Source organism: Rhizobium sp. 01L419 (assembly GCF_056400025.1).
The window spans coordinates 1-41,766 of record NZ_JBFTSM010000032.1 but is presented as its reverse complement, the minus strand read 5'-3'; the positions used below and the strand labels follow the sequence as shown (position 1 = coordinate 41,766).

Below are 41,766 nucleotides of genomic sequence, written 5' to 3'. Positions count from 1 at the left end.
GAACAAGATTTGGACCGGATCCGCAGATCACCATACCGGCCAGCGGCCTCTGAAAGTGCCGCAAAGAAAGGCCTGACAGAAGACCGCACTCGATCACACCTCAAGAAGGTCAGAAACTACTTGCGCAACGGACGGCAACCACAGAAGAGCAGTGCGAAATCGTACGCTAAGGGCGAACGGAATGAGAACTTATGCGACCCGCTGCAGCCCAGCTGGAAGGCGGAGCGACCGGAACCGGTTCGGCATCTGATGTTCCGAATCCCAGGTGTAGATGCCGGTAAGGTTGACGTGTTCCCAACTGAGCGGCGAGATGTGCTTCAACAGAGTGTCAGGAATGTCTCGTCCTACTCGTTTCAGCTGTGTTTCTGCGCGCAACATCGTCAAGGCTGTCGACATTCAACTGCCAAAAGGCTTCTGCCTCGAGGGTGTCGCGACCGCATATCCGTGTCGACGAGATATTCTGTTAAGGACTACCTGGCGGCGACCGCCGAGGCGGACGTATTCGTCGACAAGTGCTTTTGCTTTATTGTCCATATGATCCCTTCGCTAGGCCGATCGAACTATCTTCACGGTCTAATGTTCCGGCAACCGGCGCCGGGTTGACCCCGACCGGCCGCCTTCAGTCATCGCAGGGGGGAGTTGTGGATTCCAACCCCTTCAAGAGCATTGGACAGAGCGTCGCTTGGACGCGTTTCCTTGCTAAGATAAATATGCGTCTAAAGCTGGGATTCGAGTGGAAGCCACCCAATCAACCAAGCTGTCGCGCGTCGGGTAAACCCGGCGTCGGGCTCTCCTCGCAGTATAGTCTGGTTCCCGTCGATGACCATCAGCCAGCGTACGGATCCCTTGTCGAGAGTCACTGGATAGCTCAGGTCTGTCTCGGTCTCTTCCGCAAAGATCGCGACCATTTGCGCGACGAGATGTGGGGACTCGAACAGCACGCCCATCTCAGTGTTTAAGGAAATGGACCTCGGATCGAGATTGAGAGAACCGATAAAGCCATACTTGCCATCCCTGGCAAAGGCCTTCGTGTGGAGGCTGGCCTTCTTTGAACCTCGCAAGGAGAAAGAGCCCATGTCGGCGATCGATTTCAGCTCGTAGAGTGCAACGCCGCCTTTTAGCAATGCCGGTCGATAGCGCGAATATCCCGCGTGAACTGCAGCGACGTCAGTGGCTGCAAGCGAGTTGGTCAGGACGGAAACCTTCACCCCTCTGCCGCTGAGCTTCGTCAGCGCCTCGACGCCGCGTTTGCCGGGTATGAAGTACGGCGAGGTGATGTGGATGAACTCGGCTGTGCCGGTGATCACCGGTAGCAGCGTTCCCATCAACATGTTCTGCCCACTGCGCATCTTCCCACCGGCCTTTTCGGGGGGATCGGCCAAGACGTCGATTTTGTCGACCCAAATGTATCCGTCTTCGGCGACAGCGTCCTTGAAAGATGTCTGATTGCGAACTCGATCCAGATATGGTTGGGCTCGCTGCTCGAAATCGAGGCGGTCCATATTGCGTCGAAGCTTCTTCAGCTTGTTGGGCCGGCGCGAAAGCAGCGAGCGAACAGGCACGGCAACCGAACTGTTCCAGTAGTCGTCGAACAGACGCTCCGTCTTCGCAACGGCTTGACCGACCATCACCAGATCGAAGTCCCTGAAGTTCGCGTCCTCGCCGGCATCGAAATACGGATCGCCGATATTGCGTCCCCCGACCATCGCGATCCGGCCATCGGCAATCCAGGCCTTGTTGTGCATGCGACGGTTGACGCTTCGAAACCGGAAAGCCATCTCAAGGCCGCGGCGCAGAATATTCTCCCGTGCCTTCGTGGGATTGAAGAGCCGCAGTTCGATATTGGGATGGCAGTCGATCGCATAGAAGATTTTGTCGGACATGGAGACGCCGAGATCGTCGAGAAGGATCCTCACGCGTACGCCACGGTCAGCGGCAGCGACGACTTCCCGCATGATCAGCATTCCGGTCAGGTCCGCATTCCACATATAGTACATGAGGTCGAGGCTGCGCCCGGCGGAACGGGCCGCTAGAAGCCGGGCTGCGAACGCTTCCAGGTTGGATGTGATCAGGACGAGGCCGCTTGCCGCTTCCCGCTGGTGGCAAAGCCTGGCGCCGTATCGGTCAAGCTCGGTGTCGGCAGCGGCAACCTTGAGGACGTGCGAATCGATTTTCTGGATCCGCTTCAGAAACCCCGCATAGCTTGAAGTTGCGAGAGCCCATAGGGCTGCCAGCGCCACAATCGCGATGATGGAGATGCCGAACCAAATCACACGATACTCCTGAGCCGCCGCGACCTGGAAGCAATATACTGACCCGATCCGCCCGGCCAAATTAGCGTCTCGCGACTAGCGAGCAAGATGCCGCCATAAGAGATGCGAGGGAGGGGACAAAGACTAAGGTCGCGACCGCGACAGGCAGATGAAATGGCGCCGCGACCGCCGGGTCAAGTTTGAACAGCCGTTCTGCCGAAACCGCCTGCAATCATGGTCCGACGCAACCTTCAGGCCACCCGGTACTACTTCGCCAGTTTCCTTTCGAGCCAGGTGATGGCCTTCAAGGTCGGCCGCTGCAGCCACTTGCTGTCCTGAGCAAGGATGATCAATCCCAACGGCACCATCCAGAAACCAAGGATAGGGAGAAACCCGACGAACCCGAAGAGAACAAACAAGATGCCGGCTCCCAGGCGGAGCCAGCCCAGTTCGGGCTTTCTCAGCCACCTGATAAAACGACCCAGAGGCCGTGGTATCTTGTCAGCGTATTTCTCGACAATCGCGTCGAGCTTTTGGGCATCAGTCTTGTCGGTTGCGTCGTGTACCGCCTCAGGGTCGCGATTACCGAGCGACGTCTCCCCATCCGCCATGTGTCCCACTTTCCTATTTGGCGCTGCATATGGCGCTCGAGCTTTAGAGTGGAAGGTGCTGGACGCAAAACCAAGCAGAAAGGCGATCAACGCCTCTAAGATTTGCTGATGCGCCCCCGTCGATTATCTCACTCGGAACTGCTCAAGAGCTTTCGCGAGGCCAGTTTCCTCATAGGGTTTCCCGAGAAGCACGGCGTCGGCGATCAACTCGTGGCCCTCGACCTCGGGAATGCCGCTTGCTCCTGAGGAGAACACCACTCCTAAACCCGGTTGCTTGCGCCGACACGCGACAGCAAGATCGGCGCCGGACATACCAGGTAGTCCATGGTCGGTCAGGAGCACATCCACGCTTTCGCGTTCGAACAGCGAAAGTGCCTCCTCCGCAGTGTTTGCCTCGAAGACGATATGTCCCATGGTCTCCAACATATCGGTCGTACTCATCAGGATGAGTGGCTCATCCTCGACCAACAGGATGCGCAAAGACCCGTATCGTTCCGTCGTAACAGTATGCGCTGAAACGGTCGGCTGCGGCGCAGCAGGTGTTGGCTGCGCCGGCTGACGGTTGCCGAGCACATACCGCACCTTTCGCGCCAGAGCCTCGCGGGTATAAGGCTTGCTCAGCAGTTCGATCCCCTCGTCCAGACGCCCACCGTGGACGATAGCGTTGTCGGTATATCCGGAGGTAAACAGGACTGCGATTTGCGGCAAGCGCTCCCTGGCTTTTCGGGCGAGTTCCGGACTGCGTAAAGGCCCCGGCATAACGACGTCGGTAAACAACAGATCAATCGGGACGCCGCTGTCGATGACCGCAAGCCCCGTCTGGGCGTCGGTGGCGCGCAACACCTTGTAGCCGAGGTCGGTGAGAAGTTCGATGACAGTCGCACGAACCTCTTCGTCGTCCTCGACCACGAGAACGGTTTCGCTCCCACCAACGATCGGCCCGGTGTCTATATCGACGGCAAGATCTTCCTGCTGGCGCGACCGGGGCAGGTAGATGCGGATGGTCGTGCCTTCGCCCGGTTCGCTGTAGATTTTGATGTGACCCTCAGACTGCTTCACCAGTCCCCAGACCATGCTGAGGCCAAGGCCCGTGCCTTTTCCCGGCGGTTTGGTCGTGAAGAACGGTTCGAACGCCTGCTCGATGACCTCCGGCGTCATGCCAGAACCTGTGTCCGTCACAGCCAGCATCACATATTGACCGGCGGCCACATCCGCGTGTCTGGCGGCATAGGCGTCATCGAGCGAGGCGTTGCCTGCCTCTATCGTCAGCTTGCCATGTCCCTCCATCGCATCGCGGGCGTTGATCGCAAGGTTGAGGAGCGCGTTTTCGACCTGGCTTGGATCGACAAGCGTATTCCACAATCCGCCGGAAACGACAGTCTCGATCTCGATGCCCTCTCCGATTGCGCGCCGGAGCATGTCATCGAAACCACGGACTAATCGACCGAGATTGACGACTTTCGGCTCCAGTGCCTGACGTCTTCCGAAGGCCAGAAGCTGTGACGCAAGCTTCGACCCGCGCGTCACGCCTGCCAGAGCATTTTGCAGCCGCTGCTGAGCCTTGTCATGACCGGCCATATCCTTGGACAACAGCTGGAGATTCCCGCCGATGACCTGGAGGAGGTTGTTGAAGTCATGGGCGACGCCACCGGTCAGTTTTCCGACAGCCTCGAGCTTTTGCGACTGGCGTAGTTGCTCTTCGGCCAGCCGCAATGTCTCGGCCTGTTCCTTGGCGGCGGTCACGTCCCTGGCAACCGCATAGATGAGGTCACCTTCGGAAACGGCCGTCCAGGACAGCCACCTGTACGAGCCGTCGACCGCGCGAAAGCGATTCTCGAACTGCGGCGTGACGCTGCCACTCGCGAGATAACGGACCTCGTCCCTGGTGTTTTCCCGGTCATCGGGATGTTCGAGCCACTCGGAGGTTTTGCCAAGGATGTCGCTGGCGGACCACCCAAGTGTCGCCGTCCATGCCGGGTTGACGCTAAGCCAGATGCCCGAACGATCGGCGACGCCGAGAAGGTCGCGGCTGAGGTTCCAGGTCCGGTCGCGCTCCTGCGTGCGCTCCGCCACGGCGGCTTCGAGGTTTTCGTTCAAATCGGAAAGACGCGCCTCGCTCTTCCTCAGAGCTTCTTCGGTCTTGACCCGCTCGGCGATTTCTTTTTGAGCCGCGCGATAAAGGCGGGCGTTGTCGATGGCGATCGCCGCCTGGGCCGCGATCCCGGACAATAGACTTTCGGCACGCTCGGTGAAGATGCCAGGCTCGGAGTGACCGAAGAACAGGCCGCCGAGGACTTTACCCGATCGCGACTTCACCGGTGCTGCCAGATAACTGCAAACTGGCAGGTGTCCTTGCGGCATGCCATGACGCGGCGCGTTCTTGCCGTATCGCGGATCCTTGGTGATGTCGTCCGATCGAACGATGCCCTCTCCGGCAAAGGTCGGGCCAAAAACCGCCGTGTTTCGTGGCATGGGGAACGACGAAAATGCCTCTCTCGGTACGCCCGAGATTGTATAAAGCATGTAGCTTTCGCCCTTGTCGTCGAACACATTGTAGAAAAATGCGCCGAATTGGGCGCCGGTCAATTCCGTCGCCGCATCGGTAACGGCCTGAACCGCCCGGTCGAGATCAAGCTCGGCGGCAATCACACTGCCGACGCGATTGAGCGTTTCCAGTGAGCGTGCCTCTTCCCGCAGGCGCTCACCCATCTCGCGTCTGACCCGCATCATCCCAAGCGTTGCCGCAACGCGGGCGCTGAGTTCGCGTGCCGAAAACGGTTTGACCAGATAGTCGTCGGCGCCAGCGCTCAGACCTTCGACGCTTGCTTCCTCGCCGGCACGGGCCGACAGAACGATAATCGGAATGTCTGCGAGCTCCGGCTCGCCGCGGATCGCTCCGATCAAACCAAAGCCGTCGAGCCGTGGCATCATCACGTCGGTCAAGAGGAGGTCGGGCCGCCGTTCACGAATGGCCTCCAGAGCAGCATGACCATCATTGACAGTTTCGACCTCGTACTCCGCGCTGAGCAGTCGGCGGACGTAATCACGCATATCGGCATTGTCATCGGCGAGCAGGATGCGCTGGCGAACGCCTGAATGAGAGCCGGTTGTCAACGGAATTACCGCTGCCTCGACATCGATGTCGGACTGATCAGGCAGCCATCGCAGCGCCTCATCAACGAAAGCGCCAGCCTGAACCGCCGTGGACGCAAAGGCGCGGCTGGCCTGTATCTGATCTTGCGGCAGGTGATGCGATCCAGGTGGGATCGTCACGGTGAATGCCGTGCCGCGGCCTTCCTCGCTGGCGACCGCAATGGTCCCTCCGTGAAGCTTGACCAGTTCCTGCACCAGCGCCAGACCAATGCCACTGCCTTCGAAGCTTCGGCCCTTGGCGCCCTCGACCCTATGAAATCTCTCAAAGAGCTGCGGAAGCTCGCTCGCCGGGATACCCGTGCCGCTATCCTCGACGACCAGAACCGCTCCGCCGTCCTTGCAGTTCAGGCTGACACGGATTTCGCCCTCGAATGTAAACTTGAAGGCGTTGGAGAGAAGGTTGAGGACGATCTTCTCCCACATGTCTCGATCGACGAACACACGCTCTGGCGACGGCGCGCAATCGAGGACGAGATTCAAGCCGGCCCTCTCGGTCAGCGACCGGAAATTGCTGGCGAGCTCGGCAGTCAACGTGCCGAGGTCGGTGGGCTCGAAGCTTGCCTGCGTACGACCGGCCTCGATCCGAGAGAAATCCAGGAGCGAATTGACCAGCTTCAATAGCCGCATACCGTTACGATGCACCACCTCGAGGCGGTTCTGCGTATCTGGATCTCGCTCATGTGCATCCGCAAGGGTTTCTTCAAGCGGGCCAAGCATCAAGGTAAGCGGCGTGCGGAACTCATGACTGACATTGGAGAAGAAGGTGGTTTTGGCCCGGTCCAGTTCCGCCAGGGCCTCGGAGCGGCGCCGCTCTTCCTCGTAGGCCTGCGCGTTGGCGACCGATCCGGCGATTTGTCCCGCCACCAGTTGCAGGAAACTGCGATACGCGTCGTCGAATAGTCGGTACGGGTTCAGGCCAATGATCAGCGCACCCGCTCGTCCGGTCTCGCCTGTGGGCATGACCGGAACGATCGCAGCATCCTGCGGTGGCACGCGCCATTCTCCGGTTGGCAGATTGGCGCCGGCTTTGCTCGCGAGGTCCGAAACGACCACGGTCTGTTGAGTACGCAGCGCCTCTTCGATCGGCCAGTAAGAGCTTTCGGCGAGATCGACAATCGCCGGAAATTTCGAACGCTCGGCGTCGATGCCACATGTAGCGGTCAATTCAGCGACACGATTGTCGGGACCAGTCATGTAGAGGAGCGCAAACGGCAAGTCGTGTGAATCGAGGGCGAGTGCGGCCGTACCTCGCAGGCAGGCGTCTCGCCAGGTGCGGGCTTCCGATGAAGTGGTCGCCAGTTCCCGCAGGAGAGCAAGCTGCCGCTCGCCGATGACGCGTTGGGTGTCGTCGGTATTGGCGCAGATGATCCCGCCAGGTGTGCCGTCGTCGTCAGGGATCGGCGTGTAGGAAAACGTGTAATAGGTTTCCTCCGGATAGCCGTTGCGCTCCATGATCAGCAACTGCTCTTCGACGTAGGTGCCTTCGTGGCCGCGCATGGCCGTCTCCAGCATGGGCCCGATATCGTCCCAGATTTCCCGCCAGACCTCTGCGGTCGGCTTTGCGAGCGCCCATGGATGCTTGCCGCCGATGATCGACTGGTAGGAGTCGTTATAAAAGTAGAGCAACTCCTCGCCCCACCCGATCCAGATCGGCTGACGGGAGAGGAGCATGATGCGAATGGCGGTCTTGAGGCTTTGCGGCCAATCCCGCGCCGGGCCAAGCGGCGTTGTCGACCAGTCGTGAGCGCGCATCAGCGCGCCCATTTCACCGCCGCCCGACAGAAAGTCCAGTTCTGGCTGAACCGTAGGCGAGGTTATAGCGATAGAATTGTCGCTCAACTCTGACTCCTTGTAATCCATCGACTTTGTCATACCAGGCCGCACGCGTTATCTATCCGCCGCAGTCGCTTGTGGAAGACGTCTCGCTGGAATTATTACTTTTTTCTAGTTATTTATCCGGCGGGCTTGGGTCGTCGCCATTGGTGGGTTTTGAGGAGCCACCCGGATGGAAGCTGGCGAACGTGACGTGCCTGATCTTCAACAACGCCTAGGGTGTCCAAAGTCGGGTGCGCGAGCGGCGTCGGCCCACAATTGAGGTGTCTTGCCGCGATGTGTAGTGTCCCCCGATTTCGACTGAAGGCGATGGCGCGAAAGGGTGAACGGTGAAGGCCAGATGAAAGAGCGGACGCTGCCCTTGCGCGGAATTTCCTCGCCCGCTTTGTCGTCAGAAATCCTTACTGCGCCGGAAACTCTAGCTGGCGCACATCGTAACCTAGCTCGCTTGCCTTCCTCACCATGCGTTCAAGCTTGCTCTTCGACGGTACTGTCCGCGCGTAAATCCAAAGGTCGGTCATCGACGGATTGGCGCTGATGAACCACGATCTATCCGGTGATTTGTAAAAAACCCAGTAATTGAATGTGATAAACCAGGGATAGCGGACGCGCATCTTCGCGTTCGTCGTTCCAAAATCGGTGATGGTGCCGGCGCCCTTGACGGTTTTCAGGCGGCCCTTTGGCGTATCCACCCTGCAACCATCCTCGACGAGAATCTCATTCCGCGATGGGCCGGGCCTATATGTCGAGTAGCCCGCGACGCACCCGTCGGTCAGATACATCGGTCTCCTACCGATCTCGAGCCAGGTGCCGCGGTAGTGATCAGGTCCGACCTTTACGACATTGGGTTCGGCATGTGCCAGGCTCGTTGCCGACACAATGACGGCGAGAGCCAGCATTAACGGCCTTATCTTACGAAGATGATTTTTCATTGAGACCTCCCTGGATTGTTAAAGCTGCCTGTGTTTCCGATTTTGCTTATTGCCGACTAATTCCCGCGTATCGAAGCGCGACAAAGGTCGTCAGGCTGGCGACCGCGAACGCGTTGAGATTGAAGAGTGTAGCCAAGTCGCTTTCGCTCCAAACATGCAGCGGCGCACCTGAATATGATCGCGAAGCGACAAAAACGACGAACACGAAGGCAGCCATTCCCCGCTGCCACCATGCTTCCTTGGAACGGAACGACATAGCAGCCAACATGATGCAGGCCGCAAAAAACAATTCTGTCCCGGAGTTTTGTCCGAACAGCTTCGTCTCGAACAATGTATCGAGTGTTCCAATCAGAGGTAACGCAATTCTTGCAGCGAGCGGCGAACGCTTCGCGAGAAAAGGCACGGTCAGGAGAAATGGGGCTGCTACTAAGGTCCAGAGTGACGCCGACACGCCATTGCCAACCAGATACCAGACATAGAGGGGATAGAAGGGCTTGTTTGCGATGATCACCCAGGCAACAGTAACGGTCGCCTGAGTTAGGGGGTCCAGCCGTTGGTCAGCAGCGTTCATCGGATCGGCGCCATCAAATAGTGGCCGACACCCCATACGTCGCCGGCGTCATGACCGAACAGCCCCGCCGTCGAGAGAAAAAACAGCCTCCAACGACGCTGCCAGAGAGAGGCGTCCGCACCGTATACCCCGGTGAAAATCGGGCGGATTCGGTCGACGCGTCGATCGAAATTGGCAAGCCAGTCCAGCGCTGTGCGGCGATAATGCATGCCGGACCAACGCCATACCGTTTCGACCTGGAAAAGATTGCCAAACCTGTGAGGCAGATCGTGAGCCGGCATGATCCCGCCCGTGAAGAAATGTTGTGCGATCCAGTCGGCAGGATCGGCGCGGTCGAATCGATAGGATCTGTTCTTGTGGGTAAAGACGTGGAGGAAGAGCTTGCCATCCGGCTTTGTCCAGCCGTGGATACGATGGAGCAGGGCGCGCCAGTTCGACATGTGCTCGAACATCTCCACCGAAACCACGCGGTCGAAGCTCTGAGTAGTCTCAAACTGGTTCATGTCCGCGGTGATGACGTCGAGATTGCTTAAGCCATGCGCGTTTGCGACACCGAGAATATATGAGCGCTGCGACGCGGAATTCGATACCGAGAGTATACGTGCGCTTGGGAATTTCCGTGCAAGAAAGTGTGAAAGCGAACCCCAGCCGGAACCAAGCTCAAGAATTCTCATGCCATCTTCGATTTCGGCATGTTTGACCGTCTCGGCAAGCGCCAACATCTCCGCCTCAGCAAGAGAGGTCGTGGCATCGGGATATAGACAACAGGAATATTTCCGCTGCGGACCAAGAACTTGCGCGAAGAATTCTGCCGGCACCTCGTAATGCTGACGGTTAGCTTCGACAGTATGAATGGCGACAGGAAACTGATCCATAGCGGCCACGAAAGCCTGTTCCGCGTCGTCGGTCGTCGACATCAATCGTCGTTTCATTCGGCTGCACAAAAGATCGATGGCGGCAAGCGATATCCCGTCTGGCATGGGCGCACGTTCGGCCGTGTTGATGGCGAAGGCCAGCATGTTCATAGAGCGTCTCCATTGGGATTGGACGAGGATTTACGGCGTGGGCCAGGGAAGAAAGCGTTGACGCGCTGTTGCAGTGCAACGAACTTGGCGCCGCGAGAGCGCAGCATGTAGTCTTCCAGTGGCGGAATACCGGAGACGTGGACGAGTAGCCAATACATCATGATGGGGGCCAGCAGCGAAAGCCAGCTCCATATCGGCCCGGCAAGCGCAAACAGCGGAAAGCAGCACCAGAACAGCCATTCGAAGAAATAGTTCGGATGGCGGGAGTAACGCCACATACCCACCTCGCAAACTCCTGTTCTTGCGCCGGATGACCTCCGAAATCGTGCCAATTGGGCATCCGACGCTGCCTCGCCGCCCAAGGCAACAAAGCCGACCGCAACTGCAAGGAAATCCAGAGGGCGGAGGAGGTATTCGTCGTTGGCCGCCGCCAGATATACGGCCAATACCAGGACGAAGGCGGCGAGCGCCTGCACCTGCAAGAATACAAACAGCCGCCATGGCGCGCTATCGCCCCACTCTTCGCTGAATTTCGCGTAACGGGGATCTTCTTTCGCGCCCTTTGTGCGCAGACCGATGTGGCTGGCGAGCCTCAGCGACCAGAGTGCCACGAGCATCAGCACTATGGAGCGACGACCGAAGCTACCATCTGCCAAAATTGCCGCGGCGATGCCGCCGGCTCCAACAGTCAAGGACCAGATCGTGTCTATCCAGCCGCTGAGGCCAGTCGCGCGCTGTATGGCCCAGGCGCCAGCCATCGCCACAGAGAGCCCGATCGCGATAATGACCAGAAGATAGATGTCCATCATACTCCCGAGAAAGATTTGTTTTGCAAACGTCTCTACGCCGGTTCCGGCAACTCGGTTTGGGGAATGCGACCAGAAAAGCGAAAAAAATTGCGCGATAGAGAACCGCAGCGAATTCCCTCCGTAGAAATCGTTAATTCATGCCTGAAAATAACGAGAGGGTGTTTATGGAATTTGGAGCTCGCGGCGCCGGCTCGCGCCGCCTTAAGGTTGGAATTATTGGCACCGGTATCTCAGGTCTTTCCGCCGCTTGGCTTCTGGCAAAACATCATGACGTGACTGTGTTCGAGGCTGCGGATCGGATTGGCGGTCACAGCAACACAGTGACGTTTACGGCAGCGAGCGGCGAGGTTGCGGTCGATACCGGCTTCATCGTCTACAATGAAGTGACCTATCCCAATCTCACTGCATTGTTTGGTAAACTCGGCGTCCCGACGGCTGCATCCAACATGTCTTTCGCCGTATCCCTCAACGAAGGAGAATTCGAATACTCCGGTGGGACAGGACTTGGCCTATTCGCCCAGTGGTCGAACGTCGCAAGCCCCCGCTTCTGGTCGATGACACGCGATCTCCTGCGTTTCTATCGCAATGCGCCGCGCGATCTCGCGGTGATGGGCGGCATTTCTCTCGGCGACTATCTTTCTCGAAACGATTACGGTCGTGCGTTTTGCGAGGACCACCTTTATCCGATGGCCGCGGCGATCTGGTCGACGCCTGCCATGGAGGTGGGCGCCTATCCTGCAGCCAGTTTCGTCAAATTCTGCTGCAATCATGGACTTCTCGCTCTCTGGAATCGACCAACGTGGCGCACGGTCGAGGGCGGCAGCCGGGAGTACGTGGCGCGAATGATCGCCGGTTTCGCTGACCGGATACGGCTTTCGACGCCTGTGCGAGAGCTCCGCCGTCTGAGCGATCACGTCGAGGTCCGCGACGCCTTCGACAAACGATATCTGTTCGATGACGTAGTGGTTGCGACGCATGCGGACCAGGCGCTTCGGATGTTGGCCGAGCCCAGCGAAGAGGAGCGCAGGATACTTGGAAGCTTCCGCTACTCGCGGAACGAAGCGGTTCTGCATGGTGATACCGGCTTTATGCCGAGACGCCGTGCCGCTTGGTCAAGCTGGAACTACGTAGCTGACAACAGGGGTTCCTATCAGCAGGGTCAGACGCAGCCTTCGATCACCTACTGGATGAACAAGCTGCAGCCGCTCGATTCTGCACCCCCCACCTTCGTCACGCTCAATCCGAGCCGTCCGCCACGTGCCGAGACAATCATCGCCACAGAGACTTACGAGCATCCGGTTTTCGATCTCGCGACAGGCAGAGCTCAGCGCGAAATCTGGTCGCTTCAGGGCTCACGCAAGACATGGTTTTGCGGAGCGCACTTCGGCTCCGGCTTCCATGAGGACGGCATTCAGGCGGGGCTCGCGGTCGCCGAAGATCTCGGCGGCGTGCGACGCCCATGGGAAGTCAGCCATGAAAGCGGGCGCATCGTCCGCGTCCCATTGGCGCGATCTTTTGACCTGATGGCTGCTGATCGGGAGGTGCTTGCATGAGGATCACAAGCAGGAGGTCATGGCCCTGTCATCCAGGCTGGTCTGTCGCTTGCCGTTCGAACTCCAAAGGTCGCGAGGCAGGATCCCATGGCGCAATTTGACGAAGCTGCCAGCCCACCGATCGCAGGTCCGGCTGAGCGGCCGAGAGTTGGCATTGGTGGATTTGTGTTTAGACGGCTGATCAAGGACCTTCAGCACGGCCAGTTGACGGTCGTCCTGCCGAATGAGGAAGCCGTCAAAAAGACAGGAACTGAGGACGGACCCGATGCGACGATTGTCATCCGCCGATGGGGTGCGCTTCGCAGGCTTGTGGTGTCGGGCGATCTCGGAGCCGCAGAAGGATATATTCACGGAGATTGGACCACACCGAATCTGACGGCGCTCATACGCCTGGCCGCCGCAAATGCCAACTTATTGGCGCGAGCTCTCTCTGGGACCCGGATAACAAGACTGGTTGGCCGCCTTCGCCACATCCTCAACGCCAACACCAGGCGCGGCAGCCGCCGCAATATTGAGGCGCATTACGATCTGGGCAACGAGTTCTACAAGCAATGGCTTGATGGCTCGATGCTTTATTCCTCGGCCCTTTTCGAGGACGTCACGCAGACAATTGAAGCGGCGCAGCAAAATCGGCTCAGGCACATCCGCGAAAAGCTGGACGTTTTGGATGGCCACCGTGTTCTAGAGGTCGGTTGTGGATGGGGCGTTCTGGCGCTCGACTTAGCAACCCATTCCGATGCTCACGTGGTCGGCCTGACCCTCTCGCCTTCGCAACTGGAGTGGGCGCAAGGCATCGTAGCGGCGGCAGGGAAAACAAGTCAGGTTGAATTGCGGCTTCAAGACTACCGTGATGTTGACGGCCAGTTTGACCGCATTGTTTCCATAGAAATGTTCGAAGCGGTCGGTGAAGCCTATTGGCCGCATTACTTTGCGATGATCAAGCGGTGCATGACATCAGGCGGGCGAACATTGCTGCAGGTCATTTCGATCGAAGAGAGCCGATTCGATGCCTATCGCGGCAGCACCGATTTCATCCAGAGATACATCTTTCCGGGCGGATTTCTGCCGTCGGACGAGGCGCTGCGAAGCGCAGTCACAGGCGCCGGGCTTAAACTGACCGAAGTCGAGCACTTCGGCAAATCCTACGCCCGCACCCTCCGGGAATGGCGCACACGGTTCGACGCGAATTGGCCGGCTATCGCCAGTCTCGGCTTCGACGAAACGTTCAAAAGGATGTGGCACTACTATCTTTGTTACTGCGAGGCAGGGTTTGAGGAGGAGAGCATCAATGTCGGACTTTACACGATCGAGCATGCATACGACGGCGATCTTCGGCAGTCATAGATTGAAATCCTTTGCCTGGGCAATTCCCCTGATTGTCATCGGCGCAGCGTTCCCAGCCGAAGCCTCCGATATAAACGGCAATTGGGCTCGCGGAGACGGGAACGCGCGCGTGCGGATTGCGCCTTGCGGCACTGATATCTGCGCGGTCAATACGTGGATAAAGCCGGGGACGCCGAAGGAAAAGGAAGGCGACAAACTGGTGATGTCTATCAAAGAAGACGCTGACGGGAGCTACTCCGGCACGGCTTTCGATCCGCAACGCGACTTAAGCTACAAGCTGACGGTCAAGGTCGAAGGCGACAGGATGACCACGAAAGGCTGCGTCATCGCCGGTCTGATTTGCAAGGGCGTGGACTGGACGCGCATCAACTAAAGCCCGAAAATCCATCTAGGAAGCTCCTTATGAAAACTTACCTAACCGCCTATACCGCAACACTGATCGCTTTTGTCGCAATCGATTTTGTCTGGCTGAGCACCATGGCCGACCGTCTCTATCGACCGACCCTGGGCGACATGCTGGTTCCGCAGTTCCGACTGGCGCCGGCAGTGGCATTCTATGTAATCTATGCCGCCGGGCTGACGTTCCTCGCTGTCAGGACTGGGTTGATGTCAGGGTCCATGGCGACCGCCGCAATTTACGGTGCTGCCGTCGGATTTATGGCTTATGCCACCTACGACCTGACCAACCAGTCCACCCTGAAAAACTGGTCTACTGTCTTGACGGCTGCCGACCTGATTTGGGGAACCGTCTTGTCGGCGGTCGCATCGAGCGCCGGATTTTGGATCACGCAGCGAATCTTTGGTGCTGCCGCACGCCTTTGACGCTCGCATCCGACATTGATGAAAGTTGCTATCGAGTCGTTAGAAGAGACCTGGAGGCAAATTTTGGAGTTGATTTTTGATCCAGCAGAATGCTGATGCGTAGATTACCCCATGAATATGCAACTGCCGCGCCGAACCGCATTACGTCGAGCCGCCTGCGCCGAGGCAACAGGGTGGCCGACGCCGGGCGAGGCTCGAAAGGTCGGTAAATTGGAGGAAGAAGGCGATAGTTTAGATGCCGAACGGATCAAAGTGTTGATGTCCGCAGTCGCAGATTCGGGCGATGTCGGCGCGTTCGAGGTTCTCTATCGACACTTTTATCCCCGCGTGCGCTCTTACATGGTCAAGATGACAGGAGGGAACCGAATCCTGGCAGAAGAGCTGGCGCAAGAGACTATGATGCGCGTCTGGCACAAGGCTGCACTTTTTGATCCATCCAAGGCGCAGGCTTCAACTTGGATATTTACAATCGCCAGAAATCAGATGATCGACTCGGTTCGCAGAGGTTTAAAACCTGACTTCGATCCCAACGATCCAGCTTTTGTGCCAGATGAGTTCGAGTCCGCCGACTTGATAATCGAGCGGCAGCAGAGTGCCGCCGTGTTGGGCCGGGCAATGACGACTTTGAAGGGGAGATATGCGGAAGTGTTGCGCATGTCGTTCTTCGACGGTCTTACCCATTCGACGATCGCGGAAAAACTAAACCTCCCAATTGGTACGGTGAAATCAAGGATTCGACTTGCATGCGAGAAACTTCGCACTGCGCTTCAGGAAGACGCCAAATGATCGTACATCATCTGGATGACGACATGCTCCAGCAATACGCGGCCGGGACCCTGGCTGAGGGCTGGAGTGTTGCTGTGGCTACTCATCTTGCACTATGCCCGGCATGCCGATCCGAGCTTTCGGTACTGGAAAGCGTCGGCGGATACTTCATCGAGAGCGAAGCCGCGGATGAAACCGATGTGTCGCAAAGCTGGGAGAGCATAAAAGCAAAGATCAATGCAGGTCAAATTGACAAGGTCGTGCCGATCAAAAAGCCGTCGTCTTCGGATTTGACTTACCCGGAGCCGCTGAAGACTTACATCGAAGCTGCGGGAGGTCTCAAATGGCGGCAACTCGGGCGGGGCGCAGCACAGATGATGATCCCGACTGGCGACGAAACGACGACGGTGAGACTGCTCAAGATTCCTGCTGGCCAACCGGTCCCGGAGCATTCTCACCGCGGCATGGAATTGACCCTGGTACTTGACGGCAGCTTCAGTGACGAGATTTCGACATTCGCGCGGGGCGATGTCGAGATGGCAGACGACAGCTTGATGCATCAGCCGAAAGCTGACAAAGGCAAAGACTGCATATGCCTTGCGGTAACTGAAGCGCCGCTTCGCTTCAAGAGCAGGTTTCTGCGGTTGATACAGCCACTGCTTGGGATATGACGCTACTCCGCAGGATACCTCAAGATGGCTTCGGCTTTGCTGTTTCTCTCGAAAGCGGCTGCCCCTTCGACTTGGGTAACGGTTGGCTAGTTGAACCCCAGGCGCAAGTGGTGTGGTAGTCAATCAACTTCGATGACTTCAACGATGGCGCGGCCAAATTCGCTACGACAATTTGAACTCAGTTGCCGGACGTGTAGGAGCCCGCGTGGCCCGCACGTGGGAAGCCCAAGAGGCGACGGCCAGCGAGCCCGCGCGGCCGGCCACGGTCTGGGTTCGTCCCCTTTTCCCACGACCTCGACGAGACAGGTAACCCGCAGCACGTCGGCATATGGCAACGTCAACTTCAGCACCACGTTCGACGGCGACAACTACGCGTGGAACGGCAAGGTGGGCCTGAGGGTGAATTGGTAGGTTGTCAATCAGCACAAGCCAGAGGCGACCACCGGAAACCCGGAAACGAGCAAGAGCCGTCTCAAACGCTTGCATCATCGGTCTCGCACCGGAAAGCGGCATCGAATTGCATCTGTGGCGAAAACAGTCCGTCGCGGGACTTTAGTCAGGTTCCCGGAGGTAAGTGTTCCCGAGGTTCGCTGTCTCGGATCACTAGCTTTTCCTTCGCTCCCGAACCCGAGCGACCGATATCATCAACCATGCGAACGGCAACGCGCTCGGGTTTCGCCCCAACCGTCTCCAGAGCCGAGCGCACTGCGATCCCGACCTCGGACGCAACGGATTCGCGGTCGAATTCCGCGAACACCGAGATCGTAATCTCGAGACCGTCGGAAAGCTGCCGGAACTGGTACTGGCGCACGCCCTTCGCACCAGTCAGCGGCGACCGGAGCCGGTGCGCATGGACTTCGATCGTTTCGCCTCGACGCCCCACGAATTGGAGGACCTCTTCCCGACGCCCGTCGATGGAGGCAATGCGCCAAAAGGGCAGGCCGCAGCTACACGGTTCCGTGGCCAGCGTCACGATATCCGAGATTTCATATCGGACCAGTGGAAGTGCACGATTGGTGAGGGTCGTGACAAGTAGCTTCGCCCCAGCGACACCGTTCGGGAGCCGGCGATTGCCTCCATCCACCACTTCGAACACGAAAGCATCTTCCGCCAGATGGAGCCCGGATGCGAGGAGACATTCGTGGCCCATCGCCCCCGCTTCGGTACAGGTGTAGCTATTCGCGACGGTAGCTCCCCACGCTGCTGTGGCAATCTCCCTGATATCTGTTGTCAGCGTCTCCGCGCTGGTTCGCACAAGCCTTGGCCTGATCCGGAGGCGACCGGCAGCCGCTTCTTTCGCCAACTCACGAACAAAGGAAGGGTAGGTGGAAATGACCTCAGGTTGGTGTTTGTTGAGGGTCTCCACGATATCTTCGATCGGCATCAGGACGTTCAGCTTGGGCGCAGCTGGCCGGAACGCGCGCAGCTCGGCCCCGATGCGGTGGGAAATATGGACGGGCGACGATGCGAAGATCGCTATGCTTCCGGTCGTCTCGTCGATCCCGACTATCTTCTGGAATCGCAGCGTGTTGCCGATGGCGTCGAGCCAGGCGGGACCGTCGAAGACCGCCAGGCCTTTCTCTCCGGTCGTGCCTCCCGTGGCTGCCACCCGATATTCCCCGAGCAAGGGAGAACCGGGATCGTCTCCACCCAAATGATCCTCAACCAGTTTCCGGCTCAGACGCGCGTCCGTGACGATCAGATCGAAGTTCTGCATCAGCAGACGCTTGGTGAGAACGGGAAACTCTTCGAGCGGAGCATTGCGGGAAACGAGGTCGCCGATAGAATCTCTATAATATTGCGACGACGTCGCGGCATGCCGCAATGTTGCTTTCAGACGCTGACTCTGGAACGCAAGCAATCTGTCTCTCGGCCAAGTACTGCGCTCCACGATCGTTGCCGAATGCCCTCGGAGAACGTCTGCGTCCAATGTTGAAGGCTGTATCGGCGGCATCGTAAAACCACAGCTCTCGTTTCAGGGGCTTAGACCGTTTTCGGTTCGAAAGTCATCTTAGCATGGGAACCGATGTCACTTGAGGGCGTAGACCGAGGCCAGAAGCCCCGCCTGCTCAGGCGGCATTTCCGGCAACCACCGAGAAGGTGGCAATGCGCGCTTCCAAGGCGGCCTTCAGGAATGCCTGCCGGAAAGCTTCGATCGTGATTGCGCCCGTTATCGCATCTGCGCAAGCCTTGACGGCAATCACATATTCCTCGCCGTCATCATCGGGCCAATCCTCCAAAAGCACGGCGGCCGCATCACGCAGCGTGCTCACCACGCGGCGCGCACCGCTCTCGCGCAATATCAAACTTACCGGTGCAAAAGCCGAGCTTGAACTCCAGTACATTGAACCCCCCCGAGACAACCCCGATACCTCTACGCATATTCACTTTAATCGGTTTAAATTTTGATCGGAAATTTACACGCGCTGATTACGAAAGAGGGCGCTCGACGAGATTGCCTCGGAGCGCCCAGGAAAGCATCGGATGTTCTGTTGCATGCGGCCGATGCCTGCTGGATAAAGTGCCGAGATTCGTCGCGAGATTCAACTGGCAACTGCCTCCACCAACGCATTGTCAGCCAGCCTTCTTTCGACCCTTGAGATCGGCTTCGACGCTCTTCTTCAATGCATCCATGATGTTGATGACATTGGAAGGCGCATCGGATTCGGCCTTCTTGCCCTTCGCCTTTTTGACAGGCTTCAACGCTTTCTTCTTCGAGGCAATAAGCTTGAGCAGGCTTTCCTGTATGGGGTCTGTCACCAGTTCGGATGACCATTTCTCCAGCCGTGGCTTGATCATCTTCTTGATGGCCTCGACGGTTTTCGGGTTGGCCTTCTTTTCGATGTCCTGGAAGTACTCACCCTCGGGACGGACCTCATCGCCGAACCGAAGGGTCCAGACGACGATGCCCTTGCCGCGGGGTTCAAGCACGACTGCTCTTTCGCGCCTCCCGATAACCACTCGAGAGATGCCGAGGACGTCGTCGGCTTTCATGGCCTCTCGGATGACAGCGAACGCCTCGTTTCCGATCTTGTCGTTCGGCATGAGATAGTGTGGGGTCTCAAGGTATACCCACTCTATGCTTTCACGGGGCACGAACTTCTCGATATCGATGGTCCGCACAGTCTCCAGTTCGACAGACTCAAGGTCGTCATCTGTGAGCAGCACGTAGTCGTTCTCGCCACGTTCGTAGCCTTTGGCCTCGTTCTCGTCCTTCACGGGCTTGCCCGTGACCGAGTCCACGTACTGCGAGACAACACGGTTTCCGGTTGCCTTGTTTAGGGTGTGGAAGCGAACCTTTTCGCTTTCCGAGGTCGCGGGACTCATGGCGACGGGGCAGGTGACAAGCGACAGTTTGAGATAGCCTCTCCAGTAGGGGCGCCGCAGGGCCATGGGTGATCCTCCTAACCGGCTTTCTTCTGTGCGGTCTTCGCCGTTGATTTCTCGGCAGTCGCCTTCTTACGCTTCCTGGCGTTCGTATTGGCGGCAGCCTTCTTGGGCTTGGCATCGCCCATGCCCGCACTCTCGCGCAGTGCCTTGAGGAGATCGTTTGGTTTGGAAACCTTCACGGGCTTAGGCTTCGGCAACGTCTTGCCTTCGGCTTTGGCTTTCACCAGCTCGGCAAGGGCGTTTTCGTAGCGGTCATCGAATTTTGCCGGATCGAAATCACCCTTCTTGGTGCCGATGATGTGCTTTGCGAGGTCGACCATTTCGCCTTCGACCTTTATCTCTGGCATTTCCTTGAATCCCTCGTCGGACGAGCGGACCTCGTAGTCGAAATTGAGGGTGGTTGCGATGAGCCCCCGTCCGTGCGCGCGGATCAATACGGTTCGCATCCGGCGGAACAGAACGGTCCTGGCTATTGCCGTGACGCCTGCTTCCTTGAGCGCGTCGCGCAGCCCGGCGAATGCATCCTGGGAGACGTCATCCGTGGGGACGAGATAATAGGGCTTGTCGAAATAGACGTCGTCAATGTCGGAGCAGGGGAGAAACGCTTCGATCTCAAGCATCTTGTCGGAATCCGGGATGACAGCCGTCACTTCTTCCGGGTCGATCATAATGTACTGACCGTCGCCGACATCGAAGCCCTTCACTTGCTGGTCGCGGTCGACAGTTTCTTCGGTTTCACTGTCGACGAACTCCCGGCGAACCCGGTTGCCCGTGGCTTCATTGATGGTGTGGAAGGTGATGCGGTCTGACGTGGAGGCCGCCGTATAGAGGCCAACGCCACAGCTGATCTCGCCGATCTTGATGTGGCCTTTCCACTGAGCGCGATGAGCGGCCATGTCGTAACTCCCTCCGGAACCTTTCCATCAACTCTCTGTTCTCACTTTCGTTCCGAGCAATACAAGGGAAGCGATATGTTGCAGCACTATCATGACACAGACGATAGGGAGGACAGCAAGGGCAGTCCGATTCTATTCAATGCTGTCGTGACTTGGTTTCGCGTCTACCAAGTCCCTTTCGATCATAGGGTCGCCGACGTGCTGTGCACGGTGGCCATGGCACTTTACTTTGATGGGCTTGGCGAACGGCAGATCACGGATCATCTTATCCGGAAGTTCAACGGTCCGATGTCCACGATGGCGACCGCGGCGTCTTCCTTGGCATACCACTGAGGCTTCGCCACAATGTTCACCGGCCCAGTGAGATGGAGGCGCGAGCGAGAAAGTTCCATGGCAATCAGCAATGTGGCCGTCCTCATCCGGTTCACTAACGTTTCGGAGGTTGTATTTTCTCAATGAGACGAGATTATTGTAGAATATTGACGTCTGCGTTGCCTCGGAGACCGGCGGCGTTGAGCTGAACGATGCTGAGATCTGGGAAGGGAGGAGAGGACGGCTGTAACGTCACCAGCGCCTCGATATAGACTATGCGGCCATTTGTCCCGATCGGAAGCGTCGGTCCGATCTGCCGCCAGGCAAGTGGATCGTCTCGTCTATGATCTCTATTGTGATAAACGAGCGTCTGGAGGGTTGGCGACGACGATTTCGCGCAACATGCGGATCCGTCGGTATTCGATCATCGCGAATAGCCGCCGATGATCGTCGAGCCCACGCAGATTACTAACGCCATGGCAAGCGTTACGGGATCGGCGCCCAGGATGTCGTGCACTGGAACTACCTTAATTTCAAAACGGGCGGGACCCATCTTCGCCGTGGCTAAATAGAAGCCTATTGCTCGTGGGTACGCTGAGCCGCGTCGAGGGCAATATTTTACAATACCTCGTCCCCGCGAAAAACTAGGAGCATTCCGAACCTTCAAGGATCGGGATTATGACGACCGCATTGCTGCTTTCCATGGCAACCTTCTCACTTGCCGCTTCCATCTCACCTGGACCCGTCAATATCCTCGCTATGTCGATCGGCATGAGACATGGACTGGGCCGGTCGATGCGGTTCGCCACCGGCGCGACCATCGGGTTCACCGTCCTGCTCATGCTTATGGGCCTTGGCTTGAGTGCGGCCGTCAACTGCTTGCCAAATCTACTGGCCGGAATTCGCTGGTCGGGTGTTCTGTTTCTGATCTATATGGCGATTGCGCTCGCGGCCGATGGCGGTCGATTGTCCGCAACCACGATGGCCGCGGCGCCGTCCGCGATTGATGGCGCTTTGCTTCAATGGCTCAATCCGAAAGCCTGGCTTGCATCGACTGCCGGAATGGGAGTCTTTGCGGCAGGAGCGGACCTTGACCGCCTAATGACATTCGCGGCCGTTTATTTCGTCGTTTGCTACGTCTCGGTCTTATGCTGGGCGATGGCAGGAACCGCTCTTCGCCGATGGATCGCGGAGCCTTCGAAAATTCGAACAATAAATAGATTTCTAGCTGTGCTGGTGGCTGCAGGCGCGGCCTATCTGGCTCTCGCTGGCGCCTAACTCGAAACTGCCGCAGCATACTGGCCGGGATTGACCGCGGTAAAGCGTTTGAAGGCGCGTTGAAAATGAGCTTGATCGAAAAACATCGTTTCGTGAGCCGCATCCAGGATGGTCGCGCCGTTTCGCAACATCCGTCGTGCTTTCTGGATGCGGTAGTCGATGAGATATGTGTACGGCGTCAGGCCGAACCGCCTTTTGAACGAGCGTATGAGATAGGAGGCAGAGAGGCTGGAGGCGTCGCATATGTCGCCGAGGCCAAGCTTTACGTTCCAGTTATCCCGAATGAAATCAGCGGCGATGGAAATCCGGTCACTGTCGGGGGGTACTCTTCTCAGGCTGCCACCCAACGTCTCGTAAACGTGCGCGAAAACTACAGTCGCTGCAACCTCCCGACTGAGCGTGGTGGCGTCAGGCGATTCCAAAGCCGCATAGAGCGCGTTCAAGCCGTTGTAGAGAGCCGGCCCATCGTGAACCATTCGCTCGATGTAGAGGAAGGTCCCGTCACCGCTGCCACTGAGGCCCGCTTGAATCTTTCCGAACCATCCCGTCTCGACGTAGAACATTCGGTAAGACCACCCGCGCCCTCCAATGGGATTGCAGGCATGGACGTCGCCGGGGTTCATGATGGTGACGGAGCCCCGCGAAATCTGCCCCGTGCGGCCGCTGTTCAGATAGTTCGTCTGACCACCGGTAATCACGCCGATGGAAAAGGTTTCATGGCTGTGCCTGTCGAAACAGATCTGCCGTCCGTCAGCCACGACCCTCGCTTCGATGAATGGCAACTGGCTGTCGTACCAGAAGGTATTGTTCGGCGCATTCATAACAATCCACCGCAGCGAAAATCTGATTGTAGCGGCAGGGGGTGCGGTGGTCCGCCGCAACCCCACCGGAACCACGCGCGATAGAAAATCTCACTCAAATCCAAAGCCGTCCGAAGACGTCTGACCGTAAATCGAAAGAACCCCGTGTCAACCAAGCTCGTCATCCTATCCACCTTTCTCGTTGCTTCTCTCGCAGGTTGTCAGAGCGCCCCGCCTGTGACCCCGGTTGGCTATATCGGCACCACCAAAGACGGTGTGATGACGGCTAGGCCGTTGACCGATGCCGAAATGGCAAAGGCTATGAAGTCCGCAAAACGGGCAAGCGAGATGGCCCCGGCAATTGCTGCGGCAAACACCTTTGGAGGCCTGGACCCAACCGGCGTGAGCCAGATGGCGGTCACCGCGGAAACCAGGAGGCGCATGGAGGATTTCCAGCAATACGTCCCTGGCATGATGGCGGCAAATGTCCAGCGGCTCGAGACGTATTGCAAGTCCAACCCGAAATTTGACGCCTGCATCGAGTTTCGAAAAACCAAGGCGGAAATGAAAGCGCGTGGCCAGCGAATGCCGGATGGCTCGGTTCCCCAGCCCTAGGCGGGTTCGAATGCGATCGGTTCAGACGTTTGCCACCTGGCTTTGAAATCAGCTCTTCCTTTTGTCATGCCCAGTTTGTCTAAGCTTATGCGCGCGTGATCGAGATACCACGGGATTTGTAAGGCTCCACGAGATCGGTCGGGCAGCTCTTCTCCACGATGAGGCCGTCGATGTGATCGAGGCTGATAATGTCGTAGGCGGAGACCGCGCCGAGCTTCTCTTTGGATGCAAGCACAATCGTTTCCGCCGACTGGCGACTGATGGCGCGCTTCATCGCCGCCTCTTCTCTGTCACCTGTCGTCAGTCCGTGGTCAGGATGGATACCGGTTACGCCCATGAAGAAAATGTCGGCGCGGATGTGGGAGATGCCCTCGATCGCCACGGCCCCCACTGCCACGTTGGAGTGCTTGTAGATGCGGCCGCCGATGAGCTCGACGTCGATGCCCGGGTGGTCGGAGAGTGCGACCGCGATGTCAGGGCTGTGGGTGGCGATTGTCGCACTCAATTGCTTGGAAAAGGCGCGGGCGACCGCAACGGCATTTGTCCCGCCATCGAGAAAGATAATCTGGCCGTTCTTCACCATTGCGGCAGCCGCCTTGGCGATTGCCGTTTTGTCCTCGACGGAAATTTTCCTTCTGCTCGGGAGATCAGCGAGTGCTTTGGATGCTGGTAAAGCCCCGCCGTGGACTCGTTGAAGCAGACCTTCGGCTGCAAGCTCGCGCAGGTCGCGCCGAATCGTATCCTCTGACAGGCCCAGCGTCAGGCTGAGTTCTTTCGCGACCACGCGGCCGGTGTTTCCAAGGGTTTCGAGGATGAGGGCTTTTCTTTCGGTCGTCAGCATGACGTTCCTCTCTTTCAGTTGCGTCTTGTTGCACGTTTGATATTTTCGTGCAATAGCATGCAATTATGTGCATGGGAGGCGAGCATGACGATATCTGATCGAATCAAGGTGGAGGATGTGACCACGCTCTCCAGCGACTGGTACATTCTGAAGAAGACAACGTTCAGCTTCCTGCGGGGCGACGGCACCTGGCAGAAGCAGAGCCGGGAAACCTATGACCGCGGTAACGGTGCGACGATTCTTCTATACGATCTTGAGCGGCGCACGGTGCTGCTCACCCGGCAATTCCGGTATCCGGCTTACGTCAATGGCCATGATGATCTCCTGACGGAAGCGCCGGCTGGTCTTTTGGACAATGCCAGTCCGGAGGAGCGGATAAAGGCGGAAGTCGAAGAGGAAACCGGATACCGCGTGAGCGATGTACGCCAGATTTTCGATGCCTTCATGAGCCCGGGATCGGTGACCGAGAGGCTCCACTTCTTTGTCGGCGCCTATTCAGCTGCGGACGAAGTGTCCGGCGGCGGCGGAAATGCGGATGAAGGCGAGGAGATCGAGCGCCTGGAGCCGACGATCGACGAAGCGCTGGAGATGATCGGGGATGGACGCATCCGCGACGGAAAGACGATCATGCTGCTCCAGCATGCCGCCCTTCATGTGTTCAAATGAACGGATCAACGCCCCCGTGTGCGGTCGGATAGAGCGGGTGATTCCGCCCCGCTAATGATGAGGTTAAAATGACATCTCCTGTCTTCCATCTGGTGTGCGTCCGCATCGGCGCAGGAAAGACGACCTACTCGGGTAAATCCGCAGACGTGGGAATGCGCACCGTTCCCCGACGCTTCGCTGATGTGCGCAGGCGGGGTATGCAGCTTGGAGGGGATCGCCGCCGTTTCTTGGAGTAGCTGCTTACGAGCCACCGGTGCGCCTGTCATGACGAGAAGTCGCGGGAAGAAGGTTGAGTGCCAGTAAGCGGCTAAACAGGCCGGGCAGATCTTCTCTTACAACCAGCACACAAAGCCACGCCACAGCCACTATGGCGCTTGCTGAAACGAACACAGCCCGGGCATCACCGCCCGGGCTGACTGTCTTGGCTCTGATCAGAATTCCGACCATTCCTGCTGCAGTTTGTTGAGCGCTGCATTGCCGCGTGCGGCGGGCACCGGGCGAGAGACAGGCGCTGACGCTCTAACCGGGCCGGGCACCAATGTCCTGGAAGGACCCAACGCACGGTGTCCGGCGGTCGCTGTTCCTCCATCGCCGGTCTGGAAAGTGCCGAGCAATTCGCCCAGACGACTGCTTTCCTGCGCGAGACCTGTGCCGGCCGCGTTCATCTGCTCGACCATTGCGGCGTTCTGCTGCGTCGCCTGATCCATATGATTGACTGCGCTGTTGATCTCCGACAATCCCATAGACTGCTCTTGGGCGGCGGTAGCGATAGCGTCCATGTGCTGGTTGATCTGCTGCACAAGTTCTGAAATTGCGGTAAGGCCTTCGCCGGTGTCGTTGACCAAGCGTACGCCCTCGCTCACAGCGACCTCTGAATTGCCGATCAGGCTTTTGATCTCCTTCGCGGCACCGGCGGAGCGCTGCGCCAACTCGCGCACTTCCTGAGCGACGACGGCAAAGCCCTTGCCGGCTTCACCGGCACGGGCAGCCTCCACACCGGCATTCAAGGCCAGCAGATTGGTCTGGAAAGCGATCTCGTCGATGACCCCAATAATCTGGCTGATCTGCCTGGAAGAGTGCTCGATCTTGCCCATGGCGCTGACTGCGTTGTTAACGACCTGACTTGAGTTTTCCGCGCGAGACCGGGCACCGCGCACGAGATCGCGGGCGTCTCCGGCACGCTGGGAGGTCGATCGCACATTGGCGGTAACCTCCTCCAGTGCTGCTGCGGTTTCCTCGAGCGAAGCGGCTTGCTGTTCAGTTCGCTTGGAGAGGTTGTCGGACGCTTGCGAGATCTCGACGCTGCCGCTGCTGACCAATGACGCAGTCTGACCGACACCCCGCATGGCGTCGCGAAGCTGCTTGACCGATGTGTTGAAGTCGTGACGGAGTGCCTCGAACTGCGGCGCTAGAGCCGTATCGATTTCACAGACGAGGTCGCCGGTTGCGAGACGGCGCAGGCCTGCAGCGAGCGAGCCTGTTGCCTGCATCAGGCGTTCTTCGGCTTCGGCCTCGGTGCGCCGCTGCATCTCGATACGCTCGCGCTCTGCGAAAACCCGTGCCTCTGCCGTTTGCTCTTCAAGTGCCTTGTTGCGGATAGCAGCCTGCTGGAAGACCTCAACGGAGCGAGCCATTTCGCCAATTTCGTCACGGCGAGCGACACCGGCCACCTCGATCTTCAGATCGCCCTGCGCCAAGGCCGCCATCGACTGCGTGATAACGCCGATCGGCTTGGTGACGCGGAAGATGATGACGCAGATGCCGGCAACACTGACGGTAGCAGCGATGAGGAAGATCAACGTATAGAGAATGAACTGGGCGAATGCCTGAGACTGACTGGCTGCGGCTGCAGCCACCATGCCGTCCGCCGCAGCGGACGCCGTATTGGTGATGAAGAGAAGGGCGTCATTGCCCATCGGCCGCCATACATCGAGCGACATCGGCGCCTTCTCGCCTGCAGAAAATGTCTCGAGAAGTGCCGTGCGCTTGGGAGCAAAATCGCCCCCGAAATAGCCGGTCTGTGTGGCCTGGTAGGCGTCCTTTATGATCTGCAGTGTGTCCTTGTGGTTCACGAGGACGCCGACCTGCTTCCAGGCGAAGGTTACGGCATAATCGTTGAGTTGGATCTTGCCTAGCTCCGCAGCTGTCATCGTCGCGCCTGCGCCAAGCGTGATATTGAGCTGGAGGTTCGATGCCCCCGCAAGCGCACGCGTTGACCATGCCAATGAGCGGATCTGGATCATTGCCGTCATCGACGGATCGCTTTCGCGGATTCGGGCTTCGATTGCTGTCGAACCGGTTTCCAGCGCCGTCAGCAGCTCCTGTCCGAGGTTGAGGGCATTGTCCTGCAGTCCGGCGTCGCGGTCTGCCAGCTTTTTCGTCAACTGATCATCAAGCTTTGTCCGAAACGCCAGCACCCGGTCAAACGTGTTCATGACGTCGGCAATCTGCGCTTTGATCGCGTTGTCGTCGATATCGGCGTAGATCGCCTTGGCGCTGGCCATGGCGCTGTCCACCAGCCCGCGATCCTTTTTCAGCGAAGCCAGCGTGCCGGCGAGTGCGTCGATTTCCATGTTTGCTGCGGATGAACCATCACCGCGCTCGTTGCGAAAGGTCGCAAGTGTCTGGAAAAGTGCGCGGTCAAGAGCGGTAAGCTTCGATACATCCCCGAAAACCTGGTGTTTGTTGTATGCGTCCATCGCGGATGACGCGGTGAGCACACAGATGACCGCGCTCAGAAGAAGAAATATTCCAACCAGGATATTACGGATGGATAAAGTCATAATCGCCCCACTTGCGTTGCGGCTGACGTCTCGCTGGTGCGCGCACGACAGCTGAATGTGCTGGAACCGCTCGCGTCGATGCTTCAAAAAAGACAATCCGCTGGCCGCCGAGTTCTTACTCGTTCGCAGGCTCATCATGGCCAGGTCCAATAGTGTCGCAGGATAGATCTGGTTTTATTGAAACAGCATTAAGAAAATTAGAAATGTGAGCGCAGTTGCCTTTATTTCCAGTGAGGCGCACCTGGCATCGCCCCAAAGACCAGGGGCGGCCTTTTATGGTGGCGCGGTCCGGATCCTGAGCGAGGTGGATCTGTCGGCCGAGATCCTCCGTTCGGGCGCCGGCAAGGCGGCACGCAAGATTACGATCGGCACGGTCTATCCCGCGACGATCGGGGTGCTGCCGGCCTTTGTGCCGGCCCGGCCTCTTCTGGCTGGCGTGGTTTGGCGGTCGCGCTGGGAGGAAGGAATTCGAGACCGGCAGAGGAATTTGACGAAATGCGGGTTCTTCAGGCAACTCAGCAATAGGATGTAATCAATTGGCGTCACTAACGCATCGTGGCGATCCGACGGGTTGACGGAGGCACATTGGTTTGGTCACATTCCACGAGCTGGCCTCCCTCACGAAGCTGTGAGATCCCAATTTGGACGACTTTGATCATATCAGTCATCCGCTGGCCGTGGCTATCCTGGTACTGTTCCAACGTAGGAGTATCGATCACGACGTCGGCTAGCGCGGTGATGCGATTGTCTTTGACCGCTTTGGCGCCGAGAGCCCAAACGCGGCTAAACAGTATTCGATCCGATTCAGTGGTGGTCATTACGTTCCGCTAGCTGATTGATCGAGCGCTGTATCCAGCGGAGGTAGTAATCTTAGCGGGCAGGTCGCGCTCATCAAGCGGACTAAAGTCCTAAGCCGAGCATGAAGGGCGTTTGGTACGCTACCGCACCGTACTGCGTATTTGAGGGGCAAAAAGAAGCCCGCCGAAGCGGGCAGTAAGGGAAGTGGAAAGGCGACCGCGCAGCGAGTTGGTTGAAAGGTCAAAGGGTACATAGATCCGCCACGTGGCCCATGGTGGTTAAACTTCAGCGACGCCAAAAGATTCCGGTCACATCTTGCCTCTCGCCGCAAATCAACCCTTTCAACCGGTCAAAATCATGAACACCCTGGCAGTACAATTCGATGATAATGGCCGCTGTTCGCAATGTTTCCTCATCGTCGTCAGCGAACTGAAATTCCCCGCCTGCTGCCTCCAGGAGTTGCCGACAGACAACGAGGTGTTCAGACGCCAGCGCTTGATGTGGTTTGGCAGTAAACGTGAGATTGGGGCAGTTTTTTCCGTGTTTAGCATTTAATGTGAGATTCTCTCGGCCGCGAATCTCAGATCAAATGCAACTGCGACGACCACAGCGACTGACGCGAACAGTCCAATATCTCTTCTGCAGCCTAACAAGCGGGCTTTGTTCTCACCCATCAGATGGCCACTCAGCAAGTGAAGCACTTCGGGGCCGGCATGCTGGACGATGGCTACACCTGCCAAGAGAGCGGGCCGCAAATGCAGAGGCAAGACCGGACTTGCCGGAGACGGAGCTCGACCGAGGCCGAAGCCCGTAAGCAGGGCGGGAGAGCCGTCGTGTGCGGATTGCCCGAGCGATCGTCGGAACTTCTCAGGTTGATGCTTCGGACTTGTAGCTGGAAGGTGATCCTCGACGGGCGATCTTACGCACCACGGTCTTGAGGCTTACTGGTGTCGACACACTCAAGCCGCAAAGCGCGGCTTGAGGGATCGAGGTCGCGACGAAGTCCGCGTCAATCTCCGCGGGATTGATCTCCGCATAATCCTGGCCGTTCGCGGTTGGCAGAAAAATGCCCACGCGCAGGGCGGGCTTAAGGCGCTTCAGGCGGCGAACGATCTGGCGGGCACGGGATTTGGAGTTGCCGTTGAGGAACGTGACGATAGCCGTATCCACGCCGTCGATGGGCAATGCCAGCGCTCCCCGAGCAGCGTGGTCAGAATGTAACGACATCGTGGCGGTGGCACCCTGAACTTCCAGCACCTGCGAAAGCATGGCAGCGGCGGCGTCATCCAATCCGCCGCGTCCGCCGAGGCAAAGGATGGAGATGCCCTGACCATCGGGAAGTTCGAGTTCTGCTTCGGTCTTCGGAGCTTCCTGCGGAGCGGTCTCTTCCTCATTCTCCTCTTCATCTGCAACCGCCGACAGGTTCTCCACCAGGGACAGGGAGCTAGATGCGACCACCTCGATCTGCCTCTCCGACATCACGCCGCGCTGACGGTCGAGTTCCGCCAGCAGAAGCGCGGGCATGCCCACCTTGTCGTAATAATCCACGAGATACTCCTCCTCCAGGAACTCTTCCGCGTTGTCCGAAGCTTCGTTCGGATCTCCCGCCAGAAGACGCTGATAAAGCTTCTCGTGCGGTTCCAGCACGGGCTCGTTGCCAAGCAAAACGTCGAGGAATCCGAATTGTGGAACATATCTTCCCACAACGACAAGGCAGACCGTCAAAGGGGTCGAGAGCATGAGACCGAGCGGCCCCCAAAGCCACGACCAGAAGATCGCCGAGATGATGATCGCCAATGGCGACAGCCCGGTATGCGTCCCATAGAGCCACGGCTCCAGGACGTTATTGCTGACGAGTTCGGTCGTCAGATAGAGCGCGCCGACCCAGACAACGAGCGACCAACCAGGCGCGATGGCAAGGGCCAGAAACAGCGGAAGGATCATCCCTACAATCGCGCCTATGTAGGGCACGAAGCGTAGAACAAGCGTCAGCAACCCCCACAGAATGGCATTAGGGATTCCAAGCGTCCATAGACCTATAGTGATCGGAACGGCGTATAGAGTATTCACCACCAATTGCATGAGCAGGTATTTTCCCACCCGCCTGCCAGCGTCCTGGAGCGCGGCGGTGGTTCGGTGTAGGTCTCCCAGGCCGACCAGTCTGATGAAGCGGTCGCGGAGGTCTTCCCGCTCCAGAAGCATGAAGATCACCAACACAACGACAAGACCAGCCGTGGCAAACGGGCTGATGAGAGGCAGAAGCAGATTGCCCATTGTCTGGATTGGATCGGAGCGAGTCACGATTTCGACTGGCATTGGCTTCTGGATCGTTGGCGCCTGGCCCGTCGGTGGTGCCTGACTTTCGACGGCGCGGGTCTGAATTTCGGCTCCGACGCGTTCTACCGCCTTGCTGAGATGGTCCAGTATCCCGTTGCCGGCGCCCGCCTGAGCCAGCGAATGGACCTTGTCGACGAGGTTTCTCTGATAGGTCGGAATATTCTCCGCCAGGTTCGTCACCTGCGTCGCTACGACGATGCTGAAGACGGCGATTGCACAGAAGGCCGATACGACGGCGAGAAGCACGGCCGCGATCTTTGGCACTGAGCGCTTGCGAAGGAACGAGACGATCGGTGCAAGCGTAAAGGCCAGGAGCAGTGACAGTGCAAGCGGCACGAATATCTCCTGACCGAGCCGGAGAATGACGGCGACTCCTATGAGGATCAATATCGTGCGGCCCGACAACTTGCTGCGAAGCTCTCCTTCGGGGAGCCGGTAGATTGCTGCGATCGCCGCTTTGTCTGTCTTCGAAAGTTCAGTTCCGCTCACAACCCACTCCCTAGCACTTACCATGAAGAACTATGCGGCCCGAAAGTGACCTGGGCGCGCACCGTATCCGGGAACGATCAATCGTACCGCAGGCTCCCCTTAAGGTTTTTCAGTTCGGCATCCTGGGAAGCCGCAACCTGCTCGGCGATATGACGGCCGGGCTCGTTGGTCGCGGATATCACCTCGTTCAACTGGTTGATCTGCCCCTGGAGCTCGTATGTCATGCAGGTCGAGGTGAGTGTGTTGTCCTCGATGACGGCTTTCCTGCCCATCGCAAGGGACCTCGGCTTCCAGGCCTCGCCGAATGTTCTGCGCCAATTGGCCGGCGCGTCGGCCGACAGTTTTAGAACCATGTTCATCAAGAGACGTCGCGCAGACGGTTGCGCTTGTTGTCCGTGTGGATTTCATAAACGTAGTATCTCATCGAGGCCTCCTCTCATCACCGGTGAAACGGCCAAGCTTTTCGAGGCCTAACGAAGCCGGGTAGAACGATGATCATCGCGATGACGAAGATAGTCAGCACGAATTTGATCATGCCTTTGCCGGATTTTCTCGGCGTCGCTCATGGCGATGCAACAAGCGGAGCCAGAGAAGGTTCCAGAGGCGGAAGCCTTTCGCCGCTCCTCGTAATTTCGCAGCCTCTCAGGCAAGGGTGACCAATGGTAGAAATACTTGGACACCGGCCCCTTTGATCCCTCTGTCCGAAAAGTCAAAAAAAGAAGCCCGCCAAAGCGGGCCAGGTGGGAAGTTGGGACGAGCCGTCCAGATGTGGACTGGAGTTCCACCGGGACGTCTCGAAGCAATATACTTCTGAAGGATCGAAAGGTTCCCGCATAAAATGGCATTTCCTATTTACCAAATGCGATTGTGAGGACGCTCATCAAAAACTTGGGGCGTCGCACGAAGGTCAATCGTATTTGGCTTTTCCCCGGGCTGCCACGAAAACAAAATCGCGATCGGACACTTGTAGTGTCGGGTGAGGGCGTCGGCTGCTTCCTTCTCGAAGCTCTCGCGTTGTTCAGGGTTGTCGAGAACATTCCGCTTTTCGAAGATCACAGCCACCTCCCAAGTTTGCGATCCCGGCCATCTACAAGCATAAAAACATCACGTCGGATTGGACTAAAGTCCCGAAAACCAGCGGCCCGCGCGGTGAAAGCGAAGAGGTCTTCGGAGACGAACCTTCACCGCGCGAACCGACGGGCGGCAATATTGTTCCGGCAATTCTGAGAAAAGTGCTGAATATTTCTTCAGCAAGCACCGTGAGCAAGAAGTATTCTACCCTGGCTGTTAATGCCCCGCCACATCATCATGTGATGGCCAATGATCCCCATCGTTTATGGGGGCCGGCTCGCCGCGACGATATGCCTAAGATCTGTGACTCACCAATCTTCAAAATCGGCAAACAGAAGAATTCCACTTGAGGAGAAAAGCACGGTCAGCGCGAGGTTAGTCGTATCTGAGGGGGCCGCGGTCTATTCACGTCTACGATTCATCCAAGACGCGTAGTCCCTCTTCGGCGGCCTTTTTAAGTGCGGCCATCGGGATCCAATCTTCCGATCCAGGGAAGCGGACATGCCAGTAAGCCCATCCGTTTAAATTCGGAGATCTGCCCCTTCGATTCAAAGCCAGCGCGCTTGCTGCCTGCGACAGAGTGTCGAATTGCCGGCCGTCTACCACAAGCTTTCCATTGGAAAAGCAGCCAAGGAAATGTTGCTGCCCCCTCATGTAGGACATTTTCGCATCTGACCCGTGGGGGATGGTCACACCTTCGGACGCCCAGGCCACTCCGGTCGCTTGAATTGCCTCGGCGATCTGAATTTTTGTCATCGCAGCTGTCATCAATGTGTCCCTGTTTCTCGCAAGGAGATGCGGAATTGAATTCGCGCATTGTTGGTGGATTGTGCTGCGGGTGAGGAAAGTGCTGCACGCTCGGAAGTTCGTAATTAGATCGGATTGGGGAATTTCCAAGGCTGTGGCAGACGCCTTGTGCTGACCGGGCCTCCCCTTTGCCACCGCGTCAGGGCTGAGCTGGCGGCAGGATCGATTACGTTTATCGTTGCCAATCGTCAACGCTATGTGTGCAATTGAAGAAAGAGAAGCCCGGGAAGCGGGCAACGCTGGTTTTAAAAATATCCTGGAGCGTGGACCGTACGGCGCCTGCTGGGCACAGCAGAGACGGGGGCGCGTCCTTACCGCACGATCCAAAATCTCAAACTCCCGATCCCCGACAATGTTCCTGAAGCCCTCGGTGCTGTCTGAGATCGGACGAGAACGACTTTGGTTTGGACGCGCGGTGACCTTTCTGTCGTCACCAGGAGAAACCTGAATTCCCGCATTGTGTGCGCGGCCTCAATGAAAGCTCCGCGTCAATGTAGCGTCTTACCGCCCATATATAAATAGGCGAAGCTTTCTCCGGCCAACGGTCGCTCAAAAGCATACCCATCAGGTCTTCGACGGTTGCAGCAAAGTGCTGGGGACTAAGGTCGGTCACCTGAACACTCACGGGCGTAATTGGAACTGCAGACGCGGTGTAATCGCGTTACCTCACTCATAGCTGATTGGCGACTCCATTCTCATCAAGGCGATGAGCTCGCATCCTATCTTGCGACCTATCCTCTCGACCGTTATACTGTTTTTGAGAAACAGTATAACACCTGAGTCGAGCTTATGAAGTCCATCGACCTCATATACCAGACGATGCTCGCCGAGCTGGGTCAGCGCTCGCTCGACGCAGCTTGGACGGCCGATTTCCCCCCGGGGGGTCGATTCACCCCGGCGAACATCAAGGGACGAAAGTACTGGTACTTCGACATCCCAGATGGACATGGTGGCACCAAACGTCGTTACGTCGGTTCTGCTGATGATCCGGATATCGCGCAACGCGTAGCTGATCATAAGCGGGACAAGGACGATCTACGCGCTCGCAGGCGCTTGGTAAATACTCTGGCCCGTGAAGGCGGGATGATCGCCCCTGACGCCATGTCGGGCGACATCGTCGAGGCTCTTGCCGATGGCGGTCTCTTTCGGCTACGAGGTGTTCTCATCGGCACGGTTGCCTTTCAATGCTACTCAGGACTGCTGGGCGTCCGCCTTCCCATGGCTGCGATCCTGACCGGCGATGCGGACATCGCCCAGGACTATGCCATTAGTCGGGAGGTTGAAGACAGTCTGCCGCCGATCGTTGAGCTGCTGCAGACCGTCGACGCCAGCTTCCGGCCAGTTCCACATCGATCGGGATCCGTAGCCTCGTCGGCGTTTCAGAATGCCGACGGATACAGGGTTGAATTCTTGACGTCGAACCGTGGTTCGGATGATTACATTGACCAGCCGGCGAAGATGCCTGCCCTTGGTGGCGCCAGCGCGGATCCACTACGCTTTCTCGACTTCCTCATAAGGGAACCCGTCAGGACAATGCTGCTCCACCGAAGCGGTGTCCCAGTCGTCGTCCCCGATCCGTCCCGGTATGCGGTCCACAAGCTCATAGTCGCCAGCCGCCGGCACACTGACGGGCAGGGGCCGGCGAAGCGAGAGAAGGACGTACGTCAAGCTGCGCTGCTCTTTGAAGCTCTGCAGCAGACAAGGCGATCTGCCGACTTGGCGCTCGTCTACAACGAAGCATGGGAGCGCGGGTCTGCGTGGCAAGAAGGTATTCGAACCGGGGCGGGAATGCTGCCGGCACAAGATGCCGAACGGCTCCGCACGGTCCTGATCGAAGGCGCAAAAAAAAACCGCGAAGAAATTGAACTTCCGTTTGGAGAGTAGGCTGTCTTTCGCTTCGAAAGCCAAGCAGTTGATTTAATTCGAAACTGGAAGTCAAATATGGTGTCGAGAGTTCCTGTCCGCTCAAGAGCACTTGCTGCGGCGATGGTTTTTATTGCTTCTGGCACGTGGCGAATTCGAGCCTTCGTTTGGTATCGCGCCATGACGCTCAGGTCCTGCTCCCCGGGGCCCGGAGCAGGGATCGGCGGGATGGTGCTAGCCATTCGCACGGCCGCGGCAGGAAAGCTGGTAGAGCGGCACGTATAAGGTACAAAACAGATCGGATGGCGCGTACATCCGGCCTCAGTCGCTTGGCGCTTGGCGTGGTCGTCGATCCTCAGAAGTAATAGCCGTCGAGTACGCCAAGTAGAGAGCCTCCTATCAGGGAAAATATCAGCGGCAGGATGATGAACAAGAACATCATGAGGAGCATAAAGCGCATCAGGCACCCCCCCGCTGCTGCCCTTGCAGGTGGCGCTTCCGGAACGGGATAGGTCGACCTTCGAGACATACGACCGGCGCGGGAGAGAGCTCGAAGCATCTCCAGCATTTTTGCCGTGCGGATGTCGCCCGCTGAGGCTCCGTAGGCCTCCGCCTCGGGACGGGCAGGCCTCCTTCGCTCTTTCCGACCCCATGGCCTGGGGCTCGCATCCAGCGGTGTTGGTGGGTCCGCGCGGGGCGCTGCTTTGGGAAAAGGGACCGGCGGACGTGGGCGAACGGGAGGGGGGACCGACGGTGCCGCCGGACGTAGCGGATCGCCAAACTTTGCGCCGCATTGCGGACATTCGGGTGCATCTAACCAATGCCCCGGCTTATGGTTCGTACAGTAGAAGCGGACTTCTGCCTCGTGACAGGCCTCGCACTCGCCGGAAGTCGCTGTGGAGGTGCCGCAGTTTGGACAGCGCAAGATGACGCCCGTCATGGTTGAGGCTCCCGGCTCGGGTGATTGTCGATGCTGTCGGCGGCCGGCTGAGGATAATAGGCACGGATCATTTCCGCGGGTATGTGCAACCGATACACGCTCGGCAGGCCTCCTTCGACATATCGCGCCATGGTAGGAACCCGCTCGTAGGGCCCGAATGCCTCGCGGCTCAACCGACGCGAAAGTGCGACGGTCGTGAGCAGCGGATTAGCCCGATAGGCGGGGAAGCTCGCATACCTCTCTTCCACGTGATCGTGGCCGCGTACCATATGTGTGACGGGCCGTCCGAGACCAGCACTCAAAGAGCAAAAAGCAGCGAAGTCCTCGTAGCCGAACTGGCTCCCGCGGGAGAAGCGGTTGGGCATCTTCCTGCGGGCTTTCGGATGGGCCCTTGTCCATACAAAATCAGACAGGCACATCGGGTTGTTCCATTCTCCCGATTCAGCGAGATCGGAATGCAAGTCAACCAGCGGAAAGCCTCCGTGGGCGGCAAGCAATCCGTCGGGAAAGACGAGTGCGCGCGGAGCGTTCGTAAACAGGCGCACGGCAAGCTTACCGGCCCGCTCGATCCATTCGTGGGTGAGGTTAGCGTTGAGGAAGTCGGCAAAGTCCGATGGCGTCACGCTCGAGGAATATCGACCGCCATCGTAAGACAGTGCTTCGTCGTGATTGCCGGCGATAACGCACACTCGGTCGGGCGCGTCTACGATCAGTTCAAATACGCGGAGAAGGATTTCGAGGCCAAAACCCTCGTCATCGAAGAGATCGCCAAGAAACAGGATCCGAGGTGGACCTTCTCCGGGCTGCAGGTCCGGCTGCCGCATTGCCGCAAGTGCAGCCTCGAGCGCCAGAAGATCACCATGCAAGTCGCCGATGATCCACAGCGGGATTTCGGCATCGAAGTCAGAAATCTTGATGACCTTGTCGGTGGGATCGGCGCGGAATTTGTCGAACAACATGCCAGGCCCGTCGGCCCGGTCAAGCAGACCCTCCATTCGTTCCACCGTAGACCGAATTTCGGAGCGGATGGAAGACGGGCTGGCCCGGTTAAGGACAGCTTTCCAATCAAGGTCATTCACCTCGACGATTTCTAATCGAGCAAAGGCCGCCACCTTCGAAAGATCCTGGTCAGACGGCAGGCTTTCCGACCTGGACGCAGGCTCTCCATCCAGTGGCGCAGCCGCCGCCGGTGGAGGTTCGGGGCCAAGAGCTGGAACATCTGCGGCAAGCGCGCCGAGGGGATTGGAAGGACCCGGCGCCCCTGGTTCATTTTTGGGCACATCTGTCATCACCGGATGAGCCTCTGCGATCGCCGGCTGCTCGCGGGGAGGATCGGACTCGGGCACTTCACGTCCGCCGGCCGAGGTCATTTGTTGAGCGCCCGCACCGTGAGGGGCATCTTGGCGATGCCTTTGGCCTGGCGTCCGACCGCAATTCGATCACCTTGCCTGAGCGGACGAGGAGCTGTCAGGGTCAGGCCGTTCACCAGTGTTTCGTTGGTCGCACCGGCCACGGGAGATACCACCCATTGCCGTGTGGGATTTCGTTCCAGGACACATTGGTGATCATCCCAGAACTCGCTTTCCGGCCCGAACTGCCGCAACAGGGGTTTTCCAAGTTCCGTCATCACCCCGATCTGGAGCGAACGTCCATTCGAACCAAGCAGCTCGATCCTCTCGGAAATGATCAGCTCTGCGGAAGCGGGATGAGCGATGCCTTCTGTTGTCGATGCAGCAGCTTTCTGTCCGGAGACGGCAGAGCCTGCGCCGCGTCCACTCAAAATAGCCCGAACTTCTGCAGCCGTCGGTCTCGCAACGGGATCTGGAGACAGGCATCGGTGGAGGACGGAACTGACCTCGGCATTGCTCGCAGGTGCCGGCATTAACCCGGCAAGTGCCGGAGGTTTGGCGGCATAGCTCTGTACAAGTTTTGCATAATCAGCCTGGTCCTCGGTCCAGTACGGATGATGGCCGGCGAGCAGTTCGTAAAGCATTAGGCCGCAGGTGAAAATATCCGAAGCCAGTCCCGGAATAGCGCCGCGCGTCATATGTTCGGGGGATCGATAATTGTCAGTGCCAACATAACCCTGATGCCCGTGCCAGGGCGCGCGGCGGTCAGCCAACAAGGAGAAGTCCATATCGATCAGCTTAAGCTGATAGCCGGAGCTGATCGACGGGTCAGTGATCAAATATGCGTTCGCCGGTTTGAGATCTGCGTGGACGACCTTCGATTCGTGTAATGCCGCAATACCCGTCATGAACACCTTGGACCATGTGAGGTGACGTGCCCAAACCGTGGCATCACTAGTTGCGGCCTGCTTAGTGCGACGATGCTGCTCCCGCTCCTCATCGAGCATTTGCTGCAAGTCTGCACCATTCTCGACGAACTCGAATGCCTGAAAGTAGCAAGGCCCGCCCCAGATCTCTTCGAATGCATCGACCTGGCGCACCGCAAATTGAGCAGCGCGGCCATTCCGGACGCGTGCTCCGAGCTCGTCCTGATAAGCAATGAAATCCCTATACCAGACAACCGTCGGAGCAGGGGACTTGTACTGCTTGAGAAAAACTTTCTCACCGCTCGAAGTCTGAGCTCCATAGGAAATAGCCATCATTCCCGGTCCGAAGACTTTGGTGATGCGATACTGCCGGATCCGGTCGCTTATTTTCAGTTTCTTGGCCATGGCTTTCGGGACAGTCGCTAAAGCGCTACGGTTGCTGCCGACCGGGATACGCTTGCGGCCAACTGCTTCAGGGTGTTACGGAAGTTAACCGGGTCGGAGGTAAATTTCTGGAGCGCCTCCTGCGGGTTAAGCCCTTCGTATTCCACCACCTCCCATTCCGACTTGTCGATCTGGCTCAGTCTATCGTAGCCCTCGAAATTCGGGGCAAAGAGGCTGAGAATAATGCGGTTGGCCATGACAAGGTTAGCCACGTCCTGCAACGAGCCGCCCTTTGCCTCGGCAATGCTCATGGTCTCCTTGAATGAAGCATCGGTGAAGACGATGACAACACGCGCCGCATCGCTTCTATAGCGCCATCTCGCCGGATCCTCCGTCTGCGAACCCTTCGGCACAGCCTCCATAGAGGCAACTTTATAAAGAGCATCGAGAAGCGACTCCGGCTCGTCCCCGCCGCCGTTTGCCTGTAGCGTGCCAAGCTGCGCCTTGAGCGCGCTGGCATCGCGCACGAAGTCATTGTCGACGATCCACGGCAGGCCTTCGGCTTCGGCGGCTTCAATGTCACGGTAGCCGACAACCTTGCCGCGCCAATCTTTGACAAGGGCGGCGTTGTTCGGGTCGCCTTGGCTTAAGGAGTCGATAAAGGCTTCGATATTTCGCCGCAGTGCGTCGATGCAGGGGGCCATGCTGCCGGTAACATCGACGAGGAAGACAATGTCGGCCACGCCTTTGGTTTTTGGACGCTCCTGCAGCGTCTGGCTGTCGGCTGATAATGCCGGCGCGCTGTCTACCGCCGGCTCATCCGGTGTGGACGAAATCGGCCCGGTTGAGTTTGGTGTCGCGGCGGGAGCCTGGCTCCCCGGGGTAGGAGGCGTCTGCTGGTCCGGTTGCTCCGTATCACTCATCGGTCAGCTCCAATAGTTTGGTATCGTTACGCGGCAGATCTGCCAGCGCCTTAACGACAACACGGCGGCGACATGAAAGTTCCTACAGTCGTCGCATCGGAGAACGGCCGGTCTCGGCGGCGATATCTATGGCCGAATTTCCTCGGAGGAATCGAAAGGGATCTCGCTGCACTTACCTGGGATAAACCGATCGCGTGCTTCGCGATGCGCCCTGTATGGTCGCAGCGGATATTTCGCCTCTGCTTCATTCGGTGTTGCTGCAACCGTTCGGCACCGATGAAACTTCAACGCGTCGATGACGCTCCTTTCAAAACAGCGCGGGCGGGTCCTAACCTCAAGAAGGCCTTATAGGAGCGTGGCGGCAACCGCCGCCATAGTTTCCAGCCCCGGAACTCGATCTTGGCGATCAGCGTCGGTTCCGTGAAGATTAGGTCCTAGCAGTTTTCGATGATACACTTTTGCAGTCAGGGCGCCGCTTTGCGCGCGTGGATCGTCAAGGCTTGAGCTTTACAAGCTGCTCCCCGCTTCTTGCGTCCCAGATCGTCAGGTCGACGACAAAATCTCCCCTCTTCGATATCAGGTCGAGCAAGGCTGCGGCCAGACGTCCCGCGCAGATCGGGTTGGTCGCAAGGTCCAGTGTTTCATTGCTTGTCAGCGCCAACCGAAATGAAAGGTCACCGTCTTCCAGGGGAGAAAATGGAGTGGCACTGTCGAATTCAAGATAGGCGTCCGCTTCGCCGTCGGCAGAAGGCCGACGAGCTTCGAAGGCTCGGTGAAATTCACTCTTTTGTTCGGCGGACAGCATTGTGATCCATTCCTCTTTCGCGATCGTAGGCCGGGCGCCGCTCCATCGTTGTCGATGCAATGTCGTCCGTTCTCACTATCGAATTCGATGACGTGATTGCCAAGCAGGGAACGGTAGAAGCGCTTCACCGAAGCCTATCATCCCGGCAGTTCGGCTTGGGTGGTCGCGATGAAGCGCCAGTCCTGCAGCGCCGCGAGTCGATGCGGGGCGGCTTCGCTCTTGTATTGCGCACTTTCGAGGATACTCCGCATCGCCTCGACGCTCTCATATTCGACGATGGCGATATCATCCCAGATTTCTCCGTCCGGGGCGACTAGGTTCGCCTGAACATTGCCAACCCAAACGATTTTGGTCTTGTCAGCACCCGCAACTTTGCTGAAGGCGGCGACGTAGCGTTGAAAATAGGCTTCCTGGAGTCGTTGACGAGGACAGCACCCTAGGACTGAACATCGTGTGCGGCACCTTAGCCGCTTCACAGGCCCGTCGCTTTCAAGGCTGCGAGGGTGAATACATCAGGATCGGTTTGCGGCCCGGCCAAACCGGGCGGCCCTATTCGCAAGTGCGAACGGAGCCCGGTTCCGCTCTCCGCCCATCCGGGTGACGATCCTGCCGCAAGGGCTCGGCCTTGCCATCGATCTGAGCCTATGGAACAGGAGGCGATCCAGACATAGGAGCGCATAATGGAAGAGGCAATGCAGATCGATAATCGTGGCGACTTCGGGCTTTGGGCCATCGAGGTGGCCAAGCAGATTGTGGCTGATCAGGGTTTCGAGCTCGCCCGCGCGGCGCGCGATGGCACCGAGGGCGATGTCCGTGCGGCCGGCAATGCGCTCGGCCAGGCCATCACCAATGCGATGATGGAGGTTTTCGATGGCTTGATGGAGGGTGCCACCGAAGACCAGACATAAGCCTGAAGCGAACGCCCCCGTCGGGCGCACTCGGTCCCGGCTTCGCTGAGCGGTAGTATGCTAAGCCTCCTGCGGCTGCTCTCTCTCGGGGTTGGGAACAAGATGGGGTGGTTGCCGTCCTCCCCTCACGGCATCGCAATATGCCAAGATGATGTGGTTGTAGCCCACAGGACGGAGAAGACGGCAAAATGAAAGACACGATGATCGGGGTGGATCTGGCAAAGAATGTTTTCGTGCTGCACGC

General features: G+C 58.0%; 36 protein-coding genes and 2 pseudogenes. 14 read left to right on the top strand and 24 right to left on the bottom strand.

The window, feature by feature from the left end:
• Nucleotides 1-189: 189 nt before the first annotated feature.
• The 8 genes and pseudogenes from AC1DUP_RS35150 to AC1DUP_RS35115 form a co-directional block, all read right to left on the bottom strand.
• Nucleotides 190-372: pseudogene (locus AC1DUP_RS35150) on the bottom strand (Tn3 family transposase); the annotation flags it as partial.
• Between the two features lie 344 nt (nt 373-716).
• Nucleotides 717-2,273, bottom strand: a complete 1,557-nt coding sequence (locus tag AC1DUP_RS35145; protein ID WP_113310750.1) for a phospholipase D family protein — start codon at nt 2,271-2,273, stop codon at nt 717-719.
• A gap of 245 nt (nt 2,274-2,518) precedes the next feature.
• Complete coding sequence (locus tag AC1DUP_RS35140) at nt 2,519-2,863, bottom strand: hypothetical protein (RefSeq protein WP_477837092.1); 345 nt, start codon at nt 2,861-2,863, stop codon at nt 2,519-2,521.
• 123 nt (nt 2,864-2,986) lie between these two features.
• On the bottom strand, nt 2,987-7,855 hold the full coding sequence (locus AC1DUP_RS35135) for a response regulator (protein ID WP_477837090.1): 4,869 nt from the start codon (nt 7,853-7,855) through the stop codon (nt 2,987-2,989).
• A gap of 395 nt (nt 7,856-8,250) precedes the next feature.
• Nucleotides 8,251-8,748 (bottom strand): lipocalin family protein, encoded by a 498-nt coding sequence (locus AC1DUP_RS35130; protein ID WP_477837094.1) that lies wholly within the window; start codon nt 8,746-8,748, stop codon nt 8,251-8,253.
• A gap of 79 nt (nt 8,749-8,827) precedes the next feature.
• Entirely contained in the window at nt 8,828-9,352 is a 525-nt protein-coding gene (locus AC1DUP_RS35125) for a hypothetical protein (protein WP_113506615.1), read from the bottom strand.
• The gene (locus AC1DUP_RS35120) at nt 9,349-10,377 is read right to left on the bottom strand and encodes an SAM-dependent methyltransferase (RefSeq protein ID WP_113310748.1); all 1,029 of its coding nucleotides are present in this window, start codon (nt 10,375-10,377) and stop codon (nt 9,349-9,351) included. Before AC1DUP_RS35120 ends, AC1DUP_RS35125 begins: the two co-directional genes overlap by 4 nt.
• A complete protein-coding gene (locus AC1DUP_RS35115) occupies nt 10,374-11,186 on the bottom strand; it encodes a DUF1295 domain-containing protein (RefSeq protein WP_113310747.1) in 813 nt (270 codons plus the stop codon). The genes AC1DUP_RS35120 and AC1DUP_RS35115 overlap by 4 nt, the downstream gene beginning before the upstream one ends.
• Nucleotides 11,187-11,350: 164 nt before the next feature.
• Between AC1DUP_RS35115 and AC1DUP_RS35110 the strand changes: the two genes are divergently transcribed.
• The 7 genes from AC1DUP_RS35110 to AC1DUP_RS35080 all read left to right on the top strand — a co-directional run bounded on the left by AC1DUP_RS35110 (nt 11,351) and on the right by AC1DUP_RS35080 (nt 16,460).
• Nucleotides 11,351-12,739, top strand: a complete 1,389-nt coding sequence (locus AC1DUP_RS35110) for an NAD(P)/FAD-dependent oxidoreductase (RefSeq protein ID WP_113310746.1) — start codon at nt 11,351-11,353, stop codon at nt 12,737-12,739.
• 87 nt (nt 12,740-12,826) lie between these two features.
• Nucleotides 12,827-14,083, top strand: coding sequence for an SAM-dependent methyltransferase (locus tag AC1DUP_RS35105; protein ID WP_113310745.1), 1,257 nt, complete (start codon nt 12,827-12,829; stop codon nt 14,081-14,083).
• Nucleotides 14,028-14,456, top strand: a complete 429-nt coding sequence (locus AC1DUP_RS35100; RefSeq protein ID WP_477837085.1) for a DUF2147 domain-containing protein — start codon at nt 14,028-14,030, stop codon at nt 14,454-14,456. Before AC1DUP_RS35105 ends, AC1DUP_RS35100 begins: the two co-directional genes overlap by 56 nt.
• Nucleotides 14,457-14,485: 29 nt before the next feature.
• Nucleotides 14,486-14,905 (top strand): DUF2177 family protein, encoded by a 420-nt coding sequence (locus AC1DUP_RS35095; protein WP_113506613.1) that lies wholly within the window; start codon nt 14,486-14,488, stop codon nt 14,903-14,905.
• A gap of 210 nt (nt 14,906-15,115) precedes the next feature.
• Entirely contained in the window at nt 15,116-15,691 is a 576-nt protein-coding gene (locus AC1DUP_RS35090; RefSeq protein WP_113506612.1) for a sigma-70 family RNA polymerase sigma factor, read from the top strand.
• Nucleotides 15,688-16,341, top strand: coding sequence for a ChrR family anti-sigma-E factor (locus tag AC1DUP_RS35085; RefSeq protein WP_113310742.1), 654 nt, complete (start codon nt 15,688-15,690; stop codon nt 16,339-16,341). Before AC1DUP_RS35090 ends, AC1DUP_RS35085 begins: the two co-directional genes overlap by 4 nt.
• On the top strand, nt 16,338-16,460 hold the full coding sequence (locus AC1DUP_RS35080) for an autotransporter outer membrane beta-barrel domain-containing protein (RefSeq protein ID WP_113310741.1): 123 nt from the start codon (nt 16,338-16,340) through the stop codon (nt 16,458-16,460). The genes AC1DUP_RS35085 and AC1DUP_RS35080 overlap by 4 nt, the downstream gene beginning before the upstream one ends.
• Before the next feature lie 437 nt (nt 16,461-16,897).
• On the opposite strand, the gene AC1DUP_RS35075 is transcribed toward AC1DUP_RS35080, so the two are convergent.
• From AC1DUP_RS35075 to ku (AC1DUP_RS35060), 4 genes are all read right to left on the bottom strand, one after another.
• On the bottom strand, nt 16,898-18,202 hold the full coding sequence (locus AC1DUP_RS35075; RefSeq protein ID WP_113310740.1) for a phenylacetate--CoA ligase family protein: 1,305 nt from the start codon (nt 18,200-18,202) through the stop codon (nt 16,898-16,900).
• A gap of 208 nt (nt 18,203-18,410) precedes the next feature.
• Complete coding sequence (locus AC1DUP_RS35070; protein ID WP_113300976.1) at nt 18,411-18,686, bottom strand: DUF982 domain-containing protein; 276 nt, start codon at nt 18,684-18,686, stop codon at nt 18,411-18,413.
• Nucleotides 18,687-18,915: 229 nt separating this feature from the next.
• Entirely contained in the window at nt 18,916-19,734 is an 819-nt protein-coding gene (gene ku / locus AC1DUP_RS35065) for a non-homologous end joining protein Ku (protein WP_113310739.1), read from the bottom strand.
• Between the two features lie 11 nt (nt 19,735-19,745).
• A complete protein-coding gene (gene ku, locus AC1DUP_RS35060; protein WP_113310738.1) occupies nt 19,746-20,627 on the bottom strand; it encodes a non-homologous end joining protein Ku in 882 nt (293 codons plus the stop codon).
• Nucleotides 20,628-21,629: 1,002 nt separating this feature from the next.
• Between ku (AC1DUP_RS35060) and AC1DUP_RS35055 the strand changes: the two genes are divergently transcribed.
• Nucleotides 21,630-22,217, top strand: a complete 588-nt coding sequence (locus AC1DUP_RS35055; protein WP_477837080.1) for a LysE family translocator — start codon at nt 21,630-21,632, stop codon at nt 22,215-22,217.
• Here AC1DUP_RS35055 and AC1DUP_RS35050 read toward each other — a convergent pair.
• The gene (locus AC1DUP_RS35050; RefSeq protein ID WP_113310735.1) at nt 22,214-23,038 is read right to left on the bottom strand and encodes an AraC family transcriptional regulator; all 825 of its coding nucleotides are present in this window, start codon (nt 23,036-23,038) and stop codon (nt 22,214-22,216) included. The two genes, AC1DUP_RS35055 and AC1DUP_RS35050, sit on opposite strands and share 4 nt — an antisense overlap.
• Nucleotides 23,039-23,182: 144 nt before the next feature.
• On the opposite strand from AC1DUP_RS35050, the gene AC1DUP_RS35045 reads away from it, so the two are divergent.
• Nucleotides 23,183-23,632: a hypothetical protein gene (locus tag AC1DUP_RS35045; protein ID WP_113310734.1), complete on the top strand. Its 450-nt coding sequence runs from the start codon at nt 23,183-23,185 to the stop codon at nt 23,630-23,632.
• Nucleotides 23,633-23,717: 85 nt separating this feature from the next.
• On the opposite strand, the gene AC1DUP_RS35040 is transcribed toward AC1DUP_RS35045, so the two are convergent.
• Nucleotides 23,718-24,473: a DeoR/GlpR family DNA-binding transcription regulator gene (locus AC1DUP_RS35040; protein ID WP_113300982.1), complete on the bottom strand. Its 756-nt coding sequence runs from the start codon at nt 24,471-24,473 to the stop codon at nt 23,718-23,720.
• An 84-nt stretch (nt 24,474-24,557) separates the two neighbouring features.
• On the opposite strand from AC1DUP_RS35040, the gene AC1DUP_RS35035 reads away from it, so the two are divergent.
• On the top strand, nt 24,558-25,139 hold the full coding sequence (locus AC1DUP_RS35035; protein ID WP_113300983.1) for an NUDIX domain-containing protein: 582 nt from the start codon (nt 24,558-24,560) through the stop codon (nt 25,137-25,139).
• A gap of 431 nt (nt 25,140-25,570) precedes the next feature.
• Here AC1DUP_RS35035 and AC1DUP_RS35030 read toward each other — a convergent pair whose 3' ends face one another.
• Complete coding sequence (locus AC1DUP_RS35030) at nt 25,571-27,922, bottom strand: methyl-accepting chemotaxis protein (protein ID WP_113310732.1); 2,352 nt, start codon at nt 27,920-27,922, stop codon at nt 25,571-25,573.
• Nucleotides 27,923-28,208: 286 nt separating this feature from the next.
• Between AC1DUP_RS35030 and AC1DUP_RS35025 the strand changes: the two are divergent.
• Nucleotides 28,209-28,334, top strand: a pseudogene (locus AC1DUP_RS35025) (LysR family transcriptional regulator); the annotation flags it as partial.
• 133 nt (nt 28,335-28,467) lie between these two features.
• Here AC1DUP_RS35025 and AC1DUP_RS35020 read toward each other — a convergent pair.
• From AC1DUP_RS35020 to AC1DUP_RS35000, 5 genes are all read right to left on the bottom strand, one after another.
• On the bottom strand, nt 28,468-28,740 hold the full coding sequence (locus AC1DUP_RS35020) for a hypothetical protein (protein ID WP_113310731.1): 273 nt from the start codon (nt 28,738-28,740) through the stop codon (nt 28,468-28,470).
• An 847-nt stretch (nt 28,741-29,587) separates the two neighbouring features.
• Complete coding sequence (locus tag AC1DUP_RS35015) at nt 29,588-31,546, bottom strand: AI-2E family transporter (protein WP_113310729.1); 1,959 nt, start codon at nt 31,544-31,546, stop codon at nt 29,588-29,590.
• A 77-nt stretch (nt 31,547-31,623) separates the two neighbouring features.
• Nucleotides 31,624-31,905, bottom strand: a complete 282-nt coding sequence (locus AC1DUP_RS35010) for a hypothetical protein (RefSeq protein ID WP_162747485.1) — start codon at nt 31,903-31,905, stop codon at nt 31,624-31,626.
• Nucleotides 31,906-32,398: 493 nt separating this feature from the next.
• A complete protein-coding gene (locus AC1DUP_RS35005; RefSeq protein ID WP_113310727.1) occupies nt 32,399-32,602 on the bottom strand; it encodes a hypothetical protein in 204 nt (67 codons plus the stop codon).
• A 426-nt stretch (nt 32,603-33,028) separates the two neighbouring features.
• Nucleotides 33,029-33,385, bottom strand: a complete 357-nt coding sequence (locus AC1DUP_RS35000) for an SH3 domain-containing protein (protein WP_113310726.1) — start codon at nt 33,383-33,385, stop codon at nt 33,029-33,031.
• Between the two features lie 828 nt (nt 33,386-34,213).
• Between AC1DUP_RS35000 and AC1DUP_RS34995 the strand changes: the two genes are divergently transcribed.
• On the top strand, nt 34,214-35,308 hold the full coding sequence (locus AC1DUP_RS34995; RefSeq protein WP_113310725.1) for a nucleotidyltransferase family protein: 1,095 nt from the start codon (nt 34,214-34,216) through the stop codon (nt 35,306-35,308).
• Between the two features lie 915 nt (nt 35,309-36,223).
• Here AC1DUP_RS34995 and AC1DUP_RS34990 read toward each other — a convergent pair.
• The 4 genes from AC1DUP_RS34990 to AC1DUP_RS34975 all read right to left on the bottom strand — a co-directional run bounded on the left by AC1DUP_RS34990 (nt 36,224) and on the right by AC1DUP_RS34975 (nt 40,614).
• Nucleotides 36,224-37,597 (bottom strand): metallophosphoesterase family protein, encoded by a 1,374-nt coding sequence (locus AC1DUP_RS34990; RefSeq protein ID WP_113310724.1) that lies wholly within the window; start codon nt 37,595-37,597, stop codon nt 36,224-36,226.
• The gene (locus AC1DUP_RS34985) at nt 37,594-38,907 is read right to left on the bottom strand and encodes a protein kinase domain-containing protein (RefSeq protein WP_113310723.1); all 1,314 of its coding nucleotides are present in this window, start codon (nt 38,905-38,907) and stop codon (nt 37,594-37,596) included. Before AC1DUP_RS34985 ends, AC1DUP_RS34990 begins: the two co-directional genes overlap by 4 nt.
• Before the next feature lie 17 nt (nt 38,908-38,924).
• Nucleotides 38,925-39,809 carry a hypothetical protein gene (locus AC1DUP_RS34980; RefSeq protein ID WP_162747250.1) on the bottom strand — a complete coding sequence of 295 codons (885 nt, stop codon included), beginning with the start codon at nt 39,807-39,809 and terminating at the stop codon, nt 38,925-38,927.
• A 493-nt stretch (nt 39,810-40,302) separates the two neighbouring features.
• On the bottom strand, nt 40,303-40,614 hold the full coding sequence (locus tag AC1DUP_RS34975) for a hypothetical protein (RefSeq protein ID WP_113300994.1): 312 nt from the start codon (nt 40,612-40,614) through the stop codon (nt 40,303-40,305).
• Nucleotides 40,615-40,673: 59 nt separating this feature from the next.
• Here AC1DUP_RS34975 and AC1DUP_RS34970 point away from each other — a divergent pair, with 59 nt between their 5' ends.
• Together AC1DUP_RS34970 and AC1DUP_RS34965 are read left to right on the top strand one after the other, a co-directional pair.
• A complete protein-coding gene (locus AC1DUP_RS34970; RefSeq protein WP_162748576.1) occupies nt 40,674-40,931 on the top strand; it encodes a hypothetical protein in 258 nt (85 codons plus the stop codon).
• A 363-nt stretch (nt 40,932-41,294) separates the two neighbouring features.
• Nucleotides 41,295-41,522 carry a hypothetical protein gene (locus tag AC1DUP_RS34965; protein ID WP_113300996.1) on the top strand — a complete coding sequence of 76 codons (228 nt, stop codon included), beginning with the start codon at nt 41,295-41,297 and terminating at the stop codon, nt 41,520-41,522.
• Nucleotides 41,523-41,766 lie beyond the last annotated feature (244 nt).

Coding starts and splice junctions, on each gene's coding strand:
- AC1DUP_RS35140 (WP_477837092.1), bottom strand. CDS start 2,863: ATGGCGGATGGGGAGACGTCGCTCGGTAATCGCGACCCTGAGGCGGTA.
- AC1DUP_RS35130 (WP_477837094.1), bottom strand. CDS start 8,748: ATGCTGGCTCTCGCCGTCATTGTGTCGGCAACGAGCCTGGCACATGCC.
- AC1DUP_RS35125 (WP_113506615.1), bottom strand. CDS start 9,352: ATGAACGCTGCTGACCAACGGCTGGACCCCCTAACTCAGGCGACCGTT.
- AC1DUP_RS35120 (WP_113310748.1), bottom strand. CDS start 10,377: ATGAACATGCTGGCCTTCGCCATCAACACGGCCGAACGTGCGCCCATG.
- AC1DUP_RS35115 (WP_113310747.1), bottom strand. CDS start 11,186: ATGATGGACATCTATCTTCTGGTCATTATCGCGATCGGGCTCTCTGTG.
- AC1DUP_RS35110 (WP_113310746.1), top strand. CDS start 11,351: ATGGAATTTGGAGCTCGCGGCGCCGGCTCGCGCCGCCTTAAGGTTGGA.
- AC1DUP_RS35105 (WP_113310745.1), top strand. CDS start 12,827: ATGGCGCAATTTGACGAAGCTGCCAGCCCACCGATCGCAGGTCCGGCT.
- AC1DUP_RS35100 (WP_477837085.1), top strand. CDS start 14,028: ATGTCGGACTTTACACGATCGAGCATGCATACGACGGCGATCTTCGGC.
- AC1DUP_RS35095 (WP_113506613.1), top strand. CDS start 14,486: ATGAAAACTTACCTAACCGCCTATACCGCAACACTGATCGCTTTTGTC.
- AC1DUP_RS35085 (WP_113310742.1), top strand. CDS start 15,688: ATGATCGTACATCATCTGGATGACGACATGCTCCAGCAATACGCGGCC.
- AC1DUP_RS35080 (WP_113310741.1), top strand. CDS start 16,338: ATGACGCTACTCCGCAGGATACCTCAAGATGGCTTCGGCTTTGCTGTT.
- AC1DUP_RS35070 (WP_113300976.1), bottom strand. CDS start 18,686: ATGTACTGGAGTTCAAGCTCGGCTTTTGCACCGGTAAGTTTGATATTG.
- ku (WP_113310739.1), bottom strand. CDS start 19,734: ATGGCCCTGCGGCGCCCCTACTGGAGAGGCTATCTCAAACTGTCGCTT.
- ku (WP_113310738.1), bottom strand. CDS start 20,627: ATGGCCGCTCATCGCGCTCAGTGGAAAGGCCACATCAAGATCGGCGAG.
- AC1DUP_RS35050 (WP_113310735.1), bottom strand. CDS start 23,038: ATGAATGCGCCGAACAATACCTTCTGGTACGACAGCCAGTTGCCATTC.
- AC1DUP_RS35040 (WP_113300982.1), bottom strand. CDS start 24,473: ATGCTGACGACCGAAAGAAAAGCCCTCATCCTCGAAACCCTTGGAAAC.
- AC1DUP_RS35035 (WP_113300983.1), top strand. CDS start 24,558: ATGACGATATCTGATCGAATCAAGGTGGAGGATGTGACCACGCTCTCC.
- AC1DUP_RS35030 (WP_113310732.1), bottom strand. CDS start 27,922: ATGACTTTATCCATCCGTAATATCCTGGTTGGAATATTTCTTCTTCTG.
- AC1DUP_RS35020 (WP_113310731.1), bottom strand. CDS start 28,740: ATGACCACCACTGAATCGGATCGAATACTGTTTAGCCGCGTTTGGGCT.
- AC1DUP_RS35010 (WP_162747485.1), bottom strand. CDS start 31,905: ATGAACATGGTTCTAAAACTGTCGGCCGACGCGCCGGCCAATTGGCGC.
- AC1DUP_RS35000 (WP_113310726.1), bottom strand. CDS start 33,385: ATGACAGCTGCGATGACAAAAATTCAGATCGCCGAGGCAATTCAAGCG.
- AC1DUP_RS34995 (WP_113310725.1), top strand. CDS start 34,214: ATGAAGTCCATCGACCTCATATACCAGACGATGCTCGCCGAGCTGGGT.
- AC1DUP_RS34990 (WP_113310724.1), bottom strand. CDS start 37,597: ATGACCTCGGCCGGCGGACGTGAAGTGCCCGAGTCCGATCCTCCCCGC.
- AC1DUP_RS34985 (WP_113310723.1), bottom strand. CDS start 38,907: ATGGCCAAGAAACTGAAAATAAGCGACCGGATCCGGCAGTATCGCATC.
- AC1DUP_RS34980 (WP_162747250.1), bottom strand. CDS start 39,809: ATGAGTGATACGGAGCAACCGGACCAGCAGACGCCTCCTACCCCGGGG.
- AC1DUP_RS34975 (WP_113300994.1), bottom strand. CDS start 40,614: ATGCTGTCCGCCGAACAAAAGAGTGAATTTCACCGAGCCTTCGAAGCT.
- AC1DUP_RS34970 (WP_162748576.1), top strand. CDS start 40,674: ATGTCGTCCGTTCTCACTATCGAATTCGATGACGTGATTGCCAAGCAG.
- AC1DUP_RS34965 (WP_113300996.1), top strand. CDS start 41,295: ATGGAAGAGGCAATGCAGATCGATAATCGTGGCGACTTCGGGCTTTGG.